The organism is Algoriphagus sp. A40 (assembly GCF_002002735.1).
GTDB lineage: Bacteria > Bacteroidota > Bacteroidia > Cytophagales > Cyclobacteriaceae > Algoriphagus.
In genome coordinates, this window is the sequence record NZ_MUNY01000045.1 from 230,687 (window position 1) to 288,283 (window position 57,597).

48 protein-coding genes and 3 tRNA genes (1 of these 51 running past the window's edge) are annotated in these 57,597 nt (G+C 43.8%); 28 read left to right on the forward strand and 23 right to left on the reverse strand.

The features are described 5' to 3' along the window. A protein-coding gene (locus B0E43_RS08455; protein ID WP_077348573.1) for an alginate export family protein crosses the window boundary here: on the forward strand, positions 1–889 show its 3' portion. It extends 389 nt beyond the left edge of the window; the window shows 889 of its 1,278 coding nt (coding positions 390–1,278); its start codon lies beyond the left edge, outside the window; its stop codon occupies positions 887–889. A gap of 93 nt (positions 890–982) precedes the next feature. Here the strand turns inward: B0E43_RS08455 and moaCB are convergent, their stop codons facing one another. Genes moaCB through B0E43_RS08475 form a run of 4 tightly spaced genes read right to left on the reverse strand, consistent with a single transcriptional unit; the run spans position 983 to position 4,491 of the window. Further along, complete coding sequence (gene moaCB, locus B0E43_RS08460) at positions 983–1,861, reverse strand: bifunctional molybdenum cofactor biosynthesis protein MoaC/MoaB (protein ID WP_077348575.1); 879 nt, start codon at positions 1,859–1,861, stop codon at positions 983–985. A 42-nt stretch (positions 1,862–1,903) separates the two neighbouring features. Beyond that, positions 1,904–2,710 carry a uroporphyrinogen-III C-methyltransferase gene (cobA, locus tag B0E43_RS08465; RefSeq protein WP_077348577.1) on the reverse strand — a complete coding sequence of 269 codons (807 nt, stop codon included), beginning with the start codon at positions 2,708–2,710 and terminating at the stop codon, positions 1,904–1,906. Positions 2,711–2,712: 2 nt separating this feature from the next. Then, complete coding sequence (locus tag B0E43_RS08470; RefSeq protein WP_077348579.1) at positions 2,713–3,288, reverse strand: molybdenum cofactor guanylyltransferase; 576 nt, start codon at positions 3,286–3,288, stop codon at positions 2,713–2,715. Between the two features lie 27 nt (positions 3,289–3,315). Then, a complete protein-coding gene (locus tag B0E43_RS08475; RefSeq protein WP_077348581.1) occupies positions 3,316–4,491 on the reverse strand; it encodes a molybdopterin molybdotransferase MoeA in 1,176 nt (391 codons plus the stop codon). A gap of 232 nt (positions 4,492–4,723) precedes the next feature. Between B0E43_RS08475 and B0E43_RS08480 the strand changes: the two genes are divergently transcribed. From B0E43_RS08480 to B0E43_RS08505, 4 genes are all read left to right on the forward strand, one after another. Continuing rightward, a tRNA-Pro gene (locus tag B0E43_RS08480) sits at positions 4,724–4,797 on the forward strand. 768 nt (positions 4,798–5,565) lie between these two features. Further along, on the forward strand, positions 5,566–6,987 hold the full coding sequence (locus B0E43_RS08495) for a sodium:alanine symporter family protein (RefSeq protein ID WP_077348585.1): 1,422 nt from the start codon (positions 5,566–5,568) through the stop codon (positions 6,985–6,987). 109 nt (positions 6,988–7,096) lie between these two features. Further along, a tRNA-Leu gene (locus B0E43_RS08500) sits at positions 7,097–7,178 on the forward strand. Positions 7,179–7,375: 197 nt separating this feature from the next. Beyond that, positions 7,376–7,448 (forward strand) — tRNA-Thr (locus B0E43_RS08505). A gap of 26 nt (positions 7,449–7,474) precedes the next feature. Here the strand turns inward: B0E43_RS08505 and B0E43_RS08510 are convergent. Then, complete coding sequence (locus tag B0E43_RS08510; protein WP_077348587.1) at positions 7,475–8,560, reverse strand: AI-2E family transporter; 1,086 nt, start codon at positions 8,558–8,560, stop codon at positions 7,475–7,477. A 138-nt stretch (positions 8,561–8,698) separates the two neighbouring features. On the opposite strand from B0E43_RS08510, the gene B0E43_RS08515 reads away from it, so the two are divergent. Further along, positions 8,699–9,553 carry an alpha/beta hydrolase family protein gene (locus B0E43_RS08515; RefSeq protein WP_077348589.1) on the forward strand — a complete coding sequence of 285 codons (855 nt, stop codon included), beginning with the start codon at positions 8,699–8,701 and terminating at the stop codon, positions 9,551–9,553. An 86-nt stretch (positions 9,554–9,639) separates the two neighbouring features. Then, positions 9,640–10,785 carry a 1-acyl-sn-glycerol-3-phosphate acyltransferase gene (locus tag B0E43_RS08520; RefSeq protein WP_077348591.1) on the forward strand — a complete coding sequence of 382 codons (1,146 nt, stop codon included), beginning with the start codon at positions 9,640–9,642 and terminating at the stop codon, positions 10,783–10,785. 7 nt (positions 10,786–10,792) lie between these two features. Here B0E43_RS08520 and B0E43_RS08525 read toward each other — a convergent pair whose 3' ends face one another. Continuing rightward, a complete protein-coding gene (locus tag B0E43_RS08525; protein WP_077348593.1) occupies positions 10,793–12,034 on the reverse strand; it encodes a GAF domain-containing sensor histidine kinase in 1,242 nt (413 codons plus the stop codon). 137 nt (positions 12,035–12,171) lie between these two features. Here B0E43_RS08525 and B0E43_RS08530 point away from each other — a divergent pair, with 137 nt between their 5' ends. From B0E43_RS08530 to B0E43_RS08615, 18 genes are all read left to right on the forward strand, one after another. Continuing rightward, positions 12,172–12,744 (forward strand): peptidylprolyl isomerase, encoded by a 573-nt coding sequence (locus B0E43_RS08530; protein ID WP_077348595.1) that lies wholly within the window; start codon positions 12,172–12,174, stop codon positions 12,742–12,744. After that, positions 12,741–13,811 carry a Gfo/Idh/MocA family protein gene (locus tag B0E43_RS08535; protein ID WP_077348597.1) on the forward strand — a complete coding sequence of 357 codons (1,071 nt, stop codon included), beginning with the start codon at positions 12,741–12,743 and terminating at the stop codon, positions 13,809–13,811. The genes B0E43_RS08530 and B0E43_RS08535 overlap by 4 nt, the downstream gene beginning before the upstream one ends. Before the next feature lie 74 nt (positions 13,812–13,885). Next, positions 13,886–18,607, forward strand: coding sequence for a PAS domain S-box protein (locus B0E43_RS08540; protein ID WP_077348599.1), 4,722 nt, complete (start codon positions 13,886–13,888; stop codon positions 18,605–18,607). A 6-nt stretch (positions 18,608–18,613) separates the two neighbouring features. After that, positions 18,614–20,605, forward strand: a complete 1,992-nt coding sequence (locus tag B0E43_RS08545) for an ATP-binding protein (RefSeq protein ID WP_077348601.1) — start codon at positions 18,614–18,616, stop codon at positions 20,603–20,605. Then, complete coding sequence (locus tag B0E43_RS08550; RefSeq protein WP_077348603.1) at positions 20,598–21,032, forward strand: response regulator; 435 nt, start codon at positions 20,598–20,600, stop codon at positions 21,030–21,032. The genes B0E43_RS08545 and B0E43_RS08550 overlap by 8 nt, the downstream gene beginning before the upstream one ends. Beyond that, positions 20,999–22,066, forward strand: a complete 1,068-nt coding sequence (locus tag B0E43_RS08555) for a PAS domain S-box protein (protein WP_254423390.1) — start codon at positions 20,999–21,001, stop codon at positions 22,064–22,066. The genes B0E43_RS08550 and B0E43_RS08555 overlap by 34 nt, the downstream gene beginning before the upstream one ends. Further along, the gene (locus B0E43_RS08560; RefSeq protein ID WP_077348607.1) at positions 22,056–22,475 is read left to right on the forward strand and encodes a response regulator; all 420 of its coding nucleotides are present in this window, start codon (positions 22,056–22,058) and stop codon (positions 22,473–22,475) included. Before B0E43_RS08555 ends, B0E43_RS08560 begins: the two co-directional genes overlap by 11 nt. Positions 22,476–22,519: 44 nt before the next feature. Continuing rightward, positions 22,520–23,278: an SDR family NAD(P)-dependent oxidoreductase gene (locus B0E43_RS08565; protein ID WP_077348609.1), complete on the forward strand. Its 759-nt coding sequence runs from the start codon at positions 22,520–22,522 to the stop codon at positions 23,276–23,278. A gap of 160 nt (positions 23,279–23,438) precedes the next feature. Further along, positions 23,439–24,302, forward strand: a complete 864-nt coding sequence (locus B0E43_RS08570) for a fumarylacetoacetate hydrolase family protein (protein ID WP_077348611.1) — start codon at positions 23,439–23,441, stop codon at positions 24,300–24,302. Further along, complete coding sequence (locus tag B0E43_RS08575) at positions 24,299–25,123, forward strand: amidohydrolase (protein ID WP_077348613.1); 825 nt, start codon at positions 24,299–24,301, stop codon at positions 25,121–25,123. The genes B0E43_RS08570 and B0E43_RS08575 overlap by 4 nt, the downstream gene beginning before the upstream one ends. A gap of 68 nt (positions 25,124–25,191) precedes the next feature. After that, the gene (locus B0E43_RS08580) at positions 25,192–25,962 is read left to right on the forward strand and encodes an SDR family oxidoreductase (protein ID WP_077348615.1); all 771 of its coding nucleotides are present in this window, start codon (positions 25,192–25,194) and stop codon (positions 25,960–25,962) included. After that, positions 25,959–27,269, forward strand: a complete 1,311-nt coding sequence (gene fucP / locus B0E43_RS08585; RefSeq protein ID WP_077348617.1) for an L-fucose:H+ symporter permease — start codon at positions 25,959–25,961, stop codon at positions 27,267–27,269. The genes B0E43_RS08580 and fucP overlap by 4 nt, the downstream gene beginning before the upstream one ends. A 132-nt stretch (positions 27,270–27,401) precedes the next feature. After that, entirely contained in the window at positions 27,402–27,749 is a 348-nt protein-coding gene (locus B0E43_RS08590; RefSeq protein ID WP_077348619.1) for an L-rhamnose mutarotase, read from the forward strand. Between the two features lie 167 nt (positions 27,750–27,916). Then, on the forward strand, positions 27,917–28,561 hold the full coding sequence (locus B0E43_RS08595) for a hypothetical protein (protein ID WP_077348621.1): 645 nt from the start codon (positions 27,917–27,919) through the stop codon (positions 28,559–28,561). Then, the gene (locus B0E43_RS08600; protein ID WP_077348623.1) at positions 28,558–29,271 is read left to right on the forward strand and encodes a DUF3307 domain-containing protein; all 714 of its coding nucleotides are present in this window, start codon (positions 28,558–28,560) and stop codon (positions 29,269–29,271) included. The genes B0E43_RS08595 and B0E43_RS08600 overlap by 4 nt, the downstream gene beginning before the upstream one ends. Positions 29,272–29,301: 30 nt before the next feature. Next, positions 29,302–30,213, forward strand: coding sequence for an alpha/beta hydrolase (locus B0E43_RS08605; protein WP_077348625.1), 912 nt, complete (start codon positions 29,302–29,304; stop codon positions 30,211–30,213). Between the two features lie 127 nt (positions 30,214–30,340). After that, positions 30,341–31,036, forward strand: coding sequence for an HAD family hydrolase (locus tag B0E43_RS08610; protein WP_077348627.1), 696 nt, complete (start codon positions 30,341–30,343; stop codon positions 31,034–31,036). An 11-nt stretch (positions 31,037–31,047) separates the two neighbouring features. Beyond that, a complete protein-coding gene (locus B0E43_RS08615) occupies positions 31,048–31,776 on the forward strand; it encodes an ankyrin repeat domain-containing protein (protein WP_217349147.1) in 729 nt (242 codons plus the stop codon). A 13-nt stretch (positions 31,777–31,789) separates the two neighbouring features. Here B0E43_RS08615 and B0E43_RS08620 read toward each other — a convergent pair whose 3' ends face one another. The 9 genes from B0E43_RS08620 to B0E43_RS08665 all read right to left on the reverse strand — a co-directional run bounded on the left by B0E43_RS08620 (position 31,790) and on the right by B0E43_RS08665 (position 41,423). Further along, a complete protein-coding gene (locus B0E43_RS08620) occupies positions 31,790–33,103 on the reverse strand; it encodes a toxin-antitoxin system YwqK family antitoxin (protein ID WP_077348631.1) in 1,314 nt (437 codons plus the stop codon). After that, positions 33,066–33,410: a DUF4375 domain-containing protein gene (locus tag B0E43_RS08625; RefSeq protein ID WP_168171921.1), complete on the reverse strand. Its 345-nt coding sequence runs from the start codon at positions 33,408–33,410 to the stop codon at positions 33,066–33,068. Before B0E43_RS08625 ends, B0E43_RS08620 begins: the two co-directional genes overlap by 38 nt. Positions 33,411–33,614: 204 nt before the next feature. Next, positions 33,615–35,255, reverse strand: a complete 1,641-nt coding sequence (locus tag B0E43_RS08630; protein ID WP_077348682.1) for an FAD-dependent oxidoreductase — start codon at positions 35,253–35,255, stop codon at positions 33,615–33,617. Between the two features lie 178 nt (positions 35,256–35,433). After that, complete coding sequence (locus B0E43_RS08635) at positions 35,434–36,516, reverse strand: PmoA family protein (protein WP_254423391.1); 1,083 nt, start codon at positions 36,514–36,516, stop codon at positions 35,434–35,436. An 11-nt stretch (positions 36,517–36,527) separates the two neighbouring features. Further along, complete coding sequence (locus B0E43_RS08640) at positions 36,528–37,889, reverse strand: Gfo/Idh/MocA family protein (protein WP_077348635.1); 1,362 nt, start codon at positions 37,887–37,889, stop codon at positions 36,528–36,530. A 95-nt stretch (positions 37,890–37,984) separates the two neighbouring features. Continuing rightward, entirely contained in the window at positions 37,985–38,866 is an 882-nt protein-coding gene (locus B0E43_RS08645; protein ID WP_254423392.1) for a sugar phosphate isomerase/epimerase, read from the reverse strand. 181 nt (positions 38,867–39,047) lie between these two features. Further along, positions 39,048–39,578 (reverse strand): GNAT family N-acetyltransferase, encoded by a 531-nt coding sequence (locus B0E43_RS08650; protein WP_077348637.1) that lies wholly within the window; start codon positions 39,576–39,578, stop codon positions 39,048–39,050. A gap of 24 nt (positions 39,579–39,602) precedes the next feature. Beyond that, positions 39,603–40,166, reverse strand: coding sequence for a TetR/AcrR family transcriptional regulator (locus B0E43_RS08655; RefSeq protein ID WP_077348639.1), 564 nt, complete (start codon positions 40,164–40,166; stop codon positions 39,603–39,605). Positions 40,167–40,715: 549 nt separating this feature from the next. Further along, the gene (locus B0E43_RS08665; RefSeq protein ID WP_077348643.1) at positions 40,716–41,423 is read right to left on the reverse strand and encodes an outer membrane beta-barrel protein; all 708 of its coding nucleotides are present in this window, start codon (positions 41,421–41,423) and stop codon (positions 40,716–40,718) included. 452 nt (positions 41,424–41,875) lie between these two features. On the opposite strand from B0E43_RS08665, the gene B0E43_RS08670 reads away from it, so the two are divergent. Next, positions 41,876–43,660, forward strand: coding sequence for a DUF748 domain-containing protein (locus tag B0E43_RS08670; RefSeq protein ID WP_168171922.1), 1,785 nt, complete (start codon positions 41,876–41,878; stop codon positions 43,658–43,660). Positions 43,661–44,163: 503 nt separating this feature from the next. After that, positions 44,164–45,228 carry a hypothetical protein gene (locus B0E43_RS08675; protein ID WP_077348647.1) on the forward strand — a complete coding sequence of 355 codons (1,065 nt, stop codon included), beginning with the start codon at positions 44,164–44,166 and terminating at the stop codon, positions 45,226–45,228. 112 nt (positions 45,229–45,340) lie between these two features. Here the strand turns inward: B0E43_RS08675 and B0E43_RS08680 are convergent, their stop codons facing one another. The 8 genes from B0E43_RS08680 to B0E43_RS08715 form a co-directional block, all read right to left on the reverse strand. Continuing rightward, a complete protein-coding gene (locus B0E43_RS08680) occupies positions 45,341–45,895 on the reverse strand; it encodes a TetR/AcrR family transcriptional regulator (RefSeq protein WP_077348649.1) in 555 nt (184 codons plus the stop codon). Positions 45,896–46,009: 114 nt separating this feature from the next. Continuing rightward, a complete protein-coding gene (locus tag B0E43_RS08685) occupies positions 46,010–47,335 on the reverse strand; it encodes an OprO/OprP family phosphate-selective porin (protein WP_077348651.1) in 1,326 nt (441 codons plus the stop codon). Between the two features lie 58 nt (positions 47,336–47,393). Then, on the reverse strand, positions 47,394–48,608 hold the full coding sequence (locus B0E43_RS08690; RefSeq protein ID WP_077348653.1) for a porin: 1,215 nt from the start codon (positions 48,606–48,608) through the stop codon (positions 47,394–47,396). 54 nt (positions 48,609–48,662) lie between these two features. Next, the gene (locus tag B0E43_RS08695; RefSeq protein ID WP_077348655.1) at positions 48,663–50,123 is read right to left on the reverse strand and encodes an aspartate ammonia-lyase; all 1,461 of its coding nucleotides are present in this window, start codon (positions 50,121–50,123) and stop codon (positions 48,663–48,665) included. 97 nt (positions 50,124–50,220) lie between these two features. Continuing rightward, the gene (locus B0E43_RS08700; RefSeq protein WP_077348657.1) at positions 50,221–51,273 is read right to left on the reverse strand and encodes an asparaginase; all 1,053 of its coding nucleotides are present in this window, start codon (positions 51,271–51,273) and stop codon (positions 50,221–50,223) included. Positions 51,274–51,330: 57 nt separating this feature from the next. Beyond that, positions 51,331–52,683: an anaerobic C4-dicarboxylate transporter family protein gene (locus tag B0E43_RS08705; RefSeq protein ID WP_077348659.1), complete on the reverse strand. Its 1,353-nt coding sequence runs from the start codon at positions 52,681–52,683 to the stop codon at positions 51,331–51,333. 459 nt (positions 52,684–53,142) lie between these two features. After that, a complete protein-coding gene (locus tag B0E43_RS08710; RefSeq protein WP_077348661.1) occupies positions 53,143–54,126 on the reverse strand; it encodes a polysaccharide deacetylase family protein in 984 nt (327 codons plus the stop codon). Between the two features lie 168 nt (positions 54,127–54,294). Continuing rightward, positions 54,295–54,684 (reverse strand): four helix bundle protein, encoded by a 390-nt coding sequence (locus B0E43_RS08715; protein ID WP_077348663.1) that lies wholly within the window; start codon positions 54,682–54,684, stop codon positions 54,295–54,297. 422 nt (positions 54,685–55,106) lie between these two features. Between B0E43_RS08715 and B0E43_RS08720 the strand changes: the two genes are divergently transcribed. After that, complete coding sequence (locus B0E43_RS08720; protein WP_077348665.1) at positions 55,107–56,444, forward strand: glycosyltransferase; 1,338 nt, start codon at positions 55,107–55,109, stop codon at positions 56,442–56,444. Positions 56,445–57,597: the final 1,153 nt, after the last annotated feature.

Sequence of the window (57,597 nt, forward strand, 5' to 3'; positions counted from 1 at the left end):
TGATTGGGTGATGCAGGGCAGATTTCATGATGCCGCCATGCTGACTTATTCTAAAAATGGCTTTAAAACCGATCTAGCCTTTGCTTTCAATCAGGAAAGTCAGAAAACCGAAGGCTCGGGTTATGGAATCAACGGCATGTATTCCTACAAGGTGATGCAGATGCTCCATGCCAAAAAGTCCTGGGAAAAGGGATCAATCAGCTTTCTTTTCATGAATAACGGCTTCCAAAAATTCACGGAAGAAACTACTCCAAGACCCGATGGAGTCTATTACCGACAGACTACCGGAACCTATTTCACCTTTCCCCTCTCCAAAGTTACTTTAACAGGTTCGGCATACTTGCAGACAGGAAAATCAACACCCACCACCGATCTCACCGCTTACCAATACATGCTCGAAGCCAAATACAAACCCGGAAAAGTGGCCTTTGTCCTAGGTTATGAGGCATTGAGTGGTTCTGATCAAATTGCAGAATCCAAGTCCAATTCGTTTTTTCCGCTGTATGGAACCAACCACAAGTTCAACGGCTTCATGGATCTATTCTATGTTGGAAATCACGCGAACAATGTCGGCTTGAATGACCTGTATGCGAATATCCTGCTCCCTACAGGCAAAAATTCAAGCCTGGCAGCTTATGGCCATTTCTTTTCAGCCAATGCAGAATTGAAGGATAATCAAAGCGGCTACCTGGGATCTGAACTGGATTTGGTTTATTCCAAAACCATCGCAAAAAAAGTCAAACTGAACGCCGGATATTCCCAGTTTTTTGAGACCGAAAGTATGGTGGACATCAAAGGTGGAATCCAGCCGGCCAAGACTCAAAACTGGGGTTGGGTGCAATTGATCGTTACTCCAAACTTGTTTAAGCATTCTTGGAAGGAGGAGTAGAATGTCGGGAAGAATGGAAGTCGGAAGTTTGGATGTAAGTAGGGATTACCTTGGGGATGACTGTTTTTCCGGGAATTGACCCGCACTTCACTTTCAAAGAGTATGAAGTATATGAGGGAAAATAGCCTCCATTGACTCCATGGCACCTCGGGTAGATCCCGGCAAAGCCAACACCATGCAATCCCCAATCGTTCCCGCCAAACTTCTGGAAAACATCGCATGTGGAGTTCGGCTCTGTCCGTAGCTGCGAATCGCTTCTTCTATTCCGGGAATCCTTTTTTCAAGTAAGGATTCTAAAGCCTCCGGAGTCACATCCGTTGAAGACAAGCCAGTTCCACCGCTAAAAATCACCAATTGATTTTCGGAGGAAAGCCTTGTAGCCAAGGCTCTGATCTCTTCCAAACTATCAGGAATGAGAATGTAGGAGGTGATCTGGATTGGTTGAAAGCGAAGCTTTTTCAGGATCGCCTGTCCGGCAGAATCCGCTTTGATTCCGTTTGCAACTGCATTGGAACAAACAACGACTGCAGTTTTTATCGGTTCCTGGATTTGGTTCTCTTCTTTGGGCTTTCCTGTTTTTTCCTCGATTTTTATTTGGTCAATGGAGATTCCTTTATCAATTGGCTTGAGCATGTCATAGATTGTCAATGCAACAATCGAAGCTCCGTGCATGGCTTCCATCTCCAAATCGGACTTACAGACTGATTTGACTTTTACCGAAATGCGGATCTCCAAATCTTGAATCTCATATTCGATTCCAGTGAATTCAATCGGCTGGGGGTGGGAATTGGGAAGATTGAGAGCGGTGTTTTTCACACCAAAAAGTCCGGCGACTTTGGCCATTTCGAGGACATTCCCCTTCGGAACCCGGTTTTCGATCACTGCCAAAATCGTCTCTGGTTGACTGACCCGTACCACAGCTTTTGCAGTGGCCTCACGAAGTTGGGTAATGTTTGCTGAGATATCCTCCATTAATTCCAATCAAAACCTTGCGCCCTTCAACTTTTCAGATTATCAAAAAGGAAAGGCTCCCAAATTTTGGAAGATAAACTCATCCTCGAAAACATAATTCTCAGAAGAAATGGCTTTGACTTTGGCCAGGTTTACCACCTCACCGATTACCAAAACTGCCGGTCCTTTGATCGCCTCCTTTTTTGAAAGCTTGACAATCGACTTGATGGTGCCGACCACTTCTCTTTGATTGGTTCGTGTGCCGTTTTGAATAATGGCAACCGGAATATTGCATTTGTCCAAGTCTTTATAAATCCGGGTGATTTCTTCGAGTTTTGACAATCCCATCAAAATCACGACAGAGGCAGAGGACTGTGCTGCCAAGGCAACATCTGAGGATAATTCGTGTGAGCTGGTCGTACCCGTAATTACCCAGAAACTTTCTGAAATACCTCTGAAAGTAACCGGAATCCCCACCGAAGCCGGCACAGCAATACAGGATGAAATCCCTGGAATGACGGTCGTTTCAATCCCGTTTTTATTGGCAAATTCCTCCTCTTCTTTTCCCCTTCCAAACACAAATGGATCGCCGCCTTTGAGCCGAACCACTGATCCAAATTCATGGGCATATGTTACGATCAATTGGTTGATTTCATCCTGGGAAAAAGAATGAGCCCCCTTGCGCTTTCCGACGGAAATTTTTACAGCATTTTCCGCCAAATCCAGAATATCCTCATTGACCAAGGCATCGTAAAGTACTACTTCCGCTTTTTGAAGGGCTTTTACTGCTTTCAAAGTCAGCAGTTCCGGATCTCCGGGACCGGCACCGATCAGGGTAAGATGAGGGGTGTTTTTTGGAGAATTTTTCATGGTCAATAGGTTTGGGATAGGCTTTGAAGCTGGGCTTTGGTATTAATATTTTGAACGGTTGGAATTCGTCCGTGATTCAGGACAATCCGCTGATTGGGCATGCTTTCGACAAATTGCCGAAGCTTCAGTTCCCCTTTCAAAATCGATTTTTCTACGAATTTTAATTGCTGCTTGGGATAGATTCCTATCAATGGATAGTCGTTTTTTCCGTCAGATAGGAAGGTGATTTTTTCGGGAGCTTCTCTTGATTTTTCGACCAAAAAGGTCAAAACTTCAGTCGTTATCTTCGGAATATCGCAGCTCAGAATAAGGACAAAATCGGAATCAGAATGCCTCAAAGCAGTAAGAATTCCACCCAAAGGACCTTGGTCTTCGATCACATCCTGAATCATTTCCAAATTGAAAGATTGATAAGCAGGATTTTTGGTAACCAATACCGGATTTGATACAATGGGAAAAACAGCTTCCAAAATCCACTCGACAAAAGACTTCCCCTGGAATTCCACGAGTCCTTTTTCCTCACCCATTCGAGTACTTTTGCCACCACAAAGGGTATAAGCTGCCAAATTTCCTTTCATCTTATTATCAATAAGTGATCATTTCAATTAGCCCAAATTAATCGGGAAAAAGCTAACGGGCTCACCGGATTCAATTTTAGAAATTGATTCATCCACATAAACCAAAGCATTTGCCTCAGCAAAAGATCCGAGGGAATTGCAGGTCTGCTTATCCATGATTTTAACGATTCCATTTTCTTCTTTGGCTGCAAGAAAGAGTGATTTCCCCTGAGGGTTCAGGAGGTCCCCGTCTAGAATTCCGTGTTTCAGATTTAGCTCAAAACCTTTCCCTGAAGTGATTTTTCGAAGTGTTGGAAGGATATAAACCAATAGGCAGGTTACGAGCGACGCAGGGTTGCCAGGCAAGGCAAAAACCAATGCTTTGTCCTTTTTCCCAAACCACAATGGCCGGGCCGGTTTTTGATTGACTTTGTAAAAAATCTCCTGGACGGTGTTGACTTCAAGTCCGGCTTTTACATAATCATAGTCCCCAACGGATATTCCTCCCGAAATCAAGACCAAATCCGCATCAAGCGATTTATGAATTGCCCGGGCAGTCGCGGCTTTTTCATCTTTTACATAGGAAATGCTGTCAATGGGATAACCCTGTTCAGCCAGAATCGCCCTAATTGAAATTCCGTTTGTTTCGTAAACGCCACCGGGCCTGAGTGGACTTCCTGCACCTTGCAGTTCATTCCCGGTGACGATTACAGCAATTTTGGGTTTGTTAATGACTAAAACTTCTTCCAATCCAAATCCGGCCAAAAAGCCAAGCTGCAAAGCCTGAATCCTTGTACCCTTTTTGGCTACCAACTCTCCTTCCCTCACCTGTTCGCCGATAGATCTAACATTGGCAAAAGGTCTGGGCATCTGCTGAATCCGGATTTCGGATCCATTCCTGTGAATATTCTCCTGAATCACTACGGTATCCGCCAGATCAGGAACTCTGGCACCTGTGAGAATTCGAATGGCCTGATTTCCGATCAGATCGAATTCATTGAAATCCCCGGCTTTGCTCTCGCCCACCAATTCATAGGACTGGGATGGCCCATACTTAATTGCATAACCGTCCATGGCAGACTGCCGGAAAGGGGGTAAAGAAATGGGAGCATGGATGTCCTCTGCCAAATAATAGCCCAAACAATGCTGTAGAGGCAGCTTTTTCGGCTGCAAAACCTCAGCATGTTGACTGATACTTGAAAGGGCAGAGCAAACTGAAACCATTGGGATTTTCGAAATGCAGTTAAAAGTATAAATAAATTACGTATTTATACTTATTTTCTACGTATTTTTTTCTCAAAAATTTGGGATGCAAAGCACGCAATTGAAATGAGTTAGTGGGCTTTTGAAAAAAAACCGATTTTTTTCAAAGACCGGCTTTGAGCCAAAATTAAAATCCGTATGTTTGCATGCCGTTAGAAAAAAGGGCTTAAAAACCGAAATTTTAACGACAAATCGGGGTGTAGCGTAGCCCGGTATCGCGCCACATTTGGGATGTGGAGGTCGTAGGTTCGAATCCTGCCACCCCGACTTAGTTTTAAAAAGCCTTTGGATGGAAATTCAAAGGCTTTTTTGTTCTTATCACTTTCTAAAAAGTTCGGGGTGTAGCGTAGCCCAGCATCTCGTCCCGATTGCGATCGGGAAGGTCGAAATCCGAATCCTGCCACCCCGACTTTGTTTTAAAAAGCCTTTGGATGAAAATCCAGAGGCTTTTTGTTTCTAGTTAAAGTTCGAGGTGTAGCGAAACCCGGTTTCTCGTCCCGATGGAGATCGGGAAGGTCGAAATCCGAATCCTGCCACCCCGACTTAGTTTTAAAAAGCCTTTGGATGAAAATCCGGAGGCTTTTTTTGGTACAATTTTCATAAAAGTTCGGGGTATAGCGTAACCCAGTTTCTCGTCCCGATTGCGATCGGGAAGGTCGTAGGTTCAAATCCTGCCTCCCCGACTTAGTTTTAAAAAGCCTTTGGATGAAAATCCAGAGGCTTTTTTGTTTCATGGAAAAAGTTCGAGGTGTAGCGAAATCCGATTTCTCGTCCCGATGGCCCCGATAGATATCGGGGGAAAAGTCGTCCTTGAAATCCTGTCACCCCGATTTAGTTTATAAAAGCCTTTGGAGAGAAATCCAGAGGCTTTTTTGTTTTGGATTAAGGCCTCATTAAATCCCGAGGGTTTTCCCCAAAAACGAATCATTTTTCATCCCACCTATCAAGTTTTTGGCAATTTTTCCGCTTCTTACCTACAAATTCAGAACTTGAATTGGAGAATCCACCACCTTCCCAAAAAATTAAATACACTAGATGAAAGAGATAATTGATACTATCAATGGTATAATTTGGAGTAATGCATTGATTTTTTTGTGCCTGGCTGCAGGAGTTTATTTTTCTTTTGCCTTGAAATTTCTTCAGGTGACCTATCTACGGGAAATGATCCGCTTGCTGTTTGGCGGCCAATCCTCAGACAAGGGGGTTTCCTCCTTCCAGGCTTTTGCGATAGCAATAGCCGGCAGGGTCGGAACCGGAAACATTGCCGGAGTGGCTACTGCAATTGCGATGGGTGGTCCCGGAGCAATATTTTGGATGTGGGCAATCGCTTTCTTGGGAGCTGCCTCTGCATTTATAGAATCCACCTTGGGACAGATTTACAAAGAAGTAAACAACGGTCAATACCGTGGAGGACCCTCCTATTACATCGAAAAAGGCCTCGGAATGAAATGGTATGCCATGTTGTTCGCATTCGCCACCATCCTGAGTACGGTGATTTTTCTCCCTGGAGTTCAAAGCAACAGTATCGCATTGAGCGCCAACAACGCCTTTGATATTCCTGTTCATTATACAGGAATTGCCATCACACTTTTTCTGGGACTAATCATTTTCGGTGGAGTAAAACGGATCGGAAAAGTAGCTGAAGTAGTGGTTCCTTTCATGGCTTTGGCTTATATCCTCATGGCTGTCATCATTATTATCATTAATATCACTGAAGTTCCCGCAGTATTCGCCCTGATTTTTAAATCCGCATTCAATATGGAAGCTGCATTCAGCGGAGTATTTGGTATGGCAATCGCCTGGGGAGTAAAGCGGGGAATCTATTCCAACGAAGCTGGCCAGGGAACTGCACCACATGCGGCAGCGGCAGCTGAAGTTACTCATCCTGCAATCCAAGGATTAGTACAGGGGTTTTCTGTTTACGTGGACACATTATTTGTTTGTACCGCTACGGCACTGATGATCCTTTTCACGGGACAATACAATGTGGTAAATCCTGAAGGCGGCTTTATTGTGGAGAATCTGCCCGGCGTTCCTTTTGGACCTGAATACACTCAGTACGCAATTGGAACCCACTTTCCCGCTATCGGAAAGGGATTCGTCGCTATTGCGCTGCTGTTTTTTGCTTTCACTACGATCATGGCTTATTATTTTATCGCGGAGACAAATCTTAGCTACCTGACCAGAAACAAATCCTCTAAATGGGCCGTTCGGCTTCTGCAAGCCGCAATCTTGGGCACCACATTTTACGGATCTGTCAAAACTGCAGAAGTGGCCTGGACCCTTGGAGATATTGGGGTGGGAATGATGGCCTGGCTGAATATTATTGCCATTCTGCTGCTTAGAAAACCGGCATTCAAGGCTTGGGAAGATTACAAAAAGCAGAAAAAAGAAGGAAAAACTCCCGTTTTCAAAGCGAAAAGCATCGGGATCGAAAATACTGACCTTTGGAAGTAATTGGCATTCAAGTCTATCTCTAGGCCAGCACCGGAAAGATTGATTTTATTGCATCTGGGCTTGGTTTCAATACCAGAGTTTTACTTTATTTGCAAATCGATTTTAGTAAGCGGATGTGGCGAAATTGGTAGACGCACTGCTTTCAGGTGGCAGCGCCCTTGGGTGTGAAAGTTCGAATCTTTTCATCCGCACAAAAATCAAAAAGCAGACCTCCCGGTCTGCTTTTCTTTTTTTCAATGCTTTGGTAACTTCAGAGGAATATCCAAGCCTCTTTAGCTCAGTTTGAGGGGCGAGGGTAAAGAAACCTTCCACGAAGGAAGGTTTTACCGAGCAGCCAGATTGCAGGGCTGCACCAACTGAGCCGTTTTTAAGGATCACCTTATTTCATGCCTCTTTAGCTCAGTTGGTAGAGCAACGCTTTCGTAAAGCGTGGGTCGCAGGTTCAAGTCCTGTAAGAGGCTCTTGGCTAGTTTATTTTCCAGTTATTTCAGTTTTCCTTTTGGAAGTATTTTCTCCGTACAAGTTTCCAAAAATTCTCAGATTCCTCACTCACAGGCACTTGATCTCCTAGCAGATAGGCAAATGGTTTTAATCCAGCACTTCTCTCCAAGGTGATTTTTAGAACTCCGGTAAGCGGGATAAACAAGACCATTCCGGAAATTCCCCACATCCACCCTCCAAGCAATATGGCAAGGATAACTGCCAAAGCATTCACTTTAACCTTAGACCCTACTACCAATGGGGTGATGATGTTGTTTTCAAAAAGCTGAATTCCCCAAAGTACTGCAAAAGTCAGAAAGGGATAAATCAGAGAATCTGTGGTCAGAAAAACATAGAGAACCGCAAATAAGGAAGAAATGAAAACCCCTACATAAGGAATGAGATTCATAATCGCAATGAAGGAAGCAAACAGAATGAAATATTTGATTCCCATGGTATAAAAGAATATCCCTGCCAAAACCGCAACAATTCCGGTCACCCGGATCATCCCAGCCAGATACGACTGAATAATTCCCCCTGACTCCGCGGCCCAGTTGAGGACAAACTCTTTGTTTTTGGAAGAAAATCTCACGAGAAACTCGATGAAAAAATCCTTGTAATACAACAATAAGAAACTGTAGAGTGGAATTATTCCGGCCAAGGTCAGAGATTTTCCTGTCGCAAATAAGGTTTCATTTAAGTTGGTACTTGGCAAAATAGAAAACACATCTGCCTTTTGATCCGGATCTATAAAATCCCTTCCCACCAACAAACTAAGCTCATCCAGGTACCTGCTTAATTTTCCTTCCAGATTTCCACCTATCTCCGGAATCTCCTTGATCAAACCCACCATTTGATTGAGAAGGAGATATAAAATCCCGAAAGCAATCATACTGACCATCAAAATACTAAAGAATATAGCCAAGCCCCTGGGAATTCTTTTTCTCTCCAACCAGGAAGAAATCGGGTATAGGGCAAAAGCAAAAAAAATCCCCCAAACCAATGGTACCAGAATAAAAGCTCCTTCTTTCAGAATAATTGCTCCGAGGACCAATACTATCAGAAAATTAGCGGTATGCTGCAGGCGGTTCATTTTGTTGACAGGTCCAGAATAGAATTTGGAATATACAAATAAGACTTATTGGATTTGAACCTTGGATTTTCAAAACCGAATTGATTCTAACCTAAGATTCCTTAATTTTCAAAACATCTCTCCTTAACCTACCCACAAATGCTTCGACTACTAATCCTTCTGGCACTTTTACCGGTTTTCGCTTTTTCCCAAACTAAAACTGACACGATCCAAGTCTACAGCCAGGCAATGAAAAAGAACCTCAAGGCGGCTGTAACTACTCCATCTACATACCAAAGTGGCGATCAAAAATTCCCGGTGATATATCTGCTTCACGGAGGCAGCGGAGCATTCAGTGACTGGCACCAAAAAGTGACGGAACCAGGTCTGGTCGGCCGGATGGCTGAAGAGTACAACCTGATCATCGTGACCCCAGGAGTGGGTCCCGCCAGCTACTATTACGACAGTCCTATGCTGGATTCAGTCCGCTATGAAACCTATATGGTCGAAGAGCTGATTCCCCATATTGACAAAAATTACAGAACCCTCGCCCGAAAAGAATCCAGAGCAATCACCGGGCTGTCTATGGGAGGCCACGGCGCAATTACTCTTTCTGCAAAACATCCCGAGCTGTTTGCGGCTGCGGGAAGTATGAGCGGGGTGATGAACATCGATACCCGAATGTGGAAAGTACAGGAGGATTTCAGAAAACTTCGCCAGGAAGGGCAAGCGGCTATGCTCGGCCCAAATCTGAACTACGATGGACCCGGCTTCAACCCTTACACCGCCGTAGGATTGGTGGAAAAAATGAAAGCAAATGACCTCGCTTTGATTATCGATTGCGGGGTGGATGATTTTCTGATAGAAACCAACCGTCAGATCCACAAACTATTGCTGGAAATCGGAACTCCGCACGAATACATCGAGCGTCCCGGCGCACATACCTGGCCCTATTGGACTGAAGCATTGCCGGTCCATTTGCTCTTTATCAATAAGTATCTGAAAAGGGAATAATTAAGGAAAAGGGCTCCCGCTAAAGGTAATTTAACTTCGATTATTCGTCTAATTTTTGCTTTTTGCGGATGCAATATCCACCCACTATGTCCAAATTTGATTCGATAAGACCTTTTTACGATGCGGAAGCAAACGCAGCCATCCGTAAAATAATTGACGATCCTATGCTGGAAGCGATGATGGGCTTCACATTTCCAAATGACAATCCATCCCATTGGAAAGATCTGTTGCGCCACACCCATTCACTCAGGGATTTTCAAATCAATTTCATATATCCCGGACTGATGAAAGTCCTGGAAAAAAGCTCTGACGGACTCAGCACGGGTGGTTTTGAAATTTTGGAACCCAACACTGCCTACCTTTTTATTTCCAATCACAGGGATATCATACTCGATACTTCTTTACTCAATTCCTGCCTATTCGAAAAAGGGCTGGTCATGACTACTTCGGCAATCGGAGACAACCTGATCAAAAAGCCTTTTCTCCATATTCTTTCCCGACTCAACAGGAATTTTGCAATTCGCAGAGGATTATCCGGCAGGGCACTTTTTGAAAGTTCATTGATGGTTTCTGAGTATATCCATAAATCCTTGCTTAGGGAAAACCGCTCTGTGTGGACCGCTCAGCGTGAGGGTAGGACCAAAGATGGCAATGACGTGACCCAAAAAGGAGTCCTCAAAATGCTAACATTAGCTGAAAACGGGAAAAACCCTTTTTCATTCTTTGAAAAAATCCATGTCGTTCCGATCTCTATTTCCTACGAATATGACCCGACGGACATCCTGAAAATGCCAGAACTCCTGGCAAAATCCAGAGATGAAAAGTACGTGAAAAGTGAAAACGAGGACTTTGTAAACCTGCTCAGGGGGATCATGGGAACCAAGAAAAGAATCCACATTCAAGTGAACAAGGTTTTGGACAAGGAAATCAAAGAGATTTCATCAATGGAAATTTCACAACCTGAAAAGCTTGCCCAACTGACCTCCTTGGTTGACTTAAATATTTGGAGTGGTTACAAGCTTTGGCCAAGCAATTACATCGCACACGATTTGCTCCATGGAAATGATCAATTTTCCAAGTTCTATTCAAGGGAAGAAAAAGAAGGCTTCGAAAAAAGACTGCTTGGAAAAGTGGATACCAGCAACCCCATTCTGGTCAAAAATTTCCTTTCCATGTACGCTTACCCGGTGGACAATAGCCAAAAGGCTGCTGTCGACCTGAAAAAGTCCTAAGCTCAACTCAGGATACCGGAATGATCAACTCAAATTCTACTCCCTGTCCAAGCTCAGACTTTAGTAACAACCGGCCGTTGAGTTTGTTGACCAGTTGATGTACCAGATTAAGACCGAACCCGTATCCGATTTCTCCGGAAGTTCCCATCGAAGAGGCAGTCCCTCCACATAAAATTTCCTCTATTTTATCCGGTGTGATTCCAATCCCATTGTCCTTTACTTTAAGTTTTAGGATCTTTTCCTGTTTTTGGATTTCCAAATCTAGCCTTACCTCCACTTTGCCCCCAGCTGGGGTAAACTTGATCGAATTGGAGATCAAATTTCCGAGAATCTGAAGGATTTTGGTTTTTTGAAAGGGAATTTCAGTCATAGAGACAGAAGCTTGCACTGTCAGGACCACGTTTTTGGTGATAGCCTGAGGTCCAAACATATCAAGGACTTTTTCCTTCAAGGATAATAGGGTAAACTCAGATTTCTTGGGATGTTTTTGACCAGCTAAATTGGAAGACAATATTTCATCTGTGAGCTCCAACAAAGACTTCCCACTCTTCTGGATCAAGTCTATGAATTCAAGGACTTCTTCTATTTTGTTCCCATTTCCCTGAATTTGGATAATTTCAGCCAAGCCAATAATCCCTCCGATTGGTCCCCGGATATCATGTGCTATCCGGTTTTTAATTGAATTTGCTTCTTGGACTTTCCGATTTAGGTTGGTTATTTCAACATGAGTTTTGATCCGATTGACCACTTCCCCAGCGATAACCCCGAGCATTTCTTTCTTTTCAGCGGTAAGATATTTGTAATCATCATGAAGAACACATAAAGCGCCAAGAGAGGTGTTCTCATTGATTTTGAGCGGAATTCCAAAGTAATACTTCAAAAAAGGAGATTTGGAGACATAAGGTTTGTCTTTAAATCTCAAATCAACCGAGAGATCTTCAACCTCAAAACCTCCGGAATTCTCCTCCAAAATGGTATACTGGCAAACTGAATCCTCTCGTGAACTTTGCTTAGAATCCAATCCAAAGGATGACACGCTCCATTGGGTGTAAGAATCAATCAGATTGACCACAGAAATAGATGTGCCGGCTACCTTTGCGGCGAGTTTGGTCAACTCTGCGCATGATTTTTCCAAATCAGAAAAATCAAGATCTAGCTCACTCAATTCCAACAGACGCTCCATTTCATTACCAGGAAAGGGAGAATTTTGATCAATAGTCTGTTTTTGAAAGTGATTTTCAGTGTACATCAAAGGAATCCATTTTATTTGAGGATCAAATTACCGAACCTTTCCTGAATCTGATGGAGCCCAAGTTCATTAATAAATAACTTTCTGAAATATGTATATTAAGTGCCTACATCATAGTTACCAAACCCTACTTTGACATGAATTTCCTCCTGATTTTTCAGCTTTTTTTTAGTTTCTTTTCGAAAGATGACAAACTCCCTGTCGGTCGGATCAATACTCCACTGGGAGAAATTCTGATCAGCCTGGACCAACGGACTCCAAACCATCGAGAAAGTTTCATCGAATTGGCTGAGGCGGGATATTGGGATTCACTCACTTTCAACAGAGTCATTCCAAACTTCGTTGCCCAGGCCGGATGTCCTGATACACCAGAGGGCTTCAAAGATCCTGAGTATCTTTTGGAGCCGGAATTCCATCCGGAACTGAAGCATGTCTATGGCGCAGTCGGTGCCGGCCGTGACGACAATCCAGGGAAACTTTCCGCACGATGCCAGTTTTACATCGTCCAAAACCCGCAGGGAATTCCACGCCTGGACGGGGATTATACAGTTTTCGGACAGGTGATCAAAGGCATGGAAATCGTGGATCAGATTGTGGCGGTAAAAAGAAATGAAACTGACGAACCTGAAAAACCAATCACCCTTGACATAGAAATTATTTATTTGAGTCAAGCAGAATACAATAATCTCATCAAGAACTCCAACAAATGAAACCCATCAGCATTCTTATCGTTGGTTGCGGCAATATGGGCGCGACCCACGCCGCTGCTTACCACCAGATGCCCGAGTTCGAAATCTGCGGGTTGGTCGCCCGTGGCGATAGTAAACGCCGTGTCAACAGCGACTTAAACGCGACCTATCCCCTATTTGACGACTTTGATCAGGCCATTGCACAGACCAAACCTGATGCTGTCTGCATCTCCACCTATCCGGATACTCACGAGGAATTTGCTTTGAAAGCACTGGGTGCAGGCTGTCATATCTTCATCGAAAAACCGCTGGCAGACACCATTGCCGGATGTGAGAGAATCATCTCAAAAGCTAAAGAAACCGGGAAAAAAGTTGTCGTGGGGTACATCCTGAGGCATCATCCCTCCTGGATCAGATTTATCGAAGAAGCCCAAAAAATGGGAAAACCACTGGTTATGCGGATGAATCTCAACCAGCAAAGCCAGGGCTACATGTGGGATGTCCACCGAAACCTGATGAAATCCCTAAGCCCCATCGTGGATTGCGGAGTTCATTACATCGATGTAATGTGCCAAATGACCAAATCCAAACCAGTGTGGGTATCTGCAATCGGAGCAAGATTGACCGAGGATATCTCAACAGACAATTACAACTATGGCCAGCTTCAGATCCGCTTTGAAGACGGATCTGTGGGATGGTATGAGGCTGGTTGGGGACCGATGGTCAGTGAGACCGCATTTTTTGTGAAAGATGTTTTTGGCCCAAGAGGAGCAGTATCCATCGTGGCAAAAGATGCCGGAGCCTCCGGAAAATCGGATCATGTGGACAGCCATACCAAAACAGAATCCATCCGTGTTCATCATGCCGCAATTGACGATAAAAACCATTTTTTGAAAGAAGACGAATGGATAGACATGACCGACGAGCCAGATCATCAGGAGCTTTGTAACCGGGAGCAGAAGTATTTTCTCAAAGCAATTCAGGAAAATCTGGACCTGACCGATCACCTGGACGATGCACTTAACAGCCTGAAAATCGCCTTTGCCTGCGATGAATCTGTAAAAACCGGAGAAGTAGTGAGGTTCTAGATTTACAGAACTATGCACTTGATTGGCGGGTAAATGCTAAAAATATATATTGCTCGCTTTAATTGTTCGAAACAATGGGAATTATTCCCAAATCCACTCCATCCAAACAAGCAGAACTTGTATCCAATCTATTGGAGGAAAACCATGCTCTCCTGCGGGGAATAGAGCTATTGGGTAACATCGGACATTGGGAGATTGAATTGACGACCGGAAAACTAAGATGGTCTGAACAGCTTTTTCGAATCTTCGGACTGGATCCATCCAAAGTCCAACCCTCCAAAGAAATTGGCTTAGCTGCGATCCATCCGGAAGACAGAGAACAAACTTCAGCTGCTTTTCAAAAATCCCTAGAAACCGGAGCTCCCTACAAAATTGAAATGCGGGTCATCAGGCCAAGCGGTGAATTAAGGTATGTGGTCGCTGATGGCACGATGGACCGCCCAGCTCAGGGTACTCCTTTCCGGTTGTTTGGCATATTAAGAGATATTACGGAGGAAAAAATAAAAGAAGAGGAACTTCGAAAATCCAATCTGCAGGTGGAAAACATCCTGAACACCACTCAGGATTTGATTTTTTTGGCTGATGAAAATGGGTATTACCGTAAAGTATCCAAATCCTGTGAAGAAATACTGGGCTATACCCAAGCCGAGCTTTTAGGCAAATCATTCAGAGATTTGATTCATCCTGATGATTTTCAGCCAACTGTCGATAAAAGGAAAGAAATAATGGAGGGAAAAGCATCCTCCAATTTCAAAAACCGCTATTTCAAAAAAGACGGATCAATAATCCATCTCAATTGGTCAGCAAACCTGGACAAAGCTACCAATACTGTTTTTGCCGTCGCCAGAGATGTCTCCCAACTCCTCCAAACCCAAGAAAGCCTCAAGCAGGATAGACAAAAGCTTGCCATCGTAATGGATTCCTCTCCGGAAACGATTTGGGCTTTAGACCGGAATTATAATCTGATTACTGCAAACAACCAGTTTCTCAGATCGATGAAGGAAATAGGAAACTGGGATCTCAAACCAGGCGACAATCTTATATTCAACACCCCATTACCTCCTGAATTTATTCAGGAATGGAAACCTTGGTATGACCGGGCCTTGGCAGGTGAAGCTTTCTCCCTTATTAGAAAAGTCACTTTGCTCAAAAATGGAGGTTATATGGAGGTCAACTTTAAACCGATTTTTGAAGAGGGAAATTTGATAGCTATTGGCTGCTATTCCCTCGATATAACCCATCAAAAAGAAGAGGAATTCCGCATCCAGGAACTTGTAAACAGACTTAAACTGGCCCAAAAAATCGGAAAAATGGGTTATTGGGAATTCAACATTCAGACCGAGGAGATTTATTGGTCAGATGAGGTTTTTGAAATCTGGAATATCGACAGTTCCCTTTTCAGCCCCAATTTTCAACTTTTCTTTAATACTATCCATCCCGAGGACCGGGCGGACTTTCTGATTCACCACAACGATACCCTTACCGGAACTGCCCCGCTTAATGTGGTTCACCGCATCCTTTTACCCTCTGGAGAAATCAAATTTGTACATGAAAAAGGTACTTTGGAGATAGATCCGGAGATGGGAATCCGGCGATATAGGGGGACAGTGCAGGACATTACCCGAGAAAAACTCATTGAAAAAGAACTCCTGGACAGAAATGAATTCATAGAATCCACACTCCGTAATTTGCCTTTGGGGATTGCAGTGAATAAAATCAGCACCGGAGAGGTGACCTATCTCAACCCTTCCTTTAGCCAGATTTATGGTTGGGCTCCAGAGAAAATAATGGACGTCGACACGTTTTTCAACAAGGTCTTCCCAAACCAGGAGTATCGGGAATCCATCAAAAGTCAGGTCATAAAGGATGTACTAAGCGGTGACCTGGAAAAGATGGTTTGGAATAACATCCACATTACCACAGAAAATGGAAAGGAAAGGATAATTTCTGCGAAAAATATCCCTCTTCCCGAACAGGATCTGATGATTTCCACGGTGATTGATGAAACTGACCGGTATTGGGCCGAGCATTCTCTCCGGACAAGCAATGAACGGTTTCACTTGGCAACCCAGGCCGTTTCAGATGCAATATGGGATTGGGATATCAAGAAGAATTCTATCTTTTGGGGCAAAGGCTACCACAGGCTTTTCGGATATCCTGAAGAAATGGAAAAGGTATCCGAGGATCTTTGGCAAACAAAAGTCCATCCGGAAGATCTGCCTGGAATCTGGAAGTCCATACTTGATGCCCGGGCCAACATTCAGGCAAATCGGTGGTCTGGGGAATATCGCTTTATGAAATTTGACGGAAGCTATGCTGTAGTCAAAGAAAACACGGTGATCCTAAGAGGTCCTGATGGCAAACCTGTACGGATGGTGGGGGCTCTTCAGGATATTTCCCTCGAAAAAGAAAAGGAAAACCATCTGAAACTTCTGGAATCGGTGGTAACCAACACCCGGGACGGGATTTTAATCACTGAGGCAGAGCCTGGGCCCGGCGGATACAAAATCATTTATTCCAATGATTCCTTCCTCAAAATGACCGGTTACACGCTGGAGGAAATAATCGGAAAATCACCCACCATCTTTCAGGGGTCGCTCACGGACAGAAAGGTCCTCGACAAGTTGAAACAGGATCTCAGTGAATGGAAGCCTTCCACTGTAGAATTGATCAATTACAAAAAGGACGGCTCCGCTTACTGGGTTAATTTTTCTCTGACTCCGGTAGCGGACCAAAAAGGTTATTTCACCCATTGGATTGCCGTGGAGAGAGACATTTCCGAGCAGAAAAAAAATGAAGCTGCACTGCTCTACAAAACCCGGCTCATAGCGGCCATCGCAGATATCATCCAGTCACTTTTGGAAACCAATGAATGGGAAGAATCTGTGCCCGAATTATTGGGTAAAATGGGAGAAGTCATTGATGCTGATCGCGTCTATCTCTTTAAAAACTTCACTGATCCTGATTCCGGAAAACTTTTTACTCAGCAAATCAAGGAATGGACAAATGGAAAAGTCAGTTCGGAAAAGGATAATCCCGATTATCAGGCCATTCCATTGGAAGATCACCCTACCTTTTTGGAAAAGGCTTTAGCCAGGGAGCCTTTTGCGGTACAAACCAAAGAAACGCAGGGAGCTACACGGAAGATTTTGGAGGAACAGCAAATCAAATCCATTCTCCAGATTCCGATTTTCGTCGAGGGGAAATTTCAGGGATACATCGGATTTGATGATTGTACCCAAGAGCGGGAATGGTCGGATGATGAAATTGGATTTTTGACTTCAGTCACCACCAATCTGGCCTTCGCCATAGAGCGAAAAAGGCACCTTGACAAAATCAGAGTGGCCTATGAAACCAGAAACGAGCTCCTGGAAAGTATCGGAGATTCCTTTTACGCCATGGATAAAAATTACAATGTCACCTATTGGAACAATGTAATTGAGAAACTGACCGGGGTGAAGCGTGAAGAAATCATCGGGAAAAGCATCTGGGAATTTGTAGAAAAAGTCAACGATAAATTCCAAAACGCTTACGATAAAGCATTTCAGGAAAATAAAGCCCAATATTTCGAAACCTATGATTCCTGGGTAAATGCCTGGCTGGAAGTCATGATTTATCCGGCAAACGGTGGCTTGTCTGCAATCATTAAGGATATCTCGGATCGAAAAATGACCGAAAATCAGTTGGCACAATCCAACGAGCGGTTTTCTATCCTCGCCGATTCCACAAACGATGCCATCTGGGATTGGAATATCGAAACCGATGAACACTTCTGGGGTGATGGGTTCAGTAAGCTGTTTGGAATCAACTTGGAATTGGAAGGCAATTCTCCTGAAATCTGGAGAAAAAGGGTTCATCCTGAGGATTTTGAAGCAGTGCAAAACATCCTCTATCAACTCCTCCACCAAAAGGACCAAAACTACTTTGAATCCGAATACAGGTTCCAAAGAAAGGATGGCTCCTATGCCTATGTGATGGATAAAGCTACTTTGATCCGAAACAAAGCCGGCGAACCTATTCGTGTTGTCGGGGCGATGATGGACATCACCCAACGTAAAAATTATGAGGAATCCCTCAAGAAACTGAATGAGGAATTGGCAGTATCCAACCGGGAACTTGAAATTTCAAACAAGGAGCTCGAACAGTTTGCTTATGTAGCTTCCCATGATCTACAGGAACCCCTGAGGATGATTTCCAGCTTTCTGGGTTTGATCGAACGAAAATACAAGGATCAACTTGACGAAAAAGGTATTCAGTATATCCACTTTGCCGTGGATGGTGCCAGGCGAATGAGGGAAATTATTCTCGATTTGTTGGAATTTTCCAAAGTTGGGAATTCATCGGAATCCAAAAAACCGACTAATACCAATGAATTGGTGCACGAAGTCCTCTTGCTGAACAATAAATTAATTCAGGAAAAAAATGCCACCATTCATGTTGGGCAATTGCCTGATATTTATTGCCACTCCAACTCCATTATTCAACTTTTCCAAAACCTAATTTCCAATGGTCTAAAATATCAACCTGCCGGAAAAAAGCCTGAAATAAGAATTAACGGAACTGAATTTGACAACGAATGGCAGTTTTCGGTACAGGATAACGGAATAGGTATTGATCCCGAATTCAAGGATAAAATATTCGTGATTTTCCAGCGACTTCACCAAAAAGATCAGTTCTCCGGCTCTGGAATAGGCCTTGCAATCTGCAAAAAGATCGTTGAATTCCACGGTGGAAAAATCTGGGTGGAATCTTCTTTAGACAATGGCAGTACTTTTTTCTTTACCATTAAAAAATAGCCAGGTTTGAAATTCTCCCAAATAAAAGACAGGATTTTGCTTCAGATGATCTCCAACCCGAAATTGACGGGATGGATAACTTTTTTGGCTATACTGTCTCTTACTACTTTCCTGACATTGGTAGAATACAAACTCAATCTTTCTGAGGAACGGGAGATAGTCAACACCGAGTTGAATAAGTTTGAAAGTCGGTTTACAACTGCCTTAAGCGATGGGATTTCTGCGGCAAAAACCCTGGGATTTTTTGCCCAAAACAAAGATGAAGTCATCCAAAATTTTGAAGAAATCGGAAGGCAGATTTTGGAAAGCAATCCCCAAGTGGATGTGATCGAGTTTTTGGACAGTGGAACAATCGTAGCTGTCTATCCCCTTGTAGGCAATGAGGCAGTTCTGGGATATAATGTATTGAAGGACCCCAAAAACTTCCGGGAAGTAGAAGAATCCATCCGGAGAAAGGACGTTTATTTTTCAGGTCCAATCACCCTGCGTCAAGGAGGCACAGGAATAGTTGGACGATACCCACTGTTTGACGAAGGGAAATTTATCGGGCTTTCCGCGGTCATCATCCATTTTGACAAATTGGTGGAAAGAGCTCTGCAGGACATCCACAACGAGGATAGGTTTATAGTCCAGCTTTCCAAAGTCAATCCAAACACAGGGATTCTGGAAAAATTCGTTTCTTCGGGAGATTCACTAAACTTTTCCGGCTACAAGGCCACAGTTCCGATTGAGGTCGGCAATTGGTTGCTTTCTGTTCAACTCAAAGAAAGTCTTGCATGGTATGACCTGAGATGGTTTATTCTGGGGCGAATTATCCTGTCAGGAATATTTGGGATTGCTGCCTGGAATTTTGCCCGTCAACCCTCACTTTTGATCAAAAAGCTCAATGATAAATCCAAAGAAATTCTTTTGGCAAATGAAAGGTTTGAGCTGGCAACGAGGGCTACTTCAGATGCCATTTGGGACTGGAATTTGGAAACCAATGAAAAATATCGGTCCAGCCAATTTTCGGTACTTTTTGGATATAGCCAAAAGGTACTTGATGATAACAAACAATTCAGGACTGACCTGATCCATCCCGAGGATTTGGAGCGTGTTCAATCCAAACTGCAGGAAACACTATCCGGAGACACCACTTCCTGGGAAATCGAATTCCGAGGCAAGAAAGCTGACCAAACCTATGCCTATGTATCTGAAAAAGGCTATATCATCAGAAATGAACAAGGCAAGGCCATTCGGATGATCGGGGCTACCCAAAACATCACCAAACAGAAACTGGATGAATTGAGCCTTATAGAAGCCAATCAGAAGCTTAGCAATGCCAATGCAGAACTCAAAGCCTTTGCTTCCATGGCATCCCATGACATGCGTGAACCCCTGAGAATGATCAGTTCGTTCATGTCACTTCTGGAGAAAAAATACGGGGCTAGCCTTGATGACAAAGCCCACCAGTACATTTCTTTTGCTATCGATGGAGCAAAGCGCCTTACTTTGTTGATACACGACTTATTGGACTATTCCAAAGTTGGTTTTGACTCCAATTTGATTGAAAGCATCAATACCAAAGACCTTATTCAGGAGGTAATGGCACTTAAATCAGCCCTAATCCAGGAAAATAATGCAACCCTAATTATTGAGGAACTTCCCAATATTAAAGGTGTCAAAATGCCCCTTAGGATATTGTTCCAGAATTTGATCGGAAATGCATTGAAATACAGAAAGCCGGACACCAAACCGGAAATAAAAATTTCAGGAAAGGAAGAAAATGGTTTTTGGAAATTTTCCATAAAGGACAATGGGATAGGCATTGAAGCTGATTATCTTGAGGCGATTTTCGGTATACTAAAAAGGCTTCATCCAAAAGAAAAATACCCCGGTACTGGTATGGGATTGGCTGTTTGTCGAAAAATAATTCTCCAACATGAAGGAAAGATTTGGGCAGAATCCACACCTGGAATTGGAAGTGAATTTTTCTTTACCATAAAAAAACATGAGTAACCTACCTATTAAAATCCTTCTGGTAGAAGATAACGAAGGGGATATCCTCCTCACTACAGAAGCACTTCAAGATTGCAAAGTTGCCAATGAACTCAAAGTCTTGCGTGACGGATGTGAGGCACTCCACTTTTTGCTGACCCAGTCCCGTCACAGTCTGAATGAATTGCCTGATCTGATTCTTTTGGACATCAACCTCCCAAAAAAAACTGGGCATGAAGTGCTAGAAAGTGTCAAAAATCATCCGGATTTAAAACATATCCCAATTATCATTTTGACAACTTCTTCCTCTGAAATGGACATACACCGGGCCTATCAGGACCACGCAAATTGCTACATTATCAAGCCATTGGAGGTCAATGATTTTCTGAATGTCACCTCAAAAATTGAAGAGTTTTGGCTGACCATCGCAAGACTTCCCAGGAACTAAGGCCAATGCGAAAGGATGAAAAAACCTATAACTTTCTGATTGTTGAGGACAATCTGGGAGATTATATTCTGATTGAAGAATACCTTACTGACTATATATTAGACCCAAAATTCCAGCGGGCAGAAACTTTCCAAGAAGCAAGGAATCTCCTCAATGATTCCAATCAAAGGTTTGATATTATATTCCTGGATCTTTCTCTGCCAGACCTTTCCGGGGAAGATCTGATTGTTAGCGTTATAGAATTCGCCAAAGGATGTCCGGTTATTGCTCTCACTGGATTTTCGGATTTGGATTTCAGTATCAGATCACTCTCTCTTGGGGTATCTGACTACCTGCTCAAGGATGAACTCACCTCCATAATCCTTTATAAAAGCATTATATATTCCATTCAGCGGAGCAAATTCACGGATCAAATTCAGAAATCTGAAAAACGGTACAGTGATCTTTTCCATCTGAGCCCGCTACCCATGTGGGTGTATGGTCTGGATGATCTCAAGTTTTTGGATATCAATCAGGCGGCCATTAATCACTATGGATACAGTGAGGATGAGTTTTTAAAAATGAAAATTTCCGAAATCAGGCCGCCAGAAGACATTATTTTGATGGAACAGGCTGTTTCTGCTTTCAAGAGGGGAGAGATTTACCATCCCAAAAGTGTCTTTCGCCACAAAAAGAAAAACGGTGAAATCATCATGGTCGAAGCCACCATCAACCAATTACACTTCAATGGAAGGAATGCCGTATTGGTTTTGGTCAATGACATCACCGAACGGACCAGGTATGTGGAAACCATTGAAAAACAAAACCAAACCTTCAGGGAAATTGCCTGGATTCAATCCCACGTGGTCAGGGCTCCCTTGGCCAGATTGCTTGGATTAGTGAACCTGATGGAAACCGACTTGGAAGATTTGGGCGAAGACAGACCAAATTTGATCCGACACATCAAAGATTCAGCCTTTGAACTTGATCAAATCATCAGAGATATCAGTAAAAAATCAGAAAACATCGAGCGATTGGACAGCTATGAATCCTGAACTGATCCTTGTGGATGACGACAGCGTGCTGTTGTTGGTTCTCCAAAAAATGATCCGGAGGATAAGTCCCGAAAGCCAAATAGACTCATTTTCCTCCGGAAAGGATGCCCTGGATTTTCTTACCAGTAATTCAGATCCAACTAACCCCATATTTCTTTTGGTCGATATTAATCTCAATGATATGAGTAGCTGGGATTTTCTTTCCTTGCTTCAAACCAGGAATCTCCAATACCACAAAATAATCCTGATGACTTCCTCGATCTCCTCTTCCAATTCCGATCTGGCAAGAAAGTACCCGTCAGTGATCGGATTTTTTGAAAAACCCATCACTTTCGAAAATTTTCATCAGATCTTTGAAATGATCAGAAAGGAAAAAAAAGCGCTTACTTTTTCCGTCAAAATGCATTAGTTTGATTTTTGTTTCTGAATTAACTTAGACCCAAACCTATTAAAATGAATTCAAAAACCGTCTTGATTACGGGTGGAGCCAGCGGAATTGGCTTGGCAATGGTGAGAAAGTTTGCCGCTGAAGGCAGCCTGGTTTTTTTTATTGACACCAACCAGGTGGAAGGCACCAAGCTTCAGATCGAAGAACACGAAAAAGGCTTCCATGTAAAGTTTCTCGAAGTAAGCATTGCGGACTACTCCCAGTTGGAAAAATTGGTGCAAACTATTCCTGGTAAAATCGACGTATTGATCAACAATGCAGGGATTTCCCATATCGGAAAAGTAGAAACCACTTCCGAAGAAGACTTTGATCGCCTTTTCCAGGTAAATGTCAAGGGGATGTTCAACTGCATCAAGGCCTGCCTTCCAAAGCTCAAAGAAAACGGAGGCGGGTCTATTTTGAACATGTGCTCGGTTGCCGCTACGATCGGGATACCGGACCGCTTTGCTTATAGCATGACAAAAGGCGCCGCACTGTCCATGACTTTGAGCGTAGCCAGAGATTATGTTCAGGACGGGATCCGTTGCAATTGCATTTCCCCGGGCAGGGTTCATACCCCGTTTGTAGATGGATTTTTGGCAAAAAATTATCCCGGCCAGGAAAAAGAAATGTTCGCCAAGCTGGCAGCTACCCAACCCATCGGAAGAATGGGGACCCCGGAGGAAATCGCCGAACTGGCATACTTTATCAGCTCAGATTCCGGCGGATTTATCACAGGTGCCAATTTTAATATTGACGGGGGTTTTATGGGGTTGAAAATGTGAGGTGATTTGGGATTTACGATTTTTGATTTACGAGATTCATCACACGCATTCACCATTACTCAGCAATTGTGCTTTTGATCCGGGAGTCTTATACTTAGAAATTCTTGGATCTTGCTTCTTGATTCTCATTACTTGATTCTCATTATTAGACAATAAAAACATGAAACTCATTCGATTTGGAGAATCCGGCAAAGAAAAACCCGGAATCCAGGATAAAGAAGGTAAAAACCTTGACTGTTCCTCTTTCGGGGAAGATTGGAATGAAGGCTTTTTAGCAAACGACGGACTGAACAGGCTGAAATCTTGGCTGGAGACAAATCAGAAAGGTCTAAAGGAAATTCCTGTTAATTCTAGGATCGGATCCCCTATTACCCGACCATCCAAGATCATTTGTGTGGGACTCAACTATCGAAAGCATGCCGAAGAAGCCGGAATGGCCGTGCCGGAGATTCCTATCATTTTCATGAAGGCAACTTCTTCCCTTTGCGGGCCTTATGATCCGATTTTTATCCCAAAAAACTCTGTTCAGACCGACTGGGAAGTTGAACTGGCAGTAGTGATCGGCAAGCGGGCCAAATATGTGAGTTCCGAAAATGCTTACGATTATATTGCCGGCTATTGCCTGCACAACGATGTGAGCGAGCGTGATTTCCAGCTCCGGCATGGCGGTCAATGGGTCAAAGGAAAAAGTGCCGACCACTTCGCTCCTCTCGGACCATTTTTGGCAACAAAAGAAGAAATCGCTGATCCGCATCAACTTCGACTTTGGCTCAAGCTGAATGGAAAAATGCTACAGGATAGCAATACTTCGGATCTGATTTTTGATATCCCGACGATTGTCTCCCATATCAGCCAGTACATGACCTTGCTGCCCGGGGATGTGATTTCAACCGGAACTCCAGCTGGTGTAGGTATGGGCTTAAAACCTGAACCGAGATTTCTTGAAAATGGGGATATTGTCGAATTGGGAATTGATGGACTTGGTATTTCCCGTCAGGTAGCTATGAACGATCCAGAGGCATGAGACTCGATTCCCACCAGCACTTCTGGGAATACGATTCAAAGCGTCAGGATTGGATCACTCCGGAGATGAGCCGGATTCGTCGAAATTTCCTTCCAGGGGACCTTTTTCCTTTGCTCCAGGATGCAAAAATCGATGGATGCATCGCTGTGCAGGCAGAAGAAAGCCTTCGGGAAACTGATTTCCTCCTCGATTTAGCAGGTCAGCACGAGTGGATTCGCGGAGTGGTCGGTTGGGCAGATCTGAAAAACGACAAGCTGGATGAACTTCTGGATGACTATTCCGAATCCCAAAAACTGGTAGGCTTCCGTGAGGTGCTCCAATCCAAAGACCCTCGCTACATGCTTCAGGAGGAGTTTATCCGGGGAGTTCAAAAAATCGGTGACAGGGGCTACAGTTATGACATCCTGATTTTCCCGCACCACCTTTCGGCGACTTTAGAATTAGTCAGCAAATGCCCGGACCAACGGTTTGTCATTGATCATTTGGCCAAACCTTATATCAAAGACGGAGAATGGAAAGAATGGAAAAAAGCCGTTGGGCTATTGGCGGAGCGGGAACTGATGCACTGCAAACTTTCCGGAATGATCACCGAGGCAGATTGGAAAAAATGGACTCCCGATCAGCTTTTTCCTTATCTGGAAATCGCCCTGGAATTGTTTGGTCCAGAACGATTGATGTATGGGAGTGACTGGCCCGTATGTCTGCTTGCCGGGGAATATGAAAAGTTTTGGGAGGTAATCGAGCTGTTTACTTCAGCACTTACTAATTCTGAAAAAGCCAGAATCATGGGCGAAACCGCCGCAGAGTTTTACAAAATATAAAACCAAAAACAAGGTCAAAAAGTACACGCAGCCCCCTGCTGACCGAATACTGAGACTGCCTACTGACAATGAACCTAAACCTTGCCAATAAAGTCTTCCTTATCTCTGGTGGAGCCAAAGGAATAGGAGGAGCAATTTCCCGCGTACTGATCGAAGAAGGAGCAATTCCCGTAATGATTGACCCTTCGGAAAAAGAAGGAAAAGAAATCCTGGATCTGGCCAAAGGCAAAGCCCTTCAGATTCCCATCCGTCTTTTTTCACCGGAGCAAGCCAAGGAAGCTGTGGATCTAACCATCAAAACTTTTGGAAGAATCGACGGGGTAGTCAATAATGCCGGTGCCAATGACGGCGTGGGTCTGGAAAAAGGAACTCCGGAAGCTTATGCAAATTCGGTAGCCAAAAACCTCTTTCACTACTACTACTTGGCTCACTATGCGCTGCCGCAATTAAAGGAACACCAGGGTGCCATCGTCAACATTTCCTCCAAAACCGCAGTGACCGGTCAGGGAAATACCTCCGGATACATCTCTGCCAAAGGGGCCCAATTGGCGCTAACCCGCGAATGGGCCGTGGAGCTTCTCCCCTATCAAATCCGCGTCAATGCCATCCTTCCGGCAGAAGTGTACACGCCGATGTACGCAAACTGGATCCAGTCTTTCCCGAATCCTGAAGAAAAACTTGCGGAAATCAATGCCAGGATTCCGCTTGGCAATCGAATGACAACTTCAGAGGAAATCGCATCTATGGCTATTTTTCTCCTTTCCGACAAAGCCTCCCATATCACCGGACAGCATTTATACGTCGACGGTGGTTACACCCATCTTGACCGTTCTTTATGACCCAAAAACCAGCCCTTGTCCCAAAGGAACTCCTCTTTCCTTTTATTCTTATCACCTCCCTTTTTGCCCTTTGGGGCTTTGCAAATGACATCACCAATCCCATGGTGGCGGCATTTAAGCGAGTGCTGGAGCTGAACAACACTCAGGCATCCTGGGTCCAACTGGCATTTTATGGAGGCTATTTCACGATGGCGTTGCCAGCAGCATTTTTTATCAAAAAGTATTCTTACAAAACAGGAGTTCTCCTCGGTTTAGGGCTTTATGCTTTTGGAGCTTGCCTGTTTTATCCGGCTGCCGCATGGGAAAGTTATGGCTTCTTCCTGGCGGCACTTTACATTTTGACTTTTGGGCTGGCATTTCTGGAGACTACTGCCAATCCATACATCCTGTCCATGGGACCTGAGGCCACCGCTACGCAGCGCCTGAATCTGGCACAGGCATTCAACCCCATGGGCGCCTTGGCAGGTCTTTTTGTAGCCAAAACATTTATTCTCAATTCCCTTCATTCCAACAATACAGATGAAAGTGGAAATATCATTTTTGACAGTTTGGATGAGGCTGCAAAAGCTGTCATCCGGACCAACGACCTGATGGTCATCCGAAATCCCTATGTGATGCTCGGGTTGGTGGTGATTGGGATTTTTGTCATGATCTCCATGATCAAAATGCCGGAAAGCAAGGACTCTACCGGGAAAATAAACTTTGGACCTACGATGAAACGGTTGTTGAAAAACAGGAATTTCGTAGAGGGAACCTTGGCTCAGATGTTTTATGTCGGGGCTCAGATCATGATTTGGACTTACATCTACCAATATGCGGAATCGCTAGGCATTAGCACCTTTGATGCTGTTAATTACGCTTATGCCTCCTTGGGTGTATTCCTTGTGGGAAGATGGATTTGTACTTTCCTCCTTCGAATAATGCCTCCAACCAGACTTTTGGCCATTTTTGCGATTTTGGCTATGGGTTTTACCCTGGGAGCTATTTTCATGGAAGGAATGGCGGGACTTTATTCCCTTGTTGGAATCAGCTTTGCGATGTCCTTGATGTTTCCGACGATTTACGGAATTGCACTTGAGGGTTTGGGGGAGGATTCTAAGTTTGCCGCGGCCTATTTGGTGATGGCGATCGTGGGAGGAGCGATTATGCCGACTCTTCAGGGAATGATTTTGGATTTAGGTGGCACGGGCTATACTGATACCCTAATTCTGGGTGTTCCAGAGGTCAATTTCTCCTTCTTTCTCCCCCTGGTTTGCTTTCTAATGGTGTTTTTGTTTGCAGTGAGGGTGAAAGGATTGAAAAATTGAAAAATTTGAAGATTGGAAAATTAAGTTGCAAGGTTGCAAAGTTGGAAGGTGTTTGACATCTCAACTTTTTCCATCGTTTCGTAAATCGTAAACTTGTGCAGAGCGTAGTCGAAGCATCAAAAATCTAAATCAATGCAGACCTTTTTACTTATCTGCGATCTCAAAGACGAACCCGAAGCCATTCAGGCCTATGTGGAATGTCACAAGACTGTGTCTGAAGATATTTTGGAAAGCATCCGAGTGGCTGGAATCCTGCAAATGAGCATCTATCGCTGGAGAAACCGACTGGCGATGATCTTGGTCGGCGATGAGAATTTTAGCTTTGATAAGAAAGCTGAATTGGACAGCACCAATCCCAAAGTTCAGGAATGGGAAGCTTTTTTGAGTCAGTACCAAACCAACCTTCCCGGCACTCCGGCGAATTGGAGATGGGCGATTACCGAGCAGATATTTGACTTTAGCGCAAATACTTCGAAGTGATGCATGACCAACATTGTAGATTGGGATATCGTCCTTTTCCAGGATATTTTTGATTATCGTACATTTCGACGATAAATAAAATTATCGTGTATTTCAACGATATATAGAATTATCGCATAATTATGCGATAATTTGATTTATCATCTATTTCCACGATATTAAACTTCATGATAGCTGTAATCAAAGGAGACATTATCAATTCCAGAAACCTTAAAAACCCGGAGCCTTGGTTGATTCCACTCCAAAAACTTTTTACAAAGTGGGGAGAAAGCCCAAAAAATTGGGAATTGGTTTGGGGGGATTTTTTCCAACTTGAGATAAATACTCCCGAAGAAGCTTTGCACAAGGCCCTTCAAATAAAAATCTTAATCAAAAAAACCCAAATCGAGGGGCTCCGAAAAAACACAAGTCTGGTCGATGTGCGAATGTCGATTGGAATAGGAGAAAAAACTTACAGCGGAGCAAAAATCTCGGAAAGCAATGGTCCCGCCTTTGTGTACGCAGGTGAAAAATTTGACAAACTCAGAAAAGAGAAAATCAACTTGGCCATCCAAAGTCCCTGGAAAGAATTCGATAAGGAAATAAACCTTTATTTGAAGCTGGCGGGGATAGTAATGGATAGCTGGTCGATTTCCTCTGCAGAATTGATGGATATCGTCTGGAATGAACCAGGCATCAATCAAGAAGAAATCGGAAAGAAACTCGGAATCCGGCAAAATTCGGTAAGCGGGAGATGGCACCGTACCCACGCAGGTGAGTTGATGGAAATAGAGGAAACTTTCCGGGAAAAAATAAAAAGACTGATTCCATGATTCTGTTTTTAAAGCTGCTTTTAGCCCATTTGGTCGGAGACTTTATTCTTCAGCCCAAATCATGGGTAGCTGAAAAAGAACAAAAGAAAGGGAAATCACCCAAAGTCTACCTCCACTTCCTGATTCATGGACTCTTGGTTTTGATCCTGCTGGGAAAAGAATATTGGACCATGGCTGTATGCATCACGGTCATCCATGGAATCATTGATCTCATCAAAATCTATCTTCAAAAAGACACCAACAGGCCTATATGGTTTTTCGCTGACCAAATCGCCCATCTGATCAGCCTCCTTTTAATAGGCTACATTTGGTTTGAGCCTGATTTAGGACAGTTGGATTGGATTACACCTCAGGAGTTGTGGATCTTCATCACAGCCATTGTTTTTATCACCCAAGTCTCGGGTATTGTCATCCAGTTTCTATTGACAGGATGGTCCAAAGACTTAAACTTATCGGATGAAGCCTCACTTAAAAACGCCGGAAAATATATCGGAATTCTGGAACGTCTCTTTGTTTTCGTATTTGTAATTTCCGGCAGATGGGAAGCGATCGGTTTCTTATTGGCTGCAAAATCAGTCTTTAGATTTGGAGATTTGAGAAAATCGAAGGATAGGAAATTAACAGAATACATCCTCATCGGAACTTTACTCAGCTTCGGAATTGCCTTAGCCACAGGAATAGCTGTTTCATGGCTACTTAAAATCTATTAAAATTTGTTTCAATCCCACAAGAACCTACCTATGAAATACCCCATTTTAACCATCCTCTTCATCCTAATGGCAACATTTGTTCACGGCCAAAATCACACACTTCCACTTTGGCAAGGTACTCCTCCCCTACAGACAGCGATGGATCTGCAAGAAGACGTACGTCAAGAGGGTATTATCCGAATAGCCAATGTGCAAATTCCAACCATTGAGGTATATCTACCGGCCAAACAGATTTCAACTGGCAAGGCGGTGGTGATTTTCCCGGGTGGAGGTTATGGGATTTTAGCGTATGACTGGGAAGGAACTGATTTTGCAAAATGGTTGAACTCGCAGGGAATCGCAGGCATCGTGGTCAAATACCGACTTCCGGTTTCCAAATCTCTTACCGATCCGAAGGAAGTTCCTCTGATGGACGCGCAGCGGGCCATCCGTCTGGTAAGACAAAACGCTACGGCTTGGAATATCGATCCGGCCAAAGTCGGTGTGATGGGTTTCTCCGCAGGTGGACATTTGGCATCCACTATCAGCACCCAATACAAGCATGAAGTTGAGCGGCCAAAAGACGCTATTGATGCACTTTCGGCTCGGCCAGACTTCTCAATCTTGGCTTACCCAGTGATCACCTTCCAAGATGGCGCGGTGCATGGTGGTTCACGCAAAAACCTCATCGGCGATAATGCTTCAGCTGAACTGAAAGACCGCTTTTCCGGAGAATTGAATGTAAATGCAGAGACTCCTCCCACTTTCCTGGTTCATGCCCAGGACGATGCCGGAGTTCCGATTGAAAATTCGCTGCTTTATTACCAAGCCCTCCACCAAAACGGAGTGAAAGCATCCTTGCACATTTACCCAACAGGTGGTCATGGTTTTGCTTTTGGACTTGGAAAAGGCGCGGTAGAAACCTGGAGAGAGGTGTTGTTGGCTTGGATGGCTGATTTGTAAAATTGGGTCAACAGACGACAGTCCACAGTCGACAGCCGCGAGTTGGTAACCCAAAGTTCTTTTTATTAAGTTCACTTCATCAAAACACAACTGTGGTCCGTGGACCGTCAACCGTTGACAAGAAAACATGCCCCTCAAAGTAATTGCCTTCGATGCAGACGATACCCTTTGGGTGAATGAGCCTTTTTTTCGCGAAGCGGAGGAAAAGTTTGCCAGCTTGTTGGAGGATTTTATGCCGCAGCATGCAATCATGAAGGAATTGTACCGGACCGAAATCGAAAATCTCGGTCTGTATGGATATGGAGTCAAGGGTTTTATGCTGTCCATGATCGAAACAGCTATGCGGATCTCCGATCATAAAATGCCGATGGCTTTGGTGGAAAAGGTCATCCAAATCGGTCGGGAAATGCTGGAAAAACCCGTGGAACTTCTGCCTGGAGTGGAAGAGGTCCTTCAATCTCTAAACGGCGACTATCGAATGGTACTCGCTACCAAAGGGGATCTGCTGGATCAGGAACGAAAGTTGAAAAAATCCGGGCTTGAGAAGTACTTTCACCACATCGAGATAATGAGCGAAAAGAGAACTTCCGATTTTGAGAAGCTCATCAGACATTTGGATGTGAAGCCTTCGGAATTTCTGATGATGGGAAATAGCCTGAAGTCGGACATCTTACCGGTATTGGAGCTGGGCGGACATGCCATTCACATTCCATTTCATATCACTTGGGTCCATGAGCAGATCGAGCATGAAGTGGAGCAGGAGCAGTTTTATACGGTCACTTGCATCGCCGATGCCGCAGCACTCATTAAAACAATGAATTGACAATGAATGCCATGGATCTGAACATAGCCGTTGAACTCCACGATGTCGCTGGGATCAAGGCTATTTTAGCGTCTGGACCGGCCGAAAAACACTCCGCTGGAAAACCACTGATTTGGGTTCTGATCGGCGAGTATACGAGAGGTCCGAGATTCAAAGATTGCGTCAGAGTATTCTTGGAAAACGGTCACGGCTTGGGAGATCCAATCCTCGAAGCAGTCCTGTTGGATAACGTCGATCTCCTACGAAGATCGATCTTGGAAAACCCCGGAGGAATTCACAACAAGCATTCACTCCCTTGCGCCTACACGCCTTTTTTGGAAGTCTCCTTGCTCCACATCTGCGCGGAATTCAACCACTTTTCGTGCGCGGAGGTTTTGATCAAAGCTGGATTGGATATCAATGCGAAAGCCGGAGTCGATGAATTCGGCTTTGGAGGTCAAACTCCCATCTTTCTTACGGTCAATCAGAATACCAACCAGTCCAAAGAAATGTTAGATTTCTGCTTGGAGCATGGCGCTGATCTGGATTATACTGTCCGGGGATTGATTTGGGGAAAAGGCTATCCTTGGGAAACCCTCCTACCATCCGTCAATCCGATCAGCTATGCCATGATGGGTTTGCTGCCGCAGATGCACCGGAAAGAAGCGACAATCTCCGATGTGGTCTCGAAACTATTGAAACATCGATTTGGGATCGAATATCAGAGTCCGAATATTCCGAATAAGTATCTGAAAGGTTGAGAGAATAAATAGGCTAAGGGAAAGATTTGTATTCTTCTAGCCATAGACTTACTTTAAGCCAAAGGTAGGATTTGACCGGAACCCCATTCTTCAGGCCAGGTTCAAATTCAAGTTTGGGAAAAATCGCCTCAATGGATTGGGAGACATATCCATTGTCAGCAGTAAAAAATTCATTCCCAATCACTTTTCCATTTTCATCAATGTGAAGAAGATAAGACCCGAACATTTTTTTGTCCCATCCATAAACACTGAAAACATCTTGAGAAACAGTAATTAAAGGGAGCACCTCTTCTTTATTTAACAGTCGAGGATATTGATCGGATAGTTCGTATTCCTTTTGAATCAAGTACGATTCAAGCTCCTCTGTTTCGATTTCTACCACCAACTTTGGCTGATCAAAAAGAGGCATTTCCTGAAACTCTAGCACTTTGCCATTTTTGATCAGGTATTCTTGGTGAAGCTTTCCATTCGGGTAAAATTTCTTGGAGTACCCATCTGTTTTCCCATCGAGCATCTCCCGATATTCTATCAGAATGCCGTTTATAAACATTCTTTGGATTCCATCCTCCAAATAATTCTTGAATTGATATTCATACCTAAAGACGGATTCTGGCACTGTCCCTGACTCATAGATATAAGATCCGTTACCGTCCTTCAGCAAATGTTCCCCCTTTTCATCCCAAAAATTAAGGTACTTAGGAGGAGCTTCCCGACGATCCACTTCCAGCATTTTTGAGCCATCGGGATAGAATTCAAGATAAGGAGCTGTATGATTTCCATTTTCATCCATAAAGTAGGAATACTTGACTTCGCCGTTTTCATACCAATAAGTTTGAGGTCCGATCTTTTTATAATTAGAATCTTCATTTCCTAGATAGGAAAGTTGCCCATTTGGATGATAATACCTGATTTCTTTGATGTCAGAATCTGCGAAAAGCACCTCCTCCCGGTCTAAAGTCCCATCTTCATCAAAATATCGCTGCAAGCCAACCTGCACACCATTTTCATAGTTCAACTCTTTCAATAAAACCCCATCAGGAGATTGAATTTTCATACTTCCCTCCTTTTTATTGTTTTTCACCTCAACCTCTTTTGTGCCTTGGGTAAGTGGGTCAAATGAGAGGGCCTTTCCGGAAAAAGTCTTTGGAAAAATTTCTCCATTTTCATCACGCACATACAGGTGAGAATTTGCCCGGACAAAAGCCTCGACTCTACTTTCCGAAGAATCCTTATTTGCATAAAAAGCTTGGTCTAAACTATCCAACTTTAAATCTATCCAGACCTCTTCCTTAGGCCGATTCTGATACCATACTTCTGCTTTTTCCAAGATTTCCCATCCTTTCTTCTTCCCCTACTCTCTTGTAAAACTTCTTGATTTCCGGAATCATGTAGCCATATCCATTGTCAAAAAAATTTGAGAAGCCTCCATCGGAAACATTCCACGCCAAATAGGAGAAAAAATATAATTCCTTAAGTTCAGGCCGGAGTTTTTGAATAAGTCGTTCAAATTGGTCTTCGGAATAAAAGTAAGGTAGGCCACCAATCAAACCATAGAGGAAGGAGCCCTTTTCCAATGTGAAATAGTCGCCATAGGTCATTTGAGGAAATCCCTGATCTGGAAAATCTATTAACAAAGGTTTTTGAATTGGTGACACTTGCCCATGAACCGAATGTCCAAATCCGAAAACCGTCAATAAAAAAATCAGATAGAACCGAGAAAATTCTAAAGAAAGAAAACTCATGGAAGGCATTATTGAGAATCAAATTGAACCCCCAATAACTAATTTCTATTCAGAATTTCCAACTTTTTCATTGAAAAAACAACTATAAAAGCATTCTCAATTCTCCAGCACCTGCTTTTCTTCCAACAGAACTTTTCTCAACTTCTGATAGTCCAATTCCTGGACGGCGATCTTTCCGTCAATCGAAAGTGATGCAGCCGCAGCCGCTGACTGTCCTAAGATCATGAAGACCGGCTCCATTCGGATCGAGCCAAAAGCCGTGTGTGAACTCGAAACGCAAATCGGAACGAGCAGATTGGTACATTCCTCTTTTTTGGGAATCAATGTCCCGTAGGAAATCGAATAGGGCTGCTTTGGGTGAACTCCGATGTCGCCTTCATTTTGCACAAAACCTCCCGGCGTGACAAATCGCTGCGTATTGTGCGAATCCAGGGAATAGGACCCCATACCCACAGGCTGGGGAACTGCTTTGGCCCCCAACACATCGTGCTCTGTCATCACATAGGCTCCGATCATTCGTCGTGCTTCACGTACATAAATCTGATGCGGCCAGTTGCCGTTGTCTGTAAACTCGTCTTTTGCCAGGCCGTAGTGGGACATTTCTTTCCGAACATCTTCAGGCACCTGGGGATCATTTGAGAGAAAATACAACAGCCCTTTTTGATAATCTTCATGCTGCTTGATGATTTCTCTTCTTCGGGCATAAGTAGCCTCCGGATATTCGTAGTTTTTCCCAATGTAATCGGTGCTAAATGGCCCATGGTTATTGGTGTCAGTCTTCAAGTTGGGAATGGGGTCATATTTATCGAAAGTCTCTGTCCAACCGGCTGCATACACCCGTGCCAGTAGCTCATAGCGTGCTGGATCGTAGTTGGAAGGCTTCGCGAAAGGAACCTGGTTAGCCGGATTTCTGCTCAGAGCCATCCGGAAATTGTATGCCTGAAGGAGTTTATCACCTTCTCCGTTCTTGCTGGGAGGATTGGGAGAAATCTCCGGCAAAAGCCCACTCGCGGGGTCTCCGGGAATCTTGTAAGCACTGACCGAATCCATAAAATAATGCCGGTGCTGATAAGTACCGACCTGAACACCGTTCCAGGATTCCCCATAAACCGAGTTTGCCTCTCTGCCTACATGATAGCTCACTCCGGCAGCAGCCATCAAGTCACCTTCGTAGGTGGCGTCGATGAAGACTTTTCCTGAATAGGTTTTCCCCGAAACCATTTGGATGGAAGCTATTTTCCCATTCTCCATTTTAACTCCGGACTCGCGGTTTAGCCATTCATTTCGATGTATTTCAAGTTGATTTTCTTTCACAAAATCCTCAAAAACCCGCTCTGCAGCATGTGGTTCAAAGATCCACATCGTTCGGTTTTCTCCGTCTATTGCAGGTGTTCCTTGACCTTTGTTGCCATATTCCTCCCGCTTCTGCCATTTCCAGGCAGAATCTTGCTGGTAGTGCAAATAGAGTCGGTGGTAAAACTCCCTCGCCAGTCCACCGATTACAGCCTTATTGCCGGTATCGGTAAATCCAAGTCCACCAGCGGACAACCCTCCCAAGTGCTTGTCCGGGGATACCACCAGAACTGATTTCCCCATCTTTTTGGCCTGAACAGCTGCGGTAATCGCCGCTGAAGTTCCCCCGTAGATGATGATATCGGCTTGGTACGTTTGGGAAAAGCCGGTTGAAACAAAGAAGGTCGAAAAGAAAATGGCAATCAGACCGGATACAAGCTTCATGGGTTTTGGGTTTGGAATCAAAAATTTATGGAATTGCATTCGAAAAAACGAATCGAAATAGTTCCAGTGGTTCGACAGGACTTTTATAGAAAAAGACATTAGGAGTTTTGAGATTTTGAAATCAGAAAACCTCTGAAAAAAGAAAAGGAGGAAAAACTTCCTCCTTTCGTTGATCAATTTACTTCACTTTGCTGAAGGCTTCAAATTCCTGATTCAGCTTCTCGTCACTTTCGTCACCATCTGAATCTACAATAATCCGGTATCTGAAAGTGGCTGACTTGCCTGGAGCAATCTTGAAGTTCAGTTCGTCTTTTCCACCGCTCAATGACTTTTGTCCAAGGGTATTTGCAGCAAACAGGCCATAGCCTCTTGCATGCCAATAGGTCGGGAAACCGGGATTTCCGGGATGGTCGATAATCGCTAAGTCGATCTTTTCTCCCTTGATTTCTCCTGAAAGATCTACCCAATTGGCTCTGGTTCCCCAAACAGCATCTCCTTCTTTACCTGCGGCACTTCGGTAGAGACCGTTTACCCCTTCATTGTTTAGGGAGGGAACATCTGTAGCGATACCGCTGGCATCAGTGAAAATCTCCGGCTTGTCGGATGGATGCTCAAGCTGACGAGCTACCCGGATGCCCAGCATGCCTTCCTTGTTGTCAGTCAAAGCGACTTCTTTAGACTGCGCAGTCAGGGTGGTGATCCGGTCGATGACTCTTTTGTTTCCTTCTACGCTGAATACAAAAGTGGTTTTTTCCTTGAGCAATACTTCTCCCTTAGAGTTCACCCAATCCATACCAACTTCCAGTTCGGCTTTGTCTTTTCCTTCTTTGGCTTTGAGGATTCCTGTATGGACAATGGTACCGTATTTTTCCTTTTTATCAGCAGGGATTGCATCGGAATTGTTCCAAAAATCAAGGCCATTCACATCTCCATAGTTGAACCAAAGTCCGATATGGTGAGGATGGTCCACCCGCTCTCCGGGACGTGGTGCCAATGGATAGCCCCGGGTGATGTCGTTTCCTTTTGCAGATTTGATTGGGTACAAAACAGGCTTTTCAATAGTCTCGGGATAGAGATATGCGGTAAATAGCTTGCCGTCAACCAGTACTTCCACCTTTTTCTCACCATCTTTTCTTACCAAGGTTACCGAACCGGGCTTTGGTAATAAATCAGAGTTTGTGGGATTTTTCACCTCTGAGGATTCAGAATTGGAAATCAAAATCATTCCGGTCAGAATCCCGGTCTTTAATAGATTAAACATTTTTTATTGAATTAATATTGAAATACTTTTCCTCCTGCCAAGACTTCCTGCTTAGCCTCATCGAAGGTTACAAACTGACCGGTTCTCAGTGCAGCAGTAGTCATAATGTTGGCAATGGAATGATTGTAACCTGCCATTACATCTGCATTTGGTTTTTTGCGTGAGCGGACACAATCCATCCAGTTTCTCATGTGTGCGGAAGTGAGGTCATCCACTCCTGTATCTGCACTGGTCTCGGTCGGCACTGCTTCTCCGAGTGCCATTTCTGGTAAAAGGTTGGCTTTCATACCCATAGCTCCGGCGTTTCTTTCACTCAATCCACCGTTTGGTGTGATCTTGTTGGTATCGAGATTGAGCTCGCCACCATTTGAGTAATAGATTTCCTTGGTGCCACCTGCTCCGTTGGTGAATCTGGATGAATAGGTTACCTGGAATCCTTTGGTTTTGTCGTCCAGTGGGCCATAGTCGAATACCGCAGTCATGGTATCAAAATTTTGGCGCCCGTCTTTCCAGAGGTAAATTCCACCGTTAGCTGCTACGCTTCTTGGGTGTGGCAAGTCGGTAAACCAGTGTACTGTATCGATCTGGTGAGCCATCCACTGGCCCGGGATCCCGGATGAAAATGGCCAAAACAGTCTAAACTCCAGGTATTTTCTAGGATCCCAGTCCTGAACAGGACGGTTCATCAAGTACCTGGTCCAGTCAGTATCTTCTTTTCTGAGCTGGGTGGCAAGTTCCGTTCTTCTCCATCTGCCGGGCTGGTTCACATTCCAGGTCATTTCCACGGCCACGATGTCTCCGAATTTCCCCTCTTTGATGAATTTGTTAGCAGCATGGTAGTTGGCACCGCTTCGTCTTTGGGAGCCAATTTGTATGATTTTGCCGGTTCGAAGTGCGGCTTCTTTTGCAGCACGGGCATCTGCCATCGTCTCTGCAAAAGGTTTCTCCACATAAACATCCCGACCGGCTTCCACTGCTTCTTTGCAATGCAGTGCATGTTGGAAATCCGCCGTACTGATGATTACCGCATCGACATCCTTTCGGTCATACAGCTCCTCGTTGTTACGGGCAGTGGCGATGGTATTTCCTGTTTTCTCTTTGACGAAGGCAACAGCCTCGTCTCTTCGACGGTTCCAGATATCCGAAACTGCTGTGAATTCGAAGTTCATTTCTTTGGCATGAACCTGCATAGCCGGGATCAAAGCTCCTCTGGCACGATCGGAAAATCCGACAATACCGACATTTACCCGGTCATTTGCCCCAAGGATCTTGCTGTAGCTGCTGGCTGGGAAAGCCAAAGCACCCAAGCCTACTCCTGCTGTAGTGAGGACGGACTTTTTCAGAAAGTCCCTTCTTGAATTATCTGTACTCATGGTTATGTTGTGGTTATTGTTTTACCTTTTCCTTTTTTTACAAAAAGCCAAAATCAGTTCGGCAATTCACCCCAATTCAATACCTCTTAGGAGGCCTATTGGGCTACAAGGCTGTTGAAAATTTTTAATTGCTCTTTTAAAGCTTCTATTCGATCCGCAGGCTTGGTTCTGGCTTCCAGGAGAATCCAACCCCCGTAATTCATGCCTGAGAAAAGCTTAAAAAGATCCGCATAGGGATAGTCCCCCACATTTAATTCCCTCACGTGGACCGTATCTCCGAACCATTTTTTCACGCTGTGAAAGTTTGGGGCAAGTCCGGGAGGAAGTAAATCTTCGGCATTGGAATTCCAGCAGATTTTCACATTCGGTTCAGTTACCTGCTCAAAAATCGCCTTCATATTCGGCAACTCCTGCGTCAAATGTCCATGCACTTCTACCCGGATCAATTGACCATAATCCTGGGCAAATTTTCCGACTTCGTTGAACGAAGCGGCGATCTGTGCGATGGTTTTTTCTTTGGAAACTCCCTCAGGGAGTGTATTGGGTTTGACTTTGATTCCTGTGGCTCCGATATCATTGCAAAGCTTGATGTAGGCTTTGGTTCCATCAATGTTTTCTTTGAGTTTGGCCGGATCAGGGCTGTGATACTCGTAGTTGCTGCCATAACCCAAGCAAGTAACTTGACTATCGGCAAAGCGCTTTTTCACTTCAGCTCTTTGGGAGGCAGTGAGATTCACTTCTACCGCATGGGCATGCTGCGTTCTCAATTCCACACCCAAAACTCCTGTTTTTTCACAATTTGTAATCAGAGTTGGGAGATCCCAGTCCTTGCCCCATTCATATGTGACCAGACCAAACTTCATTCCCGACTTCGCCGGGCCGGCAATTGCGGGAACCAAAGGAAGCGCAGCCAAACCGAGTCCTGCCACTATACTTTTTTGGATAAAATCCCGTCGCGATAAATCCTTGTCCATCATGAGATTAATATTAGGGATAAAAAACGGTCCGATCCCGGAAAAGCCTTCACAAATTCTCCGCAATCGATTTAGATCTAGGGATTTAATTTCATCAAAGAACATCCTAACCTAAGAAAAACCAGGGTTCAAAGTGGTTGTATAGGATGCAATTTCAGTGTGTCCCATTTTCCAACCATCAGGTTTATTTGTTTTTAGCATGTTTAAATCCCGGATTGGTCCAGGCCATAGGAATATCCGCTTCGAAAGTCCCATTTCCGGAATCAATCCGTTTTTCAAACCGTCCCTCCTGCTGAAAACCCAAGGAAGAATAGAATTGGATGGCCTTCTTGTTGCTTTCCCGGGAAATCAGTTCCACCCTAAAAATATCCGGGCGGCGGGTTTCAACCTCTGTTAAAAATGCCGAGAAGAGTGCTTTTCCTATTCCTTTTCCCTGAAAATCAGGATGCACTGCAATGGTCAATTCAGATAATACATGAGAAAAGACATTCGGTTCCAGTTTATAGGCATGGATTTCTCCGACGATGTTCATCCCTTCGAATGCAATCAAGCTTAACCCAGTTTCATGGGATTTTTTCAAAAAGGTTTTCACATATTCCCCGGATATTTCTTCCGAAGTTCTGGCAAGTTTACCGGAAACCTGAGCGACCAACCGATAGAGGTCAAGGATTTCAGGCCAATATTCAACTCTGCTTTTTTTGATTTTTGGATCCATTCTAGGACCTGGATTTTTGGAGATTCATTCCTTTTTGATCAAGTTCTTAACTTCCCTCGATAATTCAGACATCCATTCAAAGTTAAAGTTATCAGGGGTTACCCTTGAATAAAACGTGTCCCGGATAATTCCCCAAAGTTTGCCTGAAATTGTGACTGAGGTCCCCAAATAACTGCTCCAAACAGGGAGTACTGCAGCTGTGGCTCTTTCACTAAATTGATTCATAGTCTTGGCAAAAAGCGGATTCTCCCTATGACGGACCAATTGAATCTGAAATAGCACAGTTTCTCTGTTTTCCATAAGAAATTGAATGTACTCCGGATCAAAATCCTTAATCCGTCTGATCTGATAGGACAACAAATCAAGCCTGCCCAAATGCTCTTTCATCAACAATTCGAAGAAGGCCTCCTTATCTCCGAAAAAATGATAAAATCCGGATTTGTTTTTGTCCAAATCTCTGGCGAGTCGTTCTACCTGAATTCCAGAAGGTCCTTCTTCAGAAAAAATTGCATATCCCGCATCCATCCAGATTTGATAGCTTCCTTTTCTTCCAAGTTCTAAAGCTTTCGAAACTTTCACCAGTTGCATAGTATTTTCTCGTTCATTTTTTCAATAGGATGGTCTCATTCAAAAAAAGTGAAAAACACATTTCTTCACCAACCATTGTCAAGCTATCAGCCCAAAATGAAAGGTTGCCTTAATTTTTCCCGGATTTATTTCAGACTTTTCTTTTCCAAAATCCAAATTTCAGGTGAAGGAGAAACCAGAATCTGGATTGACAAATTTCTCCAGTTGGGAAAGCTCAGAAATAGATTTAGGGTAGATTTCCAAAGTTGATTGCAACTAAAGGTCTTTTGGGGAGACTTCCTCCTTAGCCTACATTCAAATGATGTAGAATGTAAATGAACTGCGACAAAATGTATTTCATTTACATATGGCCCATTTGAGTTTTCTGGAAGTAGCAGTCATCCGGAATACCCAAATTGAAATCCGAATGCAGACTTTTTCTTTGTATTGAAAAAATACAGCCATTTAAAAGACCACCCCTCCTGCCCTGAAAAATAAGGCTTATTAAGAAAAAATCCTGTCCGGCCTTAATGTCCAAGAAAAATCCAGGTTCAGCACCTATGGATCAGGTTACTTTTCTTTGCTTCCACCTGCACCGATCGGAATGCGTGCATAGATGTACAGGCTTGAGTTTTTCAGGTTTTGAGTTTCCGGCTTGTATACATCCACTACACCATAGAAGTAATTTACCCCTATACTCGTACTAACTGGACCTTCCTTGAAGCGGTAACCCAATCCACCTACCATTCCGAAGTCCAGTCGGGTATAGTCATCCCTAACATCGCGCTTGTATTCCAGTTCACCTCCCAAATCTTCCACTTTGAAATAATCATAGGCTTTGTACCTCAAGCCCGGTTGGATACCTCCCTCAACATAAACTTTTCCCAGACGCTGTTGCCACATAATCGGGGCATAAAAGACATTTACTTTCGTGGTCAGCTCCCCATTTACGTAGACCTCATCAAATTCAGGATCACCAATAGAATAGGTCGGCATCCCGCTTGCTCCGACATTGGATTTGACATGAACTCCGGTGGAGATAAACCCGGTATTGTTTTCTGTCATTTTGATATGAAAGAAAAAGCCCAAGTTGAAATTATTGAGACCTTCTGCACCCTCCTTATCCAAATACCAGGAGCGGTTATAGCCTCCGTCCAACCCAAATTCGATTTTTCCTGAATTCAATTGATCTCCAAAAATCGCGACAATCAACACCTGCGAATGAGCGGAAAAAGAGAGAAAAAACGCCAATATGGAGGCAAGAAAAATTTTCTTCATTGAGATATGTGTCTATTATGGAATGCTAAGGTAGCCGAATCCTTTGGTCTTACCAATCCAAAAAACGCCCGATTTGGCCGATTTCCGCAAAGCTGATTTCCTTCTCAAGATCCCAATAAGCTTGATTCACAAGCAATTAAGCAAGAGCAAATGGAATTTTTGGAACAAATGTATTCACTATTCTTTTAAAGTTTTTTTTCAAAAAAAACTAAGCAGTCATAGCATAAATAAGGATAAATTGACCTTGTATTTCAGGACGTTATGGTGCTGGTATTCAAATTGAAAACGGCCGATGAAATTAGAATAGGGGCTCACTCCAAAAATACAGTCAAGCGAGACAATCACATTACAAATCAACATTTTATAAGCCAACCTCGACCACATCCATTATGACTGCTGAATCCAGTATCCCGAAAAAAAAATGGTCTAAAACAAAGAAAATTCTGCTCGGTATGGCGGTGGCTATTCTTGTTGCCGGTTTTTTAATTTATCTGAATTTCAACAAACTAATTTCAACCGCACTCAACAAATCATTTGAATCGAGTCTAATCTCCGAAGTATATGAACTCAAATTTGAAAACCTGAGTCTAAATCCTATTCAGGGAAGTATAAGCGTTTACAATGTTTCCTTCGTGCCGCGGGAAAACTCAGATTACCCCTATATTAACAGCTACATCCGCCTTCACACCGAGAGTCTGATTTTGGAAAACGTGGATGTAAGGTTGTTGCTTGAGTCGCATCGATTGGTTTTGGATAAAATCTCCATAAAAAAGCCCGAGGTAGAACTGGATGTCAATAGCTCCAACCCGACTTTGTTCCCGTTCAGACCTTCCAATGCCTCTGCCGAAGCAGGAAAAAAACAATCGCTTGAATCTTATTTTTTGAAGGAGTTTGAATTGACAAACGCTTCTTTTCATGTGATCAACTCGGTCAAAAAGCGGGACTTTACGATTGAGGATTTCAGCATTTCACTTTTGGATTTATTCATCGAGCATAAGGAGGGAAACGATTTGATTACGCTGAAAAACATCGATATCTCTTTGAAAAAATTCTCAGGAAATCTGACCGAAGGCCCCTTGAAACAAGCAAAATTCAGAGAATTTAAACTGATGTTTGACTCAGTGAGTGTCCAGAAAAATCTGGACACGCTTATTTTCAAGTTCAGTGATCTACAGGCAGGCATCGACTCTTTGGATATTCACACCAAAGACAGCATGTATCACTTGCAGATGGATGTTTTCAATCTTGCATACTTAGATCAGTCCATCCTGATAAAGGGTTTGAGTTTCAAACCAAACATCACCAACGCCGAGGTTCAGAAAAATTACAAGTTTCAGCATGCAAATTTCTCCGGAACCGTGGGTTCCCTTGCGATGCTTGGAGTGGATTTCGATTCCCTAATACGAAACGACAAGGTATTTGTCGAAGAAGTTATACTCGATAGTCTCTCTGCGGCAATCTATAAGGACAATTCGAAACCAAAAGATCTGAACCATTTTCCAGAATACCTGGGACAAACCATTGCCAAGATTGAAAATCCCCTGAGGATAAAATCAGTAAAAGTCGTCCACATTAATCTGACAAATGAGGAGAAAAAGCCAGACGGAACAACCGCTAAGGTGCATATCTCCAATGGGACAGCGGAGGTGAAAAACATCACCAACTTGGCTCCGAATGAAGAACTTACCCTTCATGCAACAGCCTATCTGGCGGGCAAAGTCGAAACCATACTAGACCTTAAATTCAGTTACCTCAAACCCCAATTTTCCTTTGAGGGACGGTTGTCTCCATTTGATCTGACACATCTCAACCCGATAATCAAGGCCTATACCCCTGCTGAAATCAAAAATGGAACGGCCGACGAAATCATTTTCACAGGACTGGCTTCAAGTAGCGAAGCTTCGGGAACGATGAAATTTCTCTATCACGACCTCGAAATTGATTTGAAGCTCAAAGAACAGGCAAAATGGAAAAGCTCTGTCGTGACCTTTGGCGCAAATACAGCTCTCATCTCCAAAAATCCCATTTCAGAGGATGCTCCCGAACGGACCGTTCGTTTCGCAGCAGATAGAGACATGAACAAAGGCTTCGTCAACCTAATTATAAAATCGGCTTTGAACGGAATGAAGGAAACCATGATCATGTCTAAGGAAAACCGGAAGGAATTTAATCAGCTGAAAAAAGAAACCAGAAAAGAGGCCAAAAGAGAGGCCAAAAAGGAAAAAGACAAGAATTGAGCCGAGCTCACTTGAAATAGATAAATATGACTTTCCTAGGTGAAAAAAAATAAAGCCCCCAATTCTATCGATTGCGGAGCATAATAAGTGGATTTCTCCATTTAATTTTAGCTCAGAATTGAGGATAATTTCCCGAATATTATTCTGTCTGAGCTTTTTTCACTACCTTTATCCCGAAATGAAAATCCTTTTCTCAGTTCCTTTCCACACTGATTTTTTTACCTGATCAAATTCGTAAAGGATGGTATTAATCACTGCCAGATTTCATTTCAATTGCCAATTTTCAAACCATTACCTTTTATTAACCAATGAAGAAGTGCTCCGGCTTATTAGATTTTGGTCAGCATTTGTTCAGTAGCCAACGGATGAATAACAGGACTTATCGCCATTGGTCGAAAAATTTTAGATTGTCAGCTGGTTAGTCCTCTGGTATGCACAACCTGATTTTGGGTCTTGGCATTAATTTCCTGTAAAAGTATAATAAATCAAAAAAACGAAAGAAGATGATCGATAGTGCCGTGAATGAAGAAATTCAAGTAAAAAACCTTAGCAACACCGATGGCTTGAAAGTCCTGATCACTTCTGATCAGCCTCAAGACGAGCTGGTATCCAAATTGGTAAATCTTGAAGTGGAAGTGGAGTGGCAAAAAATTGCACAACCTCTGACCGGCCTAGAGGACACATTTACTTTCCGTCATTTAAAACCGGTTTTTGATTATGCTGAAAAAAACGGAATAGACCTGGTCATCGCCGTGGATTCGACCTATGACAAATTCACGCTGGGTGTCAGAAAAACCCTGGAGGGTAGTTTTATACTTTTAAACATTCATCATACTTCTTTGATTTTAGCCAAACTTTTGTTGGAAAATCACGGATCTCTGAGCTGTAAAAAATCAATTTTCATCACTGATCTTCTGGATAAGCTTTTTTTAAAATTCCAGGCTCCGATCACCACGATTGCCAATCTTCCGACTCCCCTGAAGGATCAGGAATCTTTTCTGCTTTCTGAACCGGACGAGACCTTGTTTTTCTCCGAAAATCAGGAAATCATCCTGAAGGGTCAAAATGACAGTTTAGCCTATTTACTTTCGCGAATTGTAATCCAGGCAAAAAAAGTCAAAGCAGAAAATCAAACGCTTATGGACAGTCTGATCGGCATCTACAATGACTTTGGTTTTCAGCGTGAAAAAAACCTGGCCGTATCAATCGAAGAACCTTCCCAAAAGGCTTTCTTCAAAAAAATCATGGCCCGATTGAAAAAGAAACCGCCTTTGACACTTGGAATGACTGAAATCATCAGCATCGAAGACCTCAGTAACGGTACATTGAAAAATCTGCTTAGCGGAAGGATTGTACCCTCAAATTCCCCCTCCGCCAATGCGCTCCAGATCCAACTGGGAAATAATTCCAAGTTTTTGATTTACCCTACCGAGCAAAAGATCAATTTCTTCTTTACCAGTCAGGGAAAACTCATCAAAAAGGATGATTTCACCACGCTCAACCAGCAATTTGATCAGCGGGTGGTAAAGCTTCTCTCTGAAATCAACCGATTGGGCTTAGAGAATTGATCTCCTCATTCAGGTAGGGACAAATCTTTAACTGCCAGAGTCCAAATCATACTACCAATTCCTCCCAACCTACTTGCTGTAGGTTGGGGTAGAATTCGGAAACTCCACCAGACTATTTTGGCCCCCCATCTTTTTGGACTTCTACCAGGATGGTTTTGGCTTCTTCTACAAACGTTGAAAGCCAATCCTCATTGAATGACTTGGAAGTGATTCTGGCATAAAAGGAGTCCCGGATCAATCTCCAATATTTTGAAGCAACTTCCGGAGAAACTCCGATGAATTCACCCCAGATTTGGGTGACGATTTTTTCGATCTTTTGATTGACCTCAAAATAAGTATCCAAAAAAAGCTTCAAATCCCGATTTTTGACCAAGTGGGTTTGAAACATAATCTCCTCTTTGTTCTCAATCATTAAACTCAGAAATCCAGGATTAAAATCCTTGAGCTTAATCAGTTTTGACGCTAAAACCTCCTCTTTCTTTAAATGAATTTCCATCAATTTCTCCAGATAGGTCTCCTTATCCCCAAAAAAATGATAAAAGGCTGATTTGTTTCTCCCCAAAATCCTTGAAAGCCGCTCTACCTGAAGCCCTTCATGCCCTTCCTCAGAAAACAGCTTATACCCCAAATCCAGCCAAATCTTAGCACTATCAGTTTTCAATGACATTCTTCAAATTGTTATTTAAAAATTAAACCAAATTTTAAACCGGAAAAACAACTTTTATAATAACCTAATTTGTATCAATTATTGAAAACAAACAAATCGAGGCCCTTTCCACACTCAAAGGATTGCCAATTGGATTCGGGTTTGAAAAAACTGTGTTGCCCCTTTGAGGCCAAACCGATCCAAAACTCCATAACCATAGGCGACCTCAAGTCTCAGATATTTGGTCAGATACCAATTGACCATTGGGGTAATTCTCCAGAATTCCCCCCCATTGATCTGACCCCCGTTGAGATCCAAGCTGGAAATCCGAAACACCCCTTCCACTTCTCCCCATCCGCCTTGGAAAATGGATTTTTTCACCGGGACAAAGGAATAAACTCCGCTGACGGTGGTGAAGGGCCTGGTTGCACCGGTGAAAATATAACTCACAACGGCATCTCCACCGTGGAATAGAGCTTTTCCACCTTCAGAAATATCAAACTTGTGCCAATGGTATTCCGAACCCAACATCAATTTTCCTTTGGTATAGTAGACTTCCAGTCCGAAATGGTTGGAATAGTTACTTTGAAAAACATCTGTATCGATAAAAAAGGGAGCAGGATTGGCCTCTGGCCTGGACCTCACCCTCATTTCTCCCTTTTCTACCTGCCCATACCGATAGTTGGCACCAAGGTGAAGTTGTTTTTTCTCTGCAGGAGCATAAATCGGAAGCCATCCGACTCTTGCGGCAGTTTGCCAGTCGTAGGTAGAAAAAGACTGATTTTTGGAGAAAAAATTGTCGTAAATCCCCACATTCCAAAGGATTTTATGTTTTGGCCAGAAGCCGATCCACTTGATACCATCCGCTAAAATCGGGATGACATCCAGTCCCATCTGCCGCTCAAGAGTCCAACCGGCATAGCCATTCATAACTTTGTTGAGCGAATAGCCTTCTTTTGTCCTTCCGACAAAAATGTGCCCTGAAATCTCCGGAACGGCAATAGTCACCCCGGTTTCCCGCATTAACCATTCCCGGTTTGGTCCATCGTACATAAAGCCTACTTTCCAGGAGATTACTCTTTTGGTAGTCAATTGCCCGCTGGCAAAAATTCGAAAATCTCTGACTTTAAACTGATTTTCGAGGACAACACCTGCGGAATCCATCTGTTGCTGGCCCTCTCTATCCTGAGAAAATCCCGCATACTCGTAGAGGAAGCCCAGTCCAATTCTGAAACTGCTCCAACGACCCGTAAAAATGTTGATGTTTTTAGGGAATTTCTTTTTCTCCAAAGAATCCCGTGATTCCAATTCCTCACCCATTGTGCCATCCGGGATCACAACCTTGGTAGTATCCTGAGAAAAAGCAAAATCAGAATAAAAAAAGACCGCCAGAATCAGCCCAATTGCCAATCCTGACGGTTTTACGCTTTTAATCCACTGCATATGTAAGGCAAGAATCATATCTAATCGAGTATTTGAAAAAAGTCTTCATTGCAGTTTACAGTGAAAAATCAGTCCATTACAAAATGCCAAGTGGCGAAATAAATCCTACCGTAAATCTTCCGGTGTTATAATTTCTTGCCCCAAACCGATCCATAGCATAATCCGAATACTCATAGCTTCTGCCTACCCAGTTGGCAAAAAACTTCAAATTCAAGTCATCAAATGGATAAACTTCAACTGCTGGAATGAAGCCATAGGCATTTCGGATGTGCTCCTCCCCTGTTGTATTTTCGGGGTCATTGAAACTGTTTTTCCAATTGGAAATGTCCAGCATTCCGACAAAGGTTAGGTGAACTTTCGGGCTAACGATGTACCGGAGGTTAACCCAGTGGCCAATGTATAGGGTATTGGCTACAGAATAATTGTAAAGGTCATTGGGGATGGTTTCACTCACTACACCGGTTCGGTCCAATTGCTCATCGCTCCATTTGAAATCATAGATGAATCTGAATTTGGGAGTGAGATTAAACTCGTTACCCAAAGCGATGTAATTCATGTTGGCACCGTTTCCGCTTGCATCCTGAGCTTCATTAAACAGGGAGTAAGACCAGATAGTCTTCACCTTTCCGTCAAACAAACTTCCTCTCCAGTTGGCTACAAAAGCCAAGGGAGCCTTTGATTCGGTGAAATTTGGCTGCTGTCCGTACAATTCCTCAAAAGTCTTGGTTCTGGAATCCAAAATCTGAAGTGTCCATTGATTTTTGGTACTTGGTGTGTAGGTAAATCCGACACCTGTCAGGAAGTTGTCGGCATACTCCACAATATCCGAATATTCATAGATGTCAATTGGATTCCAGTCAAATTCCCAGGCCCCCCAATCGGCGCAAAGTTTTCCCGCCGAAACACTCCAGGATTTGGAGATATCCACTCTGATATAGGCCAAATCCACTGACCGGCTTATATTATCTAAGGACTCGGAAGTTTGTGCTCGGGTATAGCGATCCCGAAAACGGAAATACACCTTCTCGTGGATCTGTCCGCGAATCTCCAATCGGAATTGCTCATTCTTAAACTTGGACTGAGTATACTCTCCATCCACAAATTCATTTCTGAAAGCGAAATTCATGTTGGCAATCACGCTCACATTTTTTAGCAAGCCTTGCTTTTCTTCAGGGATCAGGGTCTTGTAGTAAGTAGTATCCCCCACCTGCCTTTCTGTTTTTTGAGCAAAAATCCAGGTTGGGAAAAGGAGGAATAAAACCATCCATTGGATTCTTTTTAATGATTTCATAGCTGTATCATTTAAAGTCTATAAGTGGAATAAGGTCTGAAATTTCATACCAAATTATTTCTGTCCGGTAAGGGTAGCAGGATCCAATAATTTTTTGATCTGATCTTCAGTCAGCAGTTTTTTCTCACGAATCAGTTCGAGGATTCCTTTTCCGCTTTCAAGAGCCTCTTTGGCCAGTTCAGTAGTCTTTTCATAGCCCAAAACCGGATTCAGCGCAGTTACGATCCCCACACTTCGTTCGATATAGCGCTTGGTCACATCCTCGTTGGCGGTAATTCCATCGATACATTGTGTTCTGAAAAGCGGAAGAGTTTTGAAGAGCAAACCCTGGGACTCCATAATGGCAATGGCTTCTACAGGCTCATAGGCATTCAACTGAAGCAAGCCGGAATGAGCAGCCAAAGTCACTGTCATGTCATTCCCCATCACTTTGAAAGTCACTAAATTCATCAGTTCAGGCATGACTGGGTTTACTTTACCAGGCATGATGGAGGAACCCGGCTGAAGTGCAGGAAGGTTGATTTCAAAAATCCCGGTTCTAGGTCCTGAAGCAAGGAAAATCAGGTCACTGCTTATTTTGGAAAGAGTCACCGCGGTACTTTTCAGGGCTGAAGAATACATTACAAATCCCTGCTGACTGCTGGTGGCAGCGATGAGGTCTGCACTGAGATACATCGGCTTTCCGGTGATCTGAGCCAAATGTTTGGCGCAATGTTCTGCATATCCGGGTGAAGCTGTAATTCCTGTTCCAATTGCAGTTGCGCCCATGTTTTGCTCATAGAGGTAAGCTTCCATGGATTTTAGGGATTTGATCTCGGCATCCAGTTGGTTTCCAAATGCATGAAACTCCTGCCCCAAAGTCATCGGGACAGCGTCCTGACCTTCAGTTCGGCCCATTTTCAGAATGTCTTTAAACTCCTCCCCTTTTGCGTGAAAGGACTTGGACAATTTTTCCAGCTCAGCAATCAGCTTGTCGTTATGAAGGAGTAATCCGACTTTGATCGCTGTGGGATATACGTCATTTGTGGACTGTCCCATGTTCAGGTCATCGTGTGGCTCGATGATATCATATCTGCCTTTGGCATAGCCACCCATTTCCAGGGCGATGTTTGCAATTACCTCATTTGCATTCATGTTGGCTGAGGTACCTGCACCGCCCTGATACATGTCCACCAAAAAGTGTTCATGGTATTTTCCATCAATTATGGCAAGGCAAGCCTTTTCGATAAGGGCTAACTTTTCTTTGCTCAATCGGCCATCCTCTGAATTTGCGCGAGCTGCAGCCAGTTTGACCATAGCATATCCCCGAACATAATCAGGGTAGAAACTAGTCTTAATACCGCTCACCTGAAAGTTTTCAAGTGCCCGGGCAGTCTGGACGCCGTAGTAGGCGTCAGCAGGGATCTGCTTTTCACCCAAAAGATCCTTCTCTGTCCGGGTCTGTTGTGCCTGTCCATACTGGATGCTTATCAGCATCAGCAGGGACAGTATTTTTATGGGTAAACTTCTTTTCATCGTCATGTGGTTAGGATTGAAATGCTGTAAAAAATCTCAGATCAAATGCGCCCAAGTAAAAACCAGGGCGCATTTGAAACAGGGATTTTAATGCTAATTAATAAGTGAAAAATGCTTCCTGGAGCAGTTTTTTATCTTTTGAACGGGTAAGAGCAAGCATCAGCAATACTCTGGCTTTCTGGGGAGTCAGGTCATCGGAGACAATGGTTCCCAGTTCATCATCGTTGATTTCATCATGCAGCACCACTCGGCCTGACGGCGCGCGGCTGGCGCGGCAAACGATAATTCCTGCGGCCACTGCTCTTTTCACAGCATCCATATAGGCTTTGTTGAAGTTGCCATTTCCCACACCGGCAATCACAATTCCGTCGACTTTTTTGCTAATCAGAAAATCAATCTGGTCTGCAGGAGCATCTGCATACATCATGACAATTTCCACCCGTGGCAATTTGGTATCGACTGTCAATTGGATTGGCTTTGGAGGGTTGACTTCCCGCACTGCATTTGAATAGTACTCCACTCGACCATCATAAGCCGCACCGACTGGACCGGTATTGGGAGATCCAAAAGCATCGGTCTTGGTCGTACTCAACTTCATGACTTCTCTCGCATCATAAATACCCTCATTAAAGCTGACCAATACGCCGCGGCCCTTGGTTTCAGGATTAATTGCAACCGTAATCGCATCGTAGAGATTTTTGGGTCCGTCCGCACTGATTGCGGTGGCCGGTCGCATGGAGCCTGTCAAGACAATCGGTTTGTCGGAAGCAACCACCAGGTCCAGAAAGTATGCCGTTTCTTCCTGAGTATCGGTTCCGTGTGTGACCACAATGGCATCCGCTTCATTTTTGGCGAATATTTCATTGGCCCGAATGGCCAGTTTTTTCCAAATATCAACTGTCATATCCTGGCTGCCCACTGATGCAATCTGTTCTCCACTGATAGTGGCGATCTTTTTTACAGAAGGAATGGTACCAATGAGATCGTCAATCGGAATTTTCCCTGCCTCGTATCCTGCCCGGTCAGCAGATGCTCCGGCACCTGCAATAGTACCTCCCGTTGCCAAAATAATTACCCGTGGTAATTGTGCCTGCGCAAATACCTGGACTGTAAGGACCAAGAGTATCAAAATCGAAACTAACTTTTTCATATTTTCTTTGATTAAGATTTAATAATGTGTTTTTAATTTGTGGCTTAGAGTTATTGATTAAAATAAAAGAGACTGAATTAAAAGGCCTGCGAGAACAGCAACAGTGGTGGTAACCAAACCGGGTAACATAAAGCTGTGGTTCAGTACATATTTCCCGATTCGGGTTGTTCCGGTACGATCAAACTCGATTGCCATCAGCAGGGTTGGATATCCCGGAATAAAGAAATGTCCGTTGCATGCAGGGAAGAGTCCGATCAAATAGACGGGAGGCAATCCAAGCGCAAGCCCAAGAGGCATGAGCGCTTTGGCCGTCGATGCCTGGCTATACAGCAGCATACTTAATACAAACAGCGCGATGGCAAATGACCAGGGATAGGAAGCCACCAAACTTCCGAGGGTTTCCTGAATGGCAGCAAAATTATTATCCATAAAAGTTGCGCTCATCCATACCACCCCAAAAACTGCTATTGTCGCCTGACCTGCAGAGGAAAAAAGGCTCGCTTTGGTCACCTTACCTGCTGTTGTATTGGCAAACAAAATGATGAACCCAGTTGCTGCAAGCATGAGAATCATTATCATGGAAGGCATCAGCAAATGACCTGCTTCATTGACAGCGAACCCCGGATGAAATCCTTCTTTGTTTCCAAATTCTGGGAGCAATTGGGGAAATGATCCAAAAATTACCACTGACAATACCGCAAGGGCGAAAATGACCACCGCTTTGATGGCGCCTGGTGCCAATGTTGTGACTGTTCCCTGATCCTGTCCTTCCAAATTTTTGACAAATGCAGGGTCCTTCATTTTTTCAAGAAATTCAGGATCCTCACTGAGCTCCTTTCCCCGCTTCCACACAAACAATATCCCTACAAACATTCCTATCAAAGTAGCCGGAATCGCAATCATCAGAATATCAAAAAGCTTAATTCCTGATGCAGCAAGTACTGTGAGCATGGCAGCCGCAGCGGCAGAAACCGGACTTGCGGTGATGGCCATGTAAGCCCCGATCACACTCATACTCAAGGCGCGTTCAGGACGGATTCTGTTTTTGATTGCCACTTCTGCGATGATGGGCATGATCGAATAAGAAATATGGGCTGTACCTGCAAAAAGAACAAAAGCATAAGTAATGAGCGGACCCAGAAATGTGATTTGCCGAGGATTGCTCCTTAGAATTTTTCCTGCAACCTGAACCAAATAATCCATCCCCCCTGCGGCTTGAAGCGCAGCAGCAGCTGTGACTACGCTCATGATAATCAGCATCACCTCCAAAGGTGGGTCAGAGGGGACGAGGCCAAATACAAAAATCATGACCAACAGGCCGATCATACCCATCACTCCCAATCCGATCCCCGACATCCGAGCACCTATAAAAATGCAGATTAAGACGACGGCTAATTGAAGAAAAATCATAATTACTGCTGGATAAACTGATTAAAACACATCTACCTATTTTATTATTTCAAAAAGAAAAGAAATCCGAGCCGGTCCCTAATACACCACTTCTCCAGTCGAAAAGTCCTTATTTAACTATTAAAAAAGGATGATAAAAATCAGCTGTAAACAAAAAGTTTCTCATTCCAGAATTTATTAGTCAGTAAAAGTTTTTCCTTATCCAAACCTAAATAGGGAAAGATGTAGTCGGGTGGGGAGGCCGATTACAAAAGGAGAAAGATTCAAATTTGATGAGGGGTCATGGCGGCATATAGGGAGCAAGAATTGCCAAATGGTGGGCCTGAGAAACTTTTAAAGTAGTTTTATCTCCGCTTTTTTGGCTTAAGCCAAAAGGGCAAGCAGGAGCAAAGTTCCAAGCTTCTTTTTTAAGGCATAAACCAATTCAGGTCTGCCAAAGTCATGGCTCACTTTTGGTGTTTATGTCATGACCAGTAATGGCTTAACTTTCTCCCCCAGGTTTTTCATGTGCAGGGATTCCATGCCGTATTTATCCCTAAGTTCCAGGTAATGGTTTATAACTTCATCCAATTCAAGCAGGGATTGCTCGGGGTCATTGCCGAAATTATGAGGATGCCACCAGAGGTGGTAAATCTCTCCCAAGTTTGCGGTTAATTCCATTTCCCTTTTGATTCTGTTTAATCTCAAAGAATTCATCAGTCGATTATCCTTATTGAGTGGTCTTAAAATTCTGGATGCAGGAATGACTAAAGGTTCACCGGGGTAGGCCTGGATTTCAACTTGCTTATACGATGTCCTGTCTCCGATGCTGAAAAAGCAATCTGCAGATCTGAATAATTTCTTCGCCAGGTTTTCATTCTGGGTTTCCTGCCAATACCAGTTTTTAGGATTGCCCCGGACGTACTTGTAACCTTCTTCCAAACAAATGACGTGGTAGTGTTCATTGATGTGGTTTCGGGGGAATACCAGAGACTCAAGTGATACCCCAAACTTCTCTTTGGAAATTCTTTGAGTAGCCATAAGATCCTGGCGAAACTGCTCGGGACTTTGGCCACGCATCAAGGTATAGTAATGGGCAAAGGTGTGTGAGCCCAATTCCTGTCCCGGGGTATCCAGGATTTGGCGGATAAGTTCGGGAGCGAAATGGACTTCGGGTCGGATTCCGTTTTGCTTTGCCCATTCGTAAGCGGAAAAAGATTTGTTTCTGTAGGAGGGAATATACTTTGGGGAATATTCCTTCCATTCCTCCTCATTTTCGGCAAAGAGCATCCCCACTGTGGCCCAGGTAACCTCGATTCTATTTTTGGCAAACTTCTCCAACATCAAGGGTATTATTTTCCGGGTATTGGAAAAATACTCCGGCCTGAAGCGGGTACCTACCTTGTCAAAGATGCCCCAGAGGAGTTCGAAGTCGAGGGAGATGGTGAGGGTGCTTTTGTTCATTCGGAGATTAGAGAATTGAGATTGGGAGATTGGAGAATTGAGATTGGAGATTAGAGATTGGAGATTGAGAGATTGAGAGATTGAGAGATTATGAAATTTTGAGATTTAGAGATTGGAGAATTGAGATTGAGAGATTAGAGATTGGAGATTGGAGATTGGGATGAGGTTCTATTTTTTTAAGGAATTCAGATGTTCGCGTTTAAGATAAAAGATAAATCCGTTTAAAACCTTTATGGATTCAAGGACAAGGACTCTTAAGGAAGAATAAATTTCGTTGGAGATATATCCTTCATCTTTTGCCTCAATGAGATGATCAAGGATTTCACAAAGTGAACCTCTGGAATTGTAGTAAAACTTATTTGAATCAAGGTAATGGAACCTACCCCAGCCCTCTGCGATATTTGCTGTCGCAGACCTTGCCGCCCTGAGAAGCTGTGATTTAAGCTCAAATTTTTCAGAGTTAGGAAATAATGGTAGAACGACTGTTCTGATCTCATTTTTCAATTTGTAAGCTATTTGCCAGCAATTTAGATCTTCAAAAGTTTCGGAACGTTCCATATAATATCTCCAAAAAAAAAATTAAACTAATTCTTACTCTATACAGGCTTAAATTCTGGATTCATAGGTTTTTTGAGCTCGCACACTTCCCTATTTCCTTCCCCAAATCTCAAGTCTCCTATTCTCTTTTCTCCTATTCACTTGTCTCTTATTCTCCTAGTCTCTAGTCTCTTATTCTCCCATTCTCTTATTCTCCTATTCTCTAGTCTCAAATTCTCCGGTTCTCAAGTCTCTAAAATTAATCCCTCCGCCAACTCTCGATTTTTTTCTTCATCGAAAAAGCGGTTAAAGATCGGGTGAGACCAAGTTAAGAAAGCAAAAACACAATTTTTATTATCTCCCACTGTATCAATTTAAACGTTGTCAATTGGGCAGCAGACTTTGCAATTGTCGAAGAGCAGAAGCAATTTGCAGGCTGAGTTATGCAAGAATATCCGCCCAAACGAATTAAAGTCCTCCACCTGATCAAAAGCCTTGGTCGGGGTGGTGCCGAAAAGCTCATCCCCGAAACTGCCCAGGTTCACGATCAAAGCAGGTTTGAGTTTCATTGCCTCTATTTTTACCATCAGAAAAACAATATTTCCGAGGAGCTGGAGCAGGCCGGGATTACAGTTCATCACTTTCCATCGGGGAATTTGGGTCTCTTTTTCCAGGTAAAAAAAGTCCGGGAATTTGTGGTCGAACAGGAGTTTGACTTAATCCACGCCCACTTACCCTGGGCGGGCATTCTGTCCAGGTTTGTGGGCAGGAAATTGTCTATACCCATCGTCTATACCGAACATAATACCTGGGAAAGGTATAACCGGGTGTCCTATTGGGGTAACCGGGTAACATTTAAGGAGCAGGATGTGGCCATTGCTGTATCCAATGAGGTGGCCTTGTCCATGCAGCTGAATTTCATTTGGGCCCCCTATAGACGTGGAGGAAGGCTGAAGGTGAAAGTGATCCAGAATGGGGTGAATACGGAGGTTTTTAAAAAAGAAGTATCAAGTATTAAGCACCAAGAACCAAGAACTAAGAATCAAGATTTAAGTATCAAGATTCAAGTATCAAGTATCAAGAATCAGGAAACAAGTATTGAGAAGCAAAAACCAAGAACCAAAAACCAAAAACCAAGTAGCAAGAATCAATATCCAAGTATTGAGAGTGAGCTTAGAAGTATGGGGAAGGGTGATCTGGATAGCAATGAAGAGATGCGAAAAGCATTGGGTATTCCGGAGGAAGCACCAGTGGTTGGCAAGGTTGCTGTTTTTCGGACCCAAAAGCGGTTGTGGCTTTGGGTGGAACTTGCTTTGGCCATTTTGAAAGAATGTCCGGAAACCCATTTTTTGCTGGTTGGGGACGGTGAATGGAGGGATAGAATCCTAAGCCAGATTCAGAAATCAGGGAAAGAGGCCAATTTTCACTGGGTTGGGGTACAAAAGCAAGTGATCCCCTACCTATCTCTGATGGATATATACCTGAGCAGTTCAGAGTTTGAAGGTTTGCCAATCGCCATGTTGGAGGCAATGTCCTGCGAGGTGCCGATAGTGGCTACCCGTGCCGGGGGAATCGGAGAGGTAATTCAGCATGGGGTACAGGGATATTTGTGTGAGATTGAGGATTGGGAGAAGTTGGGGGAATATGCGGTCCAGTTGATCCGGGATCCGGAACTTCGGCAAAGAATGGCAGTTTCGGCCAGGGATCGGGTGATTGAAAAATTCAGCATGAAGCGGATGGTTGGGGAGTTGGAAGGGATTTACCGGGACGTGGTGAGGTAGGGTTTTCGGGTTGTCGGTTAGTCCGTTAAGGGTTAAAACGTTAAGCGTTAAGGGTTAAATCGTTAAGCATTAAGGGTTAAATCGTTAAGCATTAAGGGTTATCGAGTTGCCTGTGCTGAGCACCTGACCGACGAGAGTCGGGAAGTCGAAGCATCGGGTTGTCGGGGTTGTCGGTTAGTCCGTTAAGGGTTAAAATGTTAAGCGTTAAAGGTTCTCCGCTGCGCTAATGTCAAGTTGGGACGGGCCCTGAAGGGGCCATTTGTAAAAGCCGTGGGTGTGGTTCGACAGGCTCACCAACCGTGGTTCGACACTTCGACAGGCTCAGTGCAGGCAGCTCACCAACCGAGCTGAACCCATGGTAAAATAGAACATAGGCCAATTTCCTCGGCGAAGGAGTATGGAGTGGAAAAAGGCGGTCGATGCCGAGGAACGGAGATGGAGTATTAGGAGTTGGAGGGCTTTGGGTTAGGATATTCCAACCTCTAAAGTTAATTTCTTTTACGTCCTTTTGGCCCCGAAACAATCGGGGCAGGCATTGACCAAAAAGGACCAAAAGGTCAAGACGCAACCTGCCCTGCAAGCTGGCCCCTCGCTAAAACAGTCCACCGGACTGTTTCTTAACGCTTGGACCTCACGCGCAAACCCGGACGCCGGCCCGCTTTTGCGTCGGCCCACCGCGCCTTTCAGAACTGTGATTTGTATCTACCCGAGGCAGTGTGAGGAAGGGAATGAATTGTTGGGTTGTCGGGTGGTCTTGTTGTCGGATTGCAAATCCTATGATAGGACCTCGACATTGCAAATGTCGAGGAACAGGGCAGAAGTACAGATTGGAAAAAGGTGGTCGATGCCGAGGAACGGAGATGGAGTATTAGGAGTTGGAGGGCTTTGGGTTAGGCCATTCAAACCTCTAAAGTTAATTTCTTTTACGTCCTTTTGGCCCCGAAACAATCGGGGCAGGCATTGACCCAAAAGGACCAAAAGGTCAAGACGCAACCTGCCCTGCAAGCTGGCCCCTCGCTAAAACACTCCACCGGACTGTTTCTTAACGCTTGGACCTCACGCGCAAACCCGGACGCCGGCCCGCTTTTGCGTCGGCCCACCGCGCCTTTCAGAACTGTGATTTGTATCTACCCGAGGCAGTGTGAGGAAGGGA

Bases quoted from the DNA above. Each gene is read 5' to 3' on its own strand.
- B0E43_RS08640 (WP_077348635.1), bottom strand. From the start codon at position 37,889: ATGAGTACAGATAATTCAAGAAGGGACTTTCTGAAAAAGTCCGTCCTC.
- B0E43_RS08535 (WP_077348597.1), top strand. From the start codon at position 12,741: ATGAAACCCATCAGCATTCTTATCGTTGGTTGCGGCAATATGGGCGCG.
- cobA (WP_077348577.1), bottom strand. From the start codon at position 2,710: ATGAAAAATTCTCCAAAAAACACCCCTCATCTTACCCTGATCGGTGCC.
- B0E43_RS08710 (WP_077348661.1), bottom strand. From the start codon at position 54,126: ATGAACAAAAGCACCCTCACCATCTCCCTCGACTTCGAACTCCTCTGG.
- B0E43_RS08720 (WP_077348665.1), top strand. From the start codon at position 55,107: ATGCAAGAATATCCGCCCAAACGAATTAAAGTCCTCCACCTGATCAAA.
- B0E43_RS08475 (WP_077348581.1), bottom strand. From the start codon at position 4,491: ATGGTTTCAGTTTGCTCTGCCCTTTCAAGTATCAGTCAACATGCTGAG.
- B0E43_RS08635 (WP_254423391.1), bottom strand. From the start codon at position 36,516: ATGTTTAATCTATTAAAGACCGGGATTCTGACCGGAATGATTTTGATT.
- B0E43_RS08560 (WP_077348607.1), top strand. From the start codon at position 22,056: ATGAATCCTGAACTGATCCTTGTGGATGACGACAGCGTGCTGTTGTTG.
- B0E43_RS08705 (WP_077348659.1), bottom strand. From the start codon at position 52,683: ATGATTTTTCTTCAATTAGCCGTCGTCTTAATCTGCATTTTTATAGGT.
- moaCB (WP_077348575.1), bottom strand. From the start codon at position 1,861: ATGGAGGATATCTCAGCAAACATTACCCAACTTCGTGAGGCCACTGCA.
- B0E43_RS08630 (WP_077348682.1), bottom strand. From the start codon at position 35,255: ATGAAGCTTGTATCCGGTCTGATTGCCATTTTCTTTTCGACCTTCTTT.
- B0E43_RS08510 (WP_077348587.1), bottom strand. From the start codon at position 8,560: ATGAACCGCCTGCAGCATACCGCTAATTTTCTGATAGTATTGGTCCTC.
- B0E43_RS08590 (WP_077348619.1), top strand. From the start codon at position 27,402: ATGCAGACCTTTTTACTTATCTGCGATCTCAAAGACGAACCCGAAGCC.
- B0E43_RS08530 (WP_077348595.1), top strand. From the start codon at position 12,172: ATGAATTTCCTCCTGATTTTTCAGCTTTTTTTTAGTTTCTTTTCGAAA.
- B0E43_RS08470 (WP_077348579.1), bottom strand. From the start codon at position 3,288: ATGAAAGGAAATTTGGCAGCTTATACCCTTTGTGGTGGCAAAAGTACT.
- B0E43_RS08695 (WP_077348655.1), bottom strand. From the start codon at position 50,123: ATGAAAAGAAGTTTACCCATAAAAATACTGTCCCTGCTGATGCTGATA.
- B0E43_RS08700 (WP_077348657.1), bottom strand. From the start codon at position 51,273: ATGAAAAAGTTAGTTTCGATTTTGATACTCTTGGTCCTTACAGTCCAG.
- B0E43_RS08690 (WP_077348653.1), bottom strand. From the start codon at position 48,608: ATGAAATCATTAAAAAGAATCCAATGGATGGTTTTATTCCTCCTTTTC.
- B0E43_RS08680 (WP_077348649.1), bottom strand. From the start codon at position 45,895: ATGTCATTGAAAACTGATAGTGCTAAGATTTGGCTGGATTTGGGGTAT.
- B0E43_RS08515 (WP_077348589.1), top strand. From the start codon at position 8,699: ATGCTTCGACTACTAATCCTTCTGGCACTTTTACCGGTTTTCGCTTTT.
- B0E43_RS08495 (WP_077348585.1), top strand. From the start codon at position 5,566: ATGAAAGAGATAATTGATACTATCAATGGTATAATTTGGAGTAATGCA.
- B0E43_RS08685 (WP_077348651.1), bottom strand. From the start codon at position 47,335: ATGATTCTTGCCTTACATATGCAGTGGATTAAAAGCGTAAAACCGTCA.
- B0E43_RS08655 (WP_077348639.1), bottom strand. From the start codon at position 40,166: ATGCAACTGGTGAAAGTTTCGAAAGCTTTAGAACTTGGAAGAAAAGGA.
- B0E43_RS08595 (WP_077348621.1), top strand. From the start codon at position 27,917: ATGATAGCTGTAATCAAAGGAGACATTATCAATTCCAGAAACCTTAAA.
- B0E43_RS08650 (WP_077348637.1), bottom strand. From the start codon at position 39,578: ATGGATCCAAAAATCAAAAAAAGCAGAGTTGAATATTGGCCTGAAATC.
- B0E43_RS08610 (WP_077348627.1), top strand. From the start codon at position 30,341: ATGCCCCTCAAAGTAATTGCCTTCGATGCAGACGATACCCTTTGGGTG.
- B0E43_RS08715 (WP_077348663.1), bottom strand. From the start codon at position 54,684: ATGGAACGTTCCGAAACTTTTGAAGATCTAAATTGCTGGCAAATAGCT.
- B0E43_RS08675 (WP_077348647.1), top strand. From the start codon at position 44,164: ATGATCGATAGTGCCGTGAATGAAGAAATTCAAGTAAAAAACCTTAGC.
- B0E43_RS08565 (WP_077348609.1), top strand. From the start codon at position 22,520: ATGAATTCAAAAACCGTCTTGATTACGGGTGGAGCCAGCGGAATTGGC.
- B0E43_RS08670 (WP_168171922.1), top strand. From the start codon at position 41,876: ATGGCGGTGGCTATTCTTGTTGCCGGTTTTTTAATTTATCTGAATTTC.
- B0E43_RS08540 (WP_077348599.1), top strand. From the start codon at position 13,886: ATGGGAATTATTCCCAAATCCACTCCATCCAAACAAGCAGAACTTGTA.
- B0E43_RS08550 (WP_077348603.1), top strand. From the start codon at position 20,598: ATGAGTAACCTACCTATTAAAATCCTTCTGGTAGAAGATAACGAAGGG.
- B0E43_RS08605 (WP_077348625.1), top strand. From the start codon at position 29,302: ATGAAATACCCCATTTTAACCATCCTCTTCATCCTAATGGCAACATTT.
- B0E43_RS08645 (WP_254423392.1), bottom strand. From the start codon at position 38,866: ATGATGGACAAGGATTTATCGCGACGGGATTTTATCCAAAAAAGTATA.
- fucP (WP_077348617.1), top strand. From the start codon at position 25,959: ATGACCCAAAAACCAGCCCTTGTCCCAAAGGAACTCCTCTTTCCTTTT.
- B0E43_RS08575 (WP_077348613.1), top strand. From the start codon at position 24,299: ATGAGACTCGATTCCCACCAGCACTTCTGGGAATACGATTCAAAGCGT.
- B0E43_RS08615 (WP_217349147.1), top strand. From the start codon at position 31,048: ATGGATCTGAACATAGCCGTTGAACTCCACGATGTCGCTGGGATCAAG.
- B0E43_RS08580 (WP_077348615.1), top strand. From the start codon at position 25,192: ATGAACCTAAACCTTGCCAATAAAGTCTTCCTTATCTCTGGTGGAGCC.
- B0E43_RS08665 (WP_077348643.1), bottom strand. From the start codon at position 41,423: ATGAAGAAAATTTTTCTTGCCTCCATATTGGCGTTTTTTCTCTCTTTT.
- B0E43_RS08570 (WP_077348611.1), top strand. From the start codon at position 23,439: ATGAAACTCATTCGATTTGGAGAATCCGGCAAAGAAAAACCCGGAATC.
- B0E43_RS08520 (WP_077348591.1), top strand. From the start codon at position 9,640: ATGTCCAAATTTGATTCGATAAGACCTTTTTACGATGCGGAAGCAAAC.
- B0E43_RS08525 (WP_077348593.1), bottom strand. From the start codon at position 12,034: ATGTACACTGAAAATCACTTTCAAAAACAGACTATTGATCAAAATTCT.
- B0E43_RS08600 (WP_077348623.1), top strand. From the start codon at position 28,558: ATGATTCTGTTTTTAAAGCTGCTTTTAGCCCATTTGGTCGGAGACTTT.